This is a genomic window from Streptomyces sp. NPDC031132 (genome assembly GCF_055570595.1).
This window is the reverse complement of record NZ_JBVIGX010000009.1, coordinates 218,909-274,911: the sequence shown is the minus strand read 5'-3', so window position 1 is coordinate 274,911 and position 56,003 is coordinate 218,909. Positions and strand designations below refer to the sequence as shown.

Here is a 56,003-nt window from a genome sequence, read left to right as displayed (position 1 = left end):
GGCCGGGGCGAACAGCGACGGGGCGAGCAGGGCGGCGATCACCGCGGGCGGCACCTGCCGCAGCCAGACCACGACGGGCCGGGGCAGGGCGGCCGCCGCGAGGAAGAGGGTCGGCACCAGGCGGGGGCCGAAGGTGACGGCCGCCATGCCGGCGATGGTCAGGGCGAGCGTGAGGTCGCTCATCGGCCCGGCACTCCTTCCGTGCTGTGGTCCTGTGCGCCGTGGTCTTGGGTGCCGCGGTCTTGGGTGCCGCGGTCTTGGGCGCCGCGGTCGTCCGTGTCGTCGTCCGCGGCCTCTCCGTGTCCCTCGCGGGGTGCGACGGCCAGGCCGAAGGTGGCCGCGACGGCCGCCGCCACCAGGACGGCCCAGTACTGCAGGCCGAGCAGGGTCAGGCCCACCGCCCCGCCGCCCGCGACGACGGCGACGGCGAGCCCGCGCCGGTCGGCGACGATCCCGGCGGCCAGCAGGGCCATGAACATGGCGGGCAGGGCGTAGTCGAGGCCCAGCGCCTCGACGTCGGTGACCAGGTCCCCGGCCAGCACGCCCGCGAGCGTGCCCGCCACCCAGGAGGCGTGCACGGCGGTGTTGAACGTGAAGACCTCGGCCTTCGGGCGCTGCGCGCGTTCCGCGTACTGGGCGGAGTGCACCGCGAAGGCCTCGTCGGTGAGCTCGTACGCGAAGAGTGCCTGCTCGCGGCGCCGCCATCCGGCGAGCCGGGGGGCGATCGCGGCGGACAGCAGCAGATGGCGCAGGTTGACGACGAAGGTGGTCAGGACGATGGCGTACGGGGCGGCGCCGACGGCCAGCAGCTGGAGGGCCGCGAACTGGGAGGAACCGCCGTACACGAAGGCCGACATGGCGACCATCGCCCACCACGGCAGCCCGGCGGTGTGGCCCAGCACGCCGAACGCGAAGGCCACCGGCACGTAGCCGAGCATCACGGGGACGGCCTGCCCGAAGCCCGCAGCCCAGGCGGCGCGGGCCGGCCGGGTGGCCGGGACCGGGCCGGCCGGGGCGGGGGCGGCCGGTCGGGCGGCCCCCGCCCCGGGGGCCCCGGCCGCGGCGTGGTGCGCCGGGGCCGGGGCGTCGGGCGCTACAGATCGCACTCGAAGGTCCTCTCTCCCAGGGCCGGGCGGAAGCCCACGCCCGTCCAGAGGGCGGTCGCGGCCTCGTTCCCGTCGAGGACGGCGAGGAAGATCCGGTTGACCCCGCGGCGCCGGAAGGCCGCCAGCGTGTCGACCGCCATCACGCGGGCCAGCCCCAGCCTGCGGTGGCCGGGGTCGACCACCGCGTGGCTGATGCTCCCCCGTACGCCGAACGAGCCGGCGAGCAGCGCCGCGACGACCCGGCCCGAGGGGGTGCGGATCACCCGGCACAGGTCGGAGGAGTGGGCGAGGTGCCCGGACAACAGCCCCTCGTCCTCCCATTCGCAGTACGCGGCCTGCGGCGCGGCCCGCAGCAGCTCGATCACCTGCGGAACGTCGGCCCCCTTCATGGCCTCGGACCCCGCGGGAGCGGCGACGGGCGCCGGGGGCTCGTACGGCCCGACCAGTACGTGCGGCTCCTCGAGCGCCAGAGCTGCGGCGCTCATCAGACCAGCGTCTCGTACGGAGAGCCGGGCAGGGAGAAGGAGATGGCGAGGACGTCGCGGTGGCCGCCCTTGTCCTCGGCCGCGCCGAGGCCGGTGACGTGGTGCTTCATCGCGCGGTCCTCGAAGATCAGCGAGTCGAGCGGGGTGAGGAAGGTGCCCTTGGCGAGCGGCTCCTCGTCCCAGGTGAAGACGGTGCTGTGGCCGCCTTCGACGTCGACGCGGGAGATGAGGTGCAGGCCGGCCCACGGGTAGCCGTCCGAGTGGATGCCCTCCGGAACGAGCTCGTTGTACTGGCCGGGGTTGATCTCGATGCGGATCTGGTGGATCTGGCAGACCCAGGCGCGCTCGCGGTACTCGTCCTCGATCGGCAGGTTGTCGAAGTCGTAGCGGACCAGGGCCTGGAAGAGCGGGTTGCGGTAGGTGGCCTCCTCGACGTCGCCGAAGTGGCGCTCGACGCCGCCCACGAAGGCGTTCATGGCCTCGCTCTGGAAGTACGCGACGTGATCGAGCGGCGCGAGCTCGCCGGTGGCGGGCACGTAGGTGAAGTCGCTGTAGCGGCGGGTGCGGACGGCGCGGTCGCCGCCGCCGAAGTGGGTGTCGGGGGTGAGCCGGCCCCAGGAGGCCTGGAGGTCGTCGAAGGCGGCGGCGAGCTCGGGTGACAGCGTCAGGTCGGCGGCCGACACGAGGGCGTAGCGCTGCTCGCGCAGGGTGTCGCGGAGGTCGGGGCCGACGGAGGTGATGGTGTCGGGGGCGGACGTCTGAACAACGGTGGTCACGGCGGTGTTCTCTCTCCGGAGGGGCGGGATGCGGCGGGCGGGCAGGCTCAGCGCAGCCCCAGGGATTCGTACGTGGCGTCGAGCTCGGCGACGTCGAGGCCGGCGGCCTGGCGGACGAGGCGGATGGCCCGGTAGATCTGGTTGACGTGGGCGATGTCGTGGCCGATGACCTTCCGGATCATGACTTCCATCGTTTCGCCGCCCTGCTCGCCGTGGCGGCCGGTGCGCTGCCATTCCTCGGGCGTGAGGGCGGCGAGGAGGGCGACGTTGGAGGCGCGCAGGCCGGTCCAGGCGTCGAGCATCTGGCGGAACGGGAGCCGGGGCAGCGGGGCCCACAGCTGCTCGTCGTAGCCGGGGTAGACGGGGTTGTCCTCGGTGGCCACGAGGCGCCAGCGGAAGCCGTAGACGATGTCGACGTCGAAGAGGTGGCCGACGATGAAGGCTGCGGGCCACTCGCCCGGCTCGGGGACGGTCTCGGCGAGGTCGGTCGGCAGGTCGGCGAAGAGCTGCGCGGCCCAGACGGGGGTCTTGGCGAGCACGTCGAACGCGTCGCGGTCGCCGGCCACGTCGAGGAGCGCGGTGACGTAGGCGGAGGGGTCCTCGGTGGCGGAGGGGATGTCGATGCGGTGGACGTCGGTGGTGGAGGGGGTGGTGCTGATGGTCATGCCGATGTGCCTTTCGGGTGGGCTGGGCCGGTACGGGGACTGCGGATCCGGCGCTGGAAGGGGTCAGGCCGCGTGGGCCGGTTCGGATGTCTTCTCGGTGTCGTCCGCGCCGGTCACCTCCCTGCGGTTGCCGGGGTTGGCGCCGAGGACCAGGAGGGCGCCGAGGGCGGCCACGGCCGCGCAGGCCGTCCAGTGGAGCGGCGGCGAGATGCTGTAGAGGAGGCCGCCGACGGCCGGTCCGAGGGCGCCGCCGAGGGTGTGGGCGATGCCTTCCGCCCCCTGGTAGCGGCCGCGCAGGTGGGCCGGTGAGAACTCGGCGGGGTAGGCGTTGGCGATCGGCGTGTAGACCGTCTCGGCGACCGTCCAGACCACCACCGTCAGCGCGAGCAGCCAGACGGCGTGCATCGTGCCCGTGAGGGCCATGCCGATGCCCAGCAGGGCGAGCCCTGCGGCGATCACGCGGCGCGGGTTGCGGCGCTCGGTGTGCTGGGTGAGCGGGAGTTCGATGACCACGCAGAGCAGGGCGTTGAGGCCGAGCAGCAGGCCGTACACCTTGTTGTCGAAGCCGGCGTCGGTGACGTGCAGCGGGAGGGTCGCGGTGGACTGCCCGTACACGAAGGTCGCGGCGACCATCGAGCCGAGGAAAAGCAGGTAGGGGCGGTCGGAGAGCACCTCGCGGTAGCCCCCCTTGCCCCGGCCCGCGCTCTGCGGGGCGGGTACTTCCACGGGCGGGCGCCCGCCGGGCAGCGTGCACAGCGCGAGCACGCCGAACGCGCAGGAGAACAGCGCGTCGCCGAGGAAGACGTACGTGTACGAGGCCCCGCTGAGCAGGCCGCCGACGAGCGGGCCGACCGCCATGCCCACGTTGATGGCGAGCCGCAGTACGGCGAAGGCCGTCACCCGCTGCTTCTCCGGGACCACGTCGACGAGCAGCGCGCCGGCCGCGGGCCGGTACAGCTGGGCGAAGACGCCGACGAGCCCGACCAGCGCGGTGGTCGCGAACAGCCCGTCGGCCAGCGGGACGAGGGCGGTGGCGGCGCTGCTGCCGAACATCGACACCGCGATGGCGGTGCGCCGGCCGAAGCGGTCGGCGACCGTGCCGCCCACGGCGTTTCCGATGAAGGCGCCGACCCCGACCACGCCGAGGGCCACGCCGGCCTGGAATGCGGAGAATCCCTGGGCGACCAGGAACAGCACCAGGAATACGTTCAGGAAATTGCCGAATTTGATGAGGAACATTCCGGAGAAGATCACCCAGGCGCTTCTGGGCAGGTCTTGCAATCGTCGGCGCAAGGGGTCCTCGCCGGCCATGGGGGGCTCCTTCTCGATCGGGGGGCGCATCACGGATGAGGTGGCGTCCACCATGAAACCCGCCGGTCAAGGCCCTGCCCAGGGCTGAGTGCTGGCACAAAAGAGGCTGGCACTTTCTTGCCCGGGCGCCCGGAAACGCCCGTTCCAAGATCGCCGCCGGTCCGCCCCCTGCGTCATTCGTGCCGGGCATGCTTGTGCCAGCCGGAATCCATTTCCCGGCCCGGAATTCTGCTGCAGAGTTCTGGCCATGACCGAACACAAGCTTCTCGTCGTCGGCGGACGGATACAGACGCTGCGCAAGGCGGCGGCTCTCGGAATCCGCTTCGTGCTGATCCAGCACAAGGACCAGTTCGTGCCCGAGGCCGCCGCGCTCGCCGAGGCCGTCCTCATCGCGGACTACACCGACTGGGACGTCACCCGTCCGCTGGTCGAGGCCGCGCAGCAGGCGTACGGCTTCACCCGGGTCGCCTCGATCACCGAGCCGGGCCTGGTCCCGGCCGGCCGGATCAGCGACCACCTGGGGCTCGGCAACACCTCCGAGGAGGTCGCCGAACTGCTGCGCGACAAGCACGCGATGCGCCGCCACCTGGCCGCGTCCCCCTCCCCCGAGGTGCGGGCCCTGTCGGTGGCCGCCGCCGAGGTCGACGGGGCCGGGGCGCTGACCGCCTTCGGCGCCGAGCACGGCTACCCGTTCGTGCTCAAGCCCGTCGACGCCACCGCCAGCCTGGGCGTCGTACGGATCGACGGGCCGGAGCAGGCCGCCGAGGCCTGGGCCGGGGTGGAGGCCCTGCGGGCCCGCACCGACCTGCAGTGGGGTTCGTTCTTCACCATCGGCCGCTTCATCGCTGAGCAGTACATCCCCGGACCCGAATACAGCGTCGAGAGCTTCTCGTTCGCCGGGCGCCACATCGTCCTCGCGGTGACCGAGAAGCTCACCGGCGGCGGGTTCATCGAGCTCGGGCACGCCCTGCCGGCCCGCCTCGACCCGGCGGACGAGCGGCGCATCGAGGAGGCCGTCGCCCGCTTCCTGGACGCGATGGGCCTCACCGACGGAGCCGCCCACACCGAGCTGCGGCTGTCCCCGGCGGGCCCGCAGATCATCGAGAGCCACAACCGCATGGGCGGCGACCGGATCTTCGACCTGCTGAACTCCGCCTACGGCATCGACCTCGAAGAGTGGATCGTGGCCTGGCAGTTCGGGCTGATCCCGGCGCTCACCCAGCGCCCCGTCCCCCGCCACGCGGCGGCCACCCGCTTCCTGTCCGCCGAGCCGGGCACGGTCGTGGAGATCCAGGGCGCGGACGAGGCCAGGGCCCTGCCCGACGTCATCGACGTGGAGACCGGCGTGCGGCCCGGCGACACCGTCGGGGAGCTGCGCGGCAACTGGGACCGGGTCGGCCAGGTGCTCGTCACCGGGGCGGACACCGAGGCCGCCGTCGCCACCGCCGAGCGGCTCACCGAGAAGGTCACCGTCGTCACCACCCCCACCCCGCACGCCTCCAACGGAAAGACCGCGTCATGAAGATCCTGCTGATCATGCGGAACACGTACGCGTGGCACCGCGAGCACATCGAGACCCTGGAGCGGATGGGTCTGGAGATCCACCTGGCGACCCGGGTCGCGCAGGCCGCGGACGACGGCCGGTTCGCGAACGTCGTGCCGGTCCCGGAGGAGCTGGAGGGCACGGAGCTTGCCGAGTTCTGCGCCGCCGCCGCCCGCCGGCTCGGCATCGCCTCGGCGATCACCTTCTACGACAGCGACATCGCCGTCACCTCCAAGGTCAACCAGCTGCTCGGGCACGCCTGGCCGCGCCCCGAGGCCGACCTGATCTCCCGCGACAAGCAGCTCCAGCGGTCCTTCCTGGAGCGGCACGGGCTGCCGGGCCCGCAGTTCGCCGGCGTCGACAGCGTCGAGGCGGGTCTCGCCGCCGCGGAGGCCTTCACGTACCCGTTCATCGTCAAGCCGAGCGCACTGGCCGCGAGCATCGGTGTCAGCCTGGTCCGCGACCGCGCCGAGCTGGAGCGGGCGCTGACGGACGTGGCCCGTCTCGCCGAGGAGTGGGGCGGCTACTTCCCCAGCGACGGCCCCGAGATCGCGCTGCTGGAGGAGTTCCTCCCGGGCAAGGAGGTCACCCTCGACGGGGTGGTCCTGGACGGGACGTTCCACCTGGTGGGCGTCACCAACAAGATGCAGATGCCGGGCCCGTACTTCGAGGAGGACTTCTACACCCTCCCGTTCCGCACCCCGGAGGAGGAGCCGGAGCTGGTCGCGGTCGCCGAGGGCATCGCGGCGGGCCTGGGCGTACGCCACTGCCTGTTCAACGCCGAGTTCCGGCAGGACTCCGAGGGCCGCTACCGGGTCGTGGAGTTCGCCACCCGGATGAGCGGCGGCCAGAACTACCGCAACCTGCGCGAGGTCCACGGCATCGACGCGGTCCGCCTCTACGCCAAGGCCGTGCTCGCCGGGGAGGACGCGGACGCGCTCGCCGCGCTCTTGGACGGCGAGGTGCTCCGGGCCGCGGCCCCCCGCGCCGCCACCTGCATCAAGTTCGCGTACCGGACCGGGACCCTCGTCCGCAACAACCCCGGCGACGCGACGCACTCCCCGTACTTCCGCTCGTACATCCCCGCCTCGAAGCCGGGCGACCGGCTGCGGCGCGCCCCCGAGGGCTGGTACGAGATCGCCGGCTCGCTCGCGGTGGCCGCTCCCTACCGGAGTCCCGCGGACATCGACCGGGTGGAGCGGATCGCCGCCGACCTCGACGAGCGGCTCGACGTGATCGTCGTGCCGGCCTGACCCGCTGCGCCCCCCGGCGCGATGTTTCACGTGAAACATCGCCCAACGGCCCTGTCCAGAGCGCTGTTTCACGTGAAACATCGCCCGGCGTCCTTCACTCCCCACTCCACCGACCGCGGAAAGAGCCCCACGTGCACGCCAACGACCCCGTGTTCCGGATGGGAATCACGGAGCCCACCGCCATCGACCCCTACAAGGCCCAGGAAGGGGAGGGCATCCTCGTCTGCAAGGCCCTGTTCACCGGGCTCCTCGCCCTCGACGAGGACGGGGTCCTGATCCCGGCCACCGCCCGGTCCTGGGAGAGCGACCCGACCGCCACGACCTGGACCTTCACCCTGCACGCCGGCACGGTGTTCAGCAACGGCGAGCCGGTCACCGCGCACAGCTTCGTGCGCGGCTGGGCGCGGGCGCTGGACCCCGAGGCCAACACGGAGACCGCGTACCACCTGGCGGGCGTGCGCTCCTTCACCGCGGTCGACGACACCACGCTGGTGGTCGAGCTGTCCGAGCCCGACGTGCAGTTCGACCTGAAGACCCTCCAGCCGATCTTCAGCCCGGTCCCGGAGTGCGCCGGACCGGCCCTGAACCCGGCGTACAACGACCTCCCGGTCGGCAACGGCCCGTTCAAGATGGCCGGCCCCTGGGAGCACGGGGCGGCGATCCGGCTGGAGCGCAACGACCTGTGGGCGGGGCCCGCGCCCGAGGTGCGCGAGGTGCACATCGACATCCTCGACGCGGTGACCGGTCTGGACGACGAGTACGAGCGCTTCCTGACCGGCGACTACGACTACGCCCGGATCCCCCCGGCGCGCACCGCCGAGGCGGCCGCCCTGGACGGCTTCCTCGAGCAGGAGGGCGCCGGCCTCTTCTACCTGATCCCGTTCTGCCACCAGGCGCCGATGGACTCGCTGGACGCCCGCCGGGCCCTGTCGGCGGCCATCGACCGGCAGGGGCTGATCGACACGTACTTCCAGGGGCGGCGCAGCGCGGCCCACTCCCTGCTGTCCCCCTGGTTCGGCAAGGCCCACACCCCGCTCGCCGAGCTGTCCGCCGACCCTGAAGGCAGCTGGTCGGCGTACGACCCGGAGCGGGCCCGTGCGGCGGCCCTGCGCGCGGGCCTGGGGCCCGGCAGCCGCGTCGAGTTCGCGTACAACACCGGCGCCGGCCACGACGACTGGGTCAAGGCGCTGGCCCACGGCCTGGAGGACGTCCTGGGCTGGCGGGTCGAGCTGCTGCGCACCGACGCCCGCGGGCTGGTCGACCACCGCACGTCGATCGCGGCGACCGGGTTCTGCCGGGCCGGCTGGGCCTGCGACTACCCGACCCCCGACAACATGCTCTTCCCGCTGCTGCACTCCTCGTGCACGGCGCCCGACGCCGAGGGCACGGCCCACGGCGACAACGAAGGCCGCTACGTGAACCCGGAGTTCGACGCCCTCGTGGCGCGCGCCCGGGCGTCGACCGATCCGGCCGAGCGCGCCGACGCCTGGCGCCGCGCGGACCGTACCGCGATGGCGGACCTGGCGCTGATCCCGCTCTGGTACCGGACCGACCAGCGGGTCCACGCCGCCGGCCGGATCACCGGCCTGCGCATCGACTTCGACGGAAACCCCACCCTCACCACTGTCAAGGCAAGGAAGACCACCCGATGAGTGCGAGCACGACTCCCGTCTACGACATCCTCGGCATCGGCTTCGGCCCGGCGAACCTGGCCCTTGCCATCGCCCTGGAGGAGCGCGAGTCGCCCCTGACGGCCCGCTTCCTGGAGGCCCGCCCGAGCCCCGAGTGGCAGCCGGGGATGCTCCTGGACGGCTCCGACATCCAGAACCACCCCAGCCGCGACCTGGTGACCCTGCGCAACCCGCGCAGCCGCTACACCTTCCTGAACTACCTGCACGAGCAGGGCCGGCTGCTGCGCCACCTCAACCTCCCCTCGGAGTTCCCGCTCCGCAAGGAGTACGCGGGCTACATCCGCTGGGCCGCCGGCTTCTTCTCGCACCTGGTCGACTGCAACCAGCGGGCCGCCCGCGTCGAGATCGTCGAGGAGTCCGGCGAGCGCCTCTACGAGGTCACCACCATGTCGGGCAGCCGCTACCTGGGCCGCACCCTGGTGATGGGCCCGGGCCGCACCCCGTACGTGCCGGCCCCGTACGACACGCTGCGCACCCCGCGGATCTTCCACCTGACCCAGTACCTGCCGAAGCTGGCGGAGCTGACCGGCGAGGGCCGCGCCCCGGAGTCGGTGGCCGTCATCGGCGGCAGCCAGAGCGCCGTCGAGCTCGCCCTCGACCTGCACCGCCGCTTCCCGCGCACCAAGGTCACCACGTACACGCGCTCGCACTCGCTGCGCCTGAAGGACACCAGCCCGTTCAGCGAGGAGGGCTACTTCCCCGAGTTCACCGAGTACTACTTCCGGGCCTCCCGGGAGGGCAAGAAGGCCCTCGACGCCTACATGCACGGCACGAACTACTCCTCCGCCGACGGCGACGTGCTGCGCGATCTCTACATGACCATCTACGAGCAGGAGCTCGACGGAGACCAGAAGGTGTTCGTCCGCGGCAACCACGAGGCCGTGGGCGTGGCCCCGGAGACCGGGGACCGGATCGCCCTGGACTTCGTCGAGCGCACCACCGGCGAGCGGATCAGCGAAACCGTGGACTTCGCGGTCCTCGCCACCGGCTTCCGCAACATGGGCCCCGGCCCGCACGAGGAGCTGTGCCCGCCGCTGATGGCCCCGCTCGCGAAGCTGTTCGCCACCGAGCCGGACGGGCGCCTGCAGGTGTCCGCCGACTACGCGCTCGAACCGGTCGCCGACGGGACGCCGCCGCTCTTCCTGAACGGCCTGTGCGAGTCCAGCCACGGCATCGGCGACGCGGGCTCCTTCAGCCTCCTGTCGCTGCGCGCCGCGACCCTCACCGACGCCCTGACCGCCCGCCTGACCGCCGCCGCCACCGACCGCAGCGCCGTACTCGCCGCCGCCTGAACCGGAAGGGTCCACGTTTCCCATGACCGCCACGATCGACACCCCGGTCTCGGCCCCGCGCGTCTACAGCGCCCCCGTGATCACCGGCCCGCTGCCCGGGCCGCTCAGCGCCGAGCTGCTGGACCGCCAGGCCGGCCGGGAGTCCAACTCCCGCTCCTATCCGCGCAAACTGCCGATGGCGATCCGCCGCGGCAAGGGCTCCTACGTCGAGGACCTCGACGGGAACGTCTTCCTCGACTTCCTCAGCGGCGCCGGGGTGCTGTCCCTGGGCCACAACCACCCCGAGCCGCTCGCCGCCGCGCACCGCCAGCTGGACGAGTTCGTGCACGGCCTGGACTTCCCCACGCCGGTCAAGGACGAGTTCACGGACCTGACCATCGGGATGCTGCCGGAGCCGATGCGGGAGCGCACCCGGATCCACTTCTGCGGGCCGACCGGCGCCAACGCCGTCGACGCCGCCCTGAAGCTGTGCAAGACCGCCACCGGCCGCGAGGAGATCATCACCTTCCAGGGCGGGTTCCACGGGGCGACCCTGGCCGCGCTGAGCGTCACCGGCCTCGTCGAGCAGAAGGAGCCGGTCCGCGGCCGGATGCCGGGCGTGCACTTCTTCCCGTACTCCAACTGCCACAACTGCCCGCTCGGCCTCAAGCGGGACAACTGCCAGGTCAACTGCGCCGCGTTCCTGGAGAAGGCGCTGACCGACGTCAACGGCGGGATCACCCTGCCCGCCGCCGTGATCATGGAGCTGGTGCAGGGCGAGGGCGGCGTCATCCCGGCCGAGGTCGAGTTCGTCCAGCGGATCCGCGAGGTCACCCGGCGCCTGGGGATCCCGCTCATCGTCGACGAGGTGCAGAGCGGCTGCGGCCGTACCGGCACCTGGTTCGCCTTCGAGCAGTACGGCATCGAGCCCGATGTCGTGTGCGCCTCCAAGGCCCTGTCCGGCATGGGCCTGCCGGCCTCCGTGATCCTCTACGACGAGAAGCTGGACGTCTGGAGGCCCGGCGCCCACTCCGGCACCTTCCGCGGCAACCAGCCCGCGTTCGCCGCCGGTGTCGCCACCATGAAGGTCGTCAAGCGCGAGCGCGTCCTGGAGAACGTCCGGGCCCGCGCCGACCAGCTGATGGTCCACCTCCAGGGACTGCGCGAGCTCACCCCGTACGTGGCCGACGTACGCGGCCTCGGCCTGATGACCGGCGTCGAGCTGACCGACCCGCAGACCGGGCTGCCCGCCGACCGGCTGGCCAAGCGCGTCCAGTGGGAGGCGGTCAGCCGCGGCCTGATCATCGAGCTCGGCGGCCGCGACGACTGCGTCGTGCGCATGCTGCCGCCGCTGAACTGCTCGGCCCGGGAGATCGACCAGGCCGGCCGGATCATCCGCGAGTCCCTGACCGCCGCACTGGCCGCGCTCGGCCTGCCGACGGGCGGTGCCCGATGACGACGCACGACACCTCCGTCCAGGACCTGGTGGTCGCGGGCTTCGGCCCCTCCGGGATCGCCCTCGCCGCCGCCGTCGAGGACCACGACGACGCCACCGGCGCGGCCACCGGCGCCGCCCCACTGGCCGCGCGCTACCTGGAGAAGGCCGCCGACTCCGCGTGGCAGCCCAACCTGGTACTGCCCGGCACCGACATCCAGCACCACTTCCTGCGCGACTTCGCCACCCCGCGTGACGCCCGCTCCCGCTTCACCTTCCCCCACTACCTCCAGCAGAGCAGCCGCTTCTACCCGTTCACGCTGATGGGCGGCTACGTCAGCCGCCTGGAGTGGTCGCACTACGTGCAGTGGGCCGCCGGCCAGGTCCGCGGCGCCGTCGACTACCACCGCGAGGTGCTGAGCGTCGAGCCCGTCACCGGCGCCGACGGCCGCGTCCGCACCGCCCGCGTGCTGTCCCGTGACACCCGCGACGGCTCCCTGCACACGGTGGAGGGCCGCAACATCGCGCTGGCCACCGGCCACGAGGCGTACGTACCCGAGCTGTTCCGGCCCCACCTGGGCGAGCGGGTCTTCCACGCCTCGAAGCTGCTGCCGGCCCTGGCCGCCCTCGGCGACCGGCCGCTGCGCAGCATCGCCGTCATCGGGGCCGGACAGACCGCGGGCGAGATCGTCCTGCACCTGGCCGCGCAGCACCCGGACGCCGACATCCACTCGGTGGTCCGCCACGCGGGCTTCCGGATGTACGAGCTCGGCCACTTCAGCAACGAGGTGTACTTCCCCGACGAGACCGACTACTTCTACGGGCTCGAAGGGGAGCAGCGCGAACGCGCCCTGGACCAGGCCCGGGCCACCAACTACGCGGCCGTGGACCCCGACGTGTCCACCGCCCTCTACCAGGCGGTCTACCAGGACCGGTTCACCGGCCGCCAGCGCCTGCACATGCACAAGCGCACCGAGGTCACCGCCGTCGACGAAGCCCCGGACGGGCGGGTGCTGCTGCGCACCGCGGAGGTGTTCACCGGCGAGAGCGGCCTGATCGAGGCCGACGCGGTGATCGTCTGCACCGGCTACCGCGAGGCCGCCCTGCCCCGCCAGCTCGCCGCGTTCGTCCCCCACCTGCGCCTCGACGCGCAGGGCCGGCCCGAGGTCACCCGCGCCTACCGCGCCCTGACCACGGACGACTGCGAGGTCGGGATCTACCTCGACGGGCTCACCGAGTGGCGGCACGGCATCGGCAGCGCCACCTCCTTCAGCCAGATGGCCGCCAAGGCCGACACCATCCACCGCGACCTGCGCGCCCGCCTGCGCCAGCCCGTCGCCGCCTGATTGGACCCGCACGCGATGCACCTCTTCACCGCCCACGAGGACGACATGGTCTTCGAGGAGCCGTACAACGTCAGCGGCCGGCGGATCTTCCCCTGGCCCGAGGCCGTCGAGGAGCCCAACTGGGGCGGCGCCTGGGTCGACGTGGCGCCCGGCGCCACCTCCACCCCGCACGACCACGACGAGAACGAGATGTTCTTCATCGTCGAGGGCAGCGGAGTGATGCGGATCGGCGCGGAGAGCCGCCGGGTCCGCGCCGGCGAGACCGTGTACATCACCCCGTTCCAGGACCACGACCTGACCAACGACGGCGACGTCCGGCTGCGCTTCGTCACCATCTGGTGGGGCGGCTCGGACGCCGTGGCCCGAGACCGCGCCAAGTGGGCCGCCGAGTTCGGCATCACGGACCCGGGCGCTTCCGACCCGGGCCCTGCGGCCGAGGACCGGAGCGTGGACGCATGAGTCCCATCGTCCACGCGCACGCCGACGCCGTCGTCGTCGGCGGCGGGGTGATCGGTGCGGCCATCGCGCACCAGCTCGCCCTCGCCGGCATCGGCCGGATCGTCCTGTGCGACCAGGGCCGGGTCAACGCCCAGGGCGCCACCTCCCGCTCCGGTGGACTGCTGCGGCTGCACCACACGGCCGTCGCCGACACCCGGCTCGCCGCCCGCAGCCTGCCCGTCTTCGAGCAGTGGTCGGACGTCATCGGCGGCGACTGCGGCTACCGCCGCACCGGATTCGTCATGATCGTCGGCGAGAACCACGCCGACGACCTGCGCTACAACGCCGCCGCCTCCGCGGACGCCGCCGGATACCGCCGCGTCGAGGTCATCGACGCCGCCGAACTGAAGGAGATCTACCCCGGCCTGAGGACCGACGACGTCGCACTCGCCGCGTACGAGCCCGAGGGCGGCTACGCCGACCCGATGGCCGCCTCCGCGGCGCTGCTCACCGCCGCCTACCGGCTCGGGGTCTCCCCCTCCGAGGGCATCCGGGCCAGGAAGGTGCTGGAGACCGCGGGCACCGTCACCGGCGTCCTCACCTCCATCGGCCGCATCGACGCCCCGCTCGTCGTCCTCGCCGGCGGGGCCTGGGGCTCCGCCCCCGCCGAGCACCTCGGCATCCACATCCCGGTCACCGCGCGCCGGATCGGGCTGGCCCAGGCCGAGCTGCCGGGTGCCGGCCGGCGCGGGTCGGCGTCCTCCGTACCGACCTGCATCGACGACACCACCGGCAGCTACTTCCGGCCCGACGGCCTCGACCGCTTCTACTTCGGCGTCCCCAGCAAGCCCGACACCGAGCTGGGCCGCGACGTGGAGCCGCTGACCGAGGCCGAGCTGGAGGCCGCGATCGCCGCCATCGCGAACCGGGTCCCGGCCGCCGCGACCGCACCGCTCGCGGGCACCCGCTCCGGCCTCGACGGCTACACCCCCGACAAGCGCCCGGTCGTGGGCGCGGCCGGGCCCGACGGCCTGTACCTGGCCCTCGGCTTCAGCGGCGGCGGCTTCAAGCTGGCTCCCGCCGTGGCCGAGCTCGCCGCAAAGGAGATCGTCGAGGGCGGGGCCGTCCCCGGCAAGGCCGTGCAGGAGCTGCTGGAGCCGTACCGGCCGCAGCGCTTCCTCGCGGGCCGCCCGATCCGTCCGGAGGCGCCGTATGACCACATGTGAGAACGGCCTGGAGGAGGAGGTGCGGCGCCCGCTGCGGGAGGTGCTGCGCGAGGACGTGCAGACCGTCCTCGCCAAGGACCCGGCCGCCACGTCCCGCGCCGAGGTGCTGCTCTACCCGCACATCCACGCCCTGTGGACGTACCGGGTCGCGCACTGGCTGTGGGGCCGCGGCCACCGCGTGGCCGCCCGCGCCCTGTCCCTGCTGGCCCGCGCCGTCTCCGGCATCGAGATCCACCCCGGGGCGCGGATCGGCCGCCGGTTCTTCGTCGACCACGGCACGGCCGTCGTCATCGGCGAGACCGTCCGGATCGGCGACGACGTGATGCTCTACCACCAGGTCACGCTCGGCTCGGTGGGCTGGTGGAAGGACCTGCGCCGCCCCTCCGGATCCCGCCGCCACCCCGTCGTCGGCGATCGCGTCGTCATCGGCACCGGGGCCAGCGTCCTCGGCCCGGTCACCATCGGCGCCGACTCGCGCATCGGCGCTCACTCGGTCGTGCTCGACGACCTGCCGCCCCGCAGCCGGGTCGTCGCGGCCGCCTCCGCCGCCCTGCCGCCGCTCGACACCGCGGCCCCCCTCGACTCCTCCGCCCTGATCGTCCCCGAAGGAACCCACGCATCATGACCTCCTACGTCGTCACCAGCGCCCCGCCGAACCCGAACGGCGACCTCCACCTCGGCCACCTCTCCGGCCCCTTCCTCGGCGCCGACGTCCTGACCCGCCACCTGCGCCAGCGCGGCCACGACGTGCGCTACGTCGGCTACTCCGACGAGCACTCCTGCTACGTACCGCGCCGGGCCGCCGAGATCGGCTCCACCGCGTACCCGACCGCGAAGCTCTTCGGCGACCGCATGGAGGAGACCCTGTCGCTGGGCGCCATGCACCACGACTGGTTCACCCGTCCGCTGACCGACTCCACCCACACCGAGTTCGTCCAGCGCTTCTTCCTCGAACTGTGGGAGTCCGGCGCCCTCGAGGTGCAGGAGCTGCCCGTCTTCCACTGCGCGCCCTGCGACCGGCACCTGTACGAGGCCGAGGTGCGCGGCGAGTGCCAGTTCTGCGCCGAGCCCTCCGACGGCGTGTACTGCGAGGCCTGCGGGCTCCCCCAGGACCCGGCCGGGCTCGCGGCCCCCCGCTGCACGGCCTGCTGGAACGCACCCGAGACGAAGACCCTGCGCCGCATCGTCTTCCCGCTGGAGCGCTGGCGCGGGCGCCTCCAGGCGTACTACGCCGACGCGCAGGCCAAGGCCGAGTGGCGGCCCCGGCTGGTCTCGTACCTGGACGGCCTGTTCGAGCGGGCCCTGCCCGACACGGCGATCAGCCGCGAGGCGGACTACGGCATCCCCGTCCCGCTGCCCGGCTGGGAGGGCCACATCCTCGACACCTGGTTCAGCGGCATCTGGGGCTACGCGGCGGGCACCGCGCGGGTGGCCGAGGCCAACGGCGACCGCTCCGCGTGGGAGCGGCTGTGGACCGACCCCGAGACCCGGATCGTCAACTTCATCGGCTTCGACTGCTCGTTCTCCCACGCCGTGCTGTGGCCGGCGCTGCTGCTCGCCCAGGGTGAACTGACCCTGCCCGCGCAGGTCGTCATCAACGAGTTCTACCGGCTGGAGGGCGACAAGTTCTCCACCAGCCGCGGCCACGCCATCTGGGGCGGCGAGTTCCTGCGCCGGGTCAACGCGGACGCCCTGCGCTTCCACCTGTGCCTGACCGGCCCGGAACGGGCGCAGAACAACTTCTCCATGAAGGAGTTCGCCGACACCCTCAGCACCGTCCTCGCCGGCGGCCTGGAGCGGTGGACCGACACCGTACTGGACCTGCTCGCCCAGGACTTCGACTCCGTCGTGCCGACCGCCGGGCCCCCGGACGGCCCGCTGGCCGGCGAACGCGCAGCGCTGCCGCAGCAGATCTCCGACGCCCTCGGCGCCGAGGCCTTCTCCCCGCAGCGCGCCGCCGACGCCCTGGCCACCGTGATCGAGCGGGGCGACGCCGACCTGCGGGAGCTCGCCCTGCTGCGGGTCGGCGGGCCCCGCGAGGAGTACGCGGGCCGGCTCGCGGCGCACGTGGAGCTGCTGGCCGCGGTCGCGGTCACCGCGGCGCCGCTGATGCCGGGCTGGTCCGCGTTCCTCGCCGGGCACCTGGGCCTGCCGGTGGACCTCGGCACGCGGATGCCCGTCTGGGCCGGCGTGGAGGGACGGCTCCTGGCGGAGGGCACGACCCTGCCGACCGCCACCCCGCTGTTCTTCCACGAGTTGTCGTGACGACCCCGCCGGACTCCTGGTCCGGTGGTGCGGCGCAGGTGCTGGGCGCGGTCCTCGGGGCCGGGGCCCTGCTGCTCCCGGCGGCGCTCGCCCCGCAGCCCGGCCCCTGGACCGGGGCCGTGGTGGCGGGGGTGCTGGCCGGCTGGTGCCTGCTGGTCGCCGCCGCCGGCGGTACGGCGGACTCCGGGCCCGTGGCCTTCGTACGGGACCGGCTCGGCCCGGGACCGGCCCGGGCGGCCACCGCGCTCTACTTCGGCGGTTTCGCCACCGGTCAGGCGGGAGTGGCCCTGGGGGCCGCCGAGTTCGCGCTCGGGGACTCGGGGTGGCGGGCGTACGCGGTCGCCGCCGGGGTGTTGTGCAGCGCGGCCGCGTACGCGTGGTGCGTCCCGCGGGGACTGTCCCCGGCGGGGCGGCGGCTGCGGCTGGCCGCGGTGCTGGCGCTGGCCGTGGCCTGGCGGGCGCTCGGCGGGCCGCTGCCGGTAGCGGGGGCCGGGGACCGGGCCGGCTGGGCCGTGCTCCTGGTGGCCGTGCCCCTGCTGTTCGGCTGGGTCGGCCTCGAAGGGGCGGTCCCCGCCGCGGCGCGGCGGCGGGCGCTGGGCGGAACCCTGCTCGGCATCGCGCTGGCGGCCGCACTGTACGCCGTACTCCTGGGGCCGCCGCCGACCGCTCCGGCGCCGCCCGCGGCCTCGGTGGCCGTCCGGGCCGCACTGGGGACCGGCTCCGCCGCGCTCTGCTGGACGTACTGCCGTACCAACCTCCTGGCCACCGCCGCCCGTTGGACCGAGCTGACCGGCCGGACCCGGCGCGGCGGGGTGGTGGCCGCAGCTCTGATCGCCCTCGGTGTCCTCGCCCTCGGCGGGGCCGCCCGATGGGACCTGCCCGTCCTGCTCATCGGCCCCGGTGCAGCCACCGCGGCCCTCTACACCTTCATCGCCGTGGCGGCCGTACGCCGCCCCCGGCCTCGTCCTCGTCCTCAGGAGCCCACCGATCATGACCACCCAGACCGCCACCGCGTCCTCGAAGGTGCTGCGCGTCCCGCCGGCTGACCCGGCGACCGCCGCGGCCCACTTCCACCGCCGCTTCACCTTCGAGGCCGACGTCGCCGACGTGCACGCGGACGTGGAGTCCGCCGCCGGCGGCTTCGTCCTCGTCGACAGCCGCAGCGCCGAGGCCTGGGCGCAGGGTCACATCCCCGGCGCCGTGCACCTGCCCACCGACGAGATCCCGGCCCGCGCCGCCGAACTGGTGCCGCCGGGCGGCGTGGTGGTCACGTACTGCTGGGGCCCCGGCTGCAACGGCGCGACCCGGGCGGCGTACGCCTTCGCGAGCGCCGGGTACCGGGTCAAGGAGATGCTCGGCGGCTTCGAGTACTGGTCCCGGGAGGGCTTCCCGGTCGAGGACTCCGCCGGCATCCGCCAGTCGCCGCCGGACCCGCTGACGGCCCCCGTCGCGGAAGGTGCGGCCTGCGGCTGCTGAACGCGGAGGGCGAACGGCGGAGGGCGGAGGGCGGAGGGCCCTGCCTACAGCAGGCCCTCTTCGACGGCCCGCTGCCCGAGCTGGAAACGGCTCTGCGCGTCCAGCCTCTCCATCAGTTCCGAGATGAGCCGCCGCTCGCTGCGCAGGGAGATGCCCAGCCGGCGCGCGGCGGCCTCGTCCGTGTACCCCTGGGCCAGCAGGCGCAGCAGCTCGCGCGGCTGCGAACCGGGGTCGTCGAGGCTGCGCCGGGGCGGCTCACCGAACGGGGTGGCCGTCTCCCACACCGAGTCGAACAGCGCGCAGAAGGCGGCGACCGCGCCCGGTTCCCGCAGCAGCACCGCGCCCAGCGCGCTGTCCGCCGGGTCGATCGGCATCAGCGCGAACTCGCGGTCGGTGATGACCATCCGCATCGGCAGCGAGGGTACGGTCCGCACCTCGCCGCCCCGCTCGGTCAGCCAGCGCGCGTGCTCGAGGCTGCCGGCGTCGTTGCGGATGGCGTCCTGGTAGATGGTCCGGATCTTCACGCCGCGGGCGATGAGGTCCTCGGTCAGCGGCTCGCTGGCCTTGAACTGCTCGGCGGGCACCGGCCCGCCGGGATGGAAGCTGATCGACTCGCGGCGGGTACGGGCCGACATCTCGCTCAGCTTGGCCCGGACCGCCTCGACGCCGAGGAACCGCTCGGCCTCGTGCGCGGGCTGGGCCGGGTGCAGTTCGGCGTACTGCGTCAGCAGCGCGCTGGCCGCGGCCTGGCTCTCGGCGAGGGCGCGGTGGCGCTGGGCGATCTCCGCCTGCTGGTGTGCGAGCAGCGAATCGAGCGCGGCCTTCGGGTTCACCGCCCGCAGCCGCCCGTCGGTCCGCCAGTTCGGCGCGAGGAGGGAGAGGCGGGTCAGCTCCTCCAGGTCCGCGCGTACGTCGTCCTCGGACCGCGAGAGTTCCGCGGCGACATCGGTGACGGCGAGATCCGGCCGTCTGAGGATGAGGCGGTAGAGCGCATCCGAACGCTCTGTCAGCCCAAGAGAAACCAACAAGGAGAGCCCCCCAGCTCGCGGTTCGGAGCGGCATCACAGCTTGGACCGACAGCGCTGGCGGTACGCGGCCCTCCGAGGGCCGATCTTGCACCCTGGATTGTCCTCACCAGCCAGCGGCCGCACAAACGCCGTCCATCACGCGGACACGGCGGGCGGCTGTCCGGAAGTCGCCGGGACGAAAAAACCGGCCGGCTGGCACGGATATGTCAGAGCGCTTTGTGCCAGCGGAAACACGCGACACGGCACTCCCCGGCTCGGCACGATGGCGGCACGCCGGAACGAGAGATCCGGCCAACCACCCCTGACCCCACCGGCTCGATAAGAGGCTTCCCCACCATGCGTCGCAAGCTCGTCACCCTCATCACCGTCGCCGCCGCCGCCCTGATCGCCGTGATCGGCACGAGCACCGCCGGCCAGGCCCGCGAGCTCGCCCCGGCAACCGCGGCGAGCACCCCGGCCCCGCCCCTCCCCCAGGCCGCCCCCCTCGAGCCGGGCTGGTCGTAAAGCCCTGAACCCCCTGCCCGGCACGCGGCCTGCGCCGGGCCTTCTCGGACGAGCGGCTCGGCAAGTCTTCGCGGGCATCGCCATCGCCGCCGTACTGTGCGCCGGTCGCGTCGGACGGTCCTTCGTCCAGGCCACGCTGACGAGGCAGAAGGCCGAGCAGCAGTAGCAACAACTTGGCGGCGGTGAAGTGGTGCTGTCTCGCTGAGGCGACCATGCTCTCGCCGCCGCCCTCCAGTGGCACAAGGAGTACTGGCCCGAGACTGTTTGAGAGCCGGATCGCCAGAAGAGAGATGTCGATGCTGATGCGTGCCCCGAGAGAATGCGGGTCGTGGTTCTGGGACCTGGACGAGGTGACCGAGCCGGGCCTGGGCGCAGCGCTCACGACCGCGGCGCGCATGTCCGCCGTTCTGGGGAACCACGGTCTGCTGGAGCCGGTTGCCCTCGAATGGAGTTGGTTCGAGGTCGGTAAGGGCGGCCTCGGCATCACCTCCAGCCTCAGTCTCGTGGGGCGCTCGCTCGACGACGCGTTGCTGGTGGAGGACGTGCGGGCCTGCCGGCCAGTCGGCCATCCGGCTGCCGAGATGGCGGGGATCCTCGTGCTGGGGTCCGGTGCCTGGCTGGACGCGGACGGAAGGCGCCGCAACGAGTTCCGCCTGCTCGAGCTCATGGTGTCGCCCGACGAGATCGGTCCTTGGGCCGAGCTGTCCGTGTACCACGACGTCTGGGGACCGTGCGACTTCCGTGGACAGCCGCACCCGACCGTCCACGCCTGGAATGCGCCGCGCCTCGCAGCGGCCCTGCGGGAACTCGACGCACTGCTCGGAGTCGAGGCCGAGCTCGGTGAACCAACGTACTTCGGCCAGGCCGAGGGCCACGGGCTGAGGGCTCCCGACCTCATCGACGGCCGTGGGCCGGACCTCACTTGTTGATGCAAAGATCCGCCGCCGACAAACGCTCCACGACGCCTGTGGCGAGGCTCCTCACCGAACACGTGGTGACCGAGATGCCGGGGTTCACGCGGCGCGTGACCGACATCGACGAGGTGACGGCAGCAATCCTGCAGGAGTTGCGGTCGAAGGGAATCGCGAAGTGACCGACCGGGCAGCATCCGCGATGCTGGAGCGCCTGCGCGCGGTGGAATGGACGGGTGACTGGGACGACGCCGTCGCCCACGTCATGTCTCGTCGTGTGTTGATGCGCGAGTACCTCCGGCGGGCGGGCATGTGGGCGCAGGCGTACTCGGCCGAGAGCGCGTGGCCCTTCTTCGACGCCGCCGACTACGTGGACCCGAACTTCGCGCTTTCCCCGAACGTCGCAAAGGAGCTTCAGGAATTCCTGGGGCAGCTGACCGGAGACGACTCCATCAAGCGCACCTGTGCGGGCGCGGTCCGCATGGCCGGGCTCAGTGCGCAGAATCCGTCGGCCGGCGGGGACCTGCCCGACCTCTACGAGCCCCTGGTCCTGTTCTACGAGCGGGGCGGCGAGTTCCTCCGTGACAACGCCGGTTTCCTCGACCTGACCGGTGTGCTGCTACGCCCCGGAACTCTCCAGGGCCACCTGGGCACCCCGCACCTGAGCTCCCTCGAGGGCGCGATGCTCGACGCGTTGGACGCGGAGGGGCGCATCACGTACTACATGGCTGCCGACCGGCAGGGCCCGCTGCTGCGGCAGCGCGTCGTACGCGGTGACCGGAGCAGCGAGGCGTTCAGCCGGGACGGCCTGCGCTGGGAGCCGACGGGCGCTCTTCCCGTGACCGCGGAGAAGGCCGCGGATTTCGGACTGGTCCGGCTGGACGAGATGGAGGCTGCGGACTTCATCGCGACGGCGATGGCCACACCTCGCCCGTAGTGCGCCCGCCCGTCGCCGGCTCGCCCCCGGACCGACCAGGAGGCGGTGAGCAAGCTGCCGCTGTGGTCGTCCCTGAGCGCGGCCCTCGGACGGGCTGCGGCCCGGCCAGGGCGTGACGGGGCAGTGGCCGGTCATGCGCGAGGGGCGGAACGACTGAGCGCCCCTCCGGTCAGAACCGGAAGGGCGCTCAGGGCAGGTCAGAGGGGGTTCCCCCTGGCCTCGGAGCGGTAGGCCATGTCGGACTCGAACCGACAACCAACGGATTAAAAGTCCGCTGCTCTGCCAATTGAGCTAATGGCCCTCACGTGCTCACCCCAGAGCATAGCCGGAGACCAACGGTCAGCCGATCGAGTATCGGCTGACCGGCCCCGTCACGGCGCGCAAAACGCAGAACAGGGCCCCCACGACGGTGTCGTGGGGGCCCTGTCAGGCCATCAGCTCAGAGCCGGGGGCCGGTGTCAGCCGTTGCGCTTCCAGCGGGGCTTGTCGTCGCGGCGGCCACCGAAGGAGCCGGTCGAGCCGGAGCCGGACGGGCGGTGGTCGTCGCGGCGGAAGCCGCCGGACGGGCGGTCGCTGCCGCCGGAGCGGAAGCCACCGGAGGGACGGTCGTCGCGACGGAAGCCGCCACGGTCGCCACCACGGTCGTCACGGTTGAAGCCACCGGACGGACGGTCGTCGCGACGGAAGCCGCCGGACGGGCGGTCGCTGCCGCCGGAGCGGAAGCCACCGGAGGGACGGTCGTCACGGCGGAAGCCGCCACGGTCGCCACCACGGTCGTCACGGTTGAAGCCACCGGACGGACGGTCGTCGCGACGGAAGCCGCCACCACGGTTGTCGTCACGACGGTCGCCACCGGAGCGGAAGCCGCCCGACGGACGGTCGTCACGGCGGAAGCCGCCACGGTCGCCACCACGGTCGTCACGGTTGAAGCCACCGGACGGACGGTCGTCGCGACGGAAGCCGCCACCACGGTTGTCGTCACGACGGTCGCCACCGGAGCGGAAGCCGCCCGACGGACGGTCGTCACGGCGGAAGCCGCCACGGTCACCGCCGCGGTCGCCACCACGGTCGTCGCGACGGTTGTCGCGGCGCTCGTAGTTGCCCCGGTCGTCACGGGCCTGGAAGGCCGGGCGCTCGTCGGCGGCCGGCGTGGCCGCGACGGCGGCCGCGACCTCGGCCTCGGCGGCCTCGGCCACCTCGGCGACAGCGGCCTCCGGGTCCTCGCCGCGCTCACGCGCGGAGCGGGCGACCAGGCGGTCGGCCTCCTCGCGCAGCTCGGCGGCACGACGGGTCAGGCGCTCCAGCTGCTTGGTGAGGTCGGCGACCTCGCGCTCGGCCTGCTTGGCGGCGTTGTTCGCGGAGTCGGCCTGGACCTCGGTCAGCGAACGCGCACCGGTGATCTCGGCGACCTCCGGGTCGAACGCGCCGGCGCCCTGGACGATGTGGCGCGAGGCGTCGACGCCCGCGTCCTCCATCAGGCGGAAGATCTGGCGGCGCTGGTGCGGCAGGGCGAGGGAGACCACGACGCCCGACTTGCCGGCACGAGCCGTACGGCCCGAGCGGTGCAGGTAGTCCTTGTGATCGCCGGCCGGGTCCACGTTCAGGACCAGGTCGATGCCGTCGACGTGGATGCCGCGGGCGGCGACGTCGGTCGCGACGAGCGCGTTGACGTAGCCGTCCTTGAAGTCCGCGAGGACGCGGGTACGGGCGCCCTGCGTCATGCCGCCGTGCAGCGCGTCGGCCTTCACGCCGGCCTCGACGAGCTGCTCGGCGATGCGGTCGGCGCCCAGCTGGGTGCGGACGAAGATGATGGTGCGGCCCTTGCGGGCGGCGATGGCGGCCGTGACCGGCGCCTTGTCCTTCGGCTTCACGACGAGGACGTGGTGCGTCATGGTCGTGACGTTGCCCTGCGCGCTGTCGACCTCGTGCGTGACGGGGTTGGACAGGTAGCGCTTGACCAGGGTGCCGATCTCGTTCTCCATGGTGGCGGAGAAGAGCATGCGCTGGCCGCCGCCGGGGATCTGGTCGAGCAGCTCGGTGACCTCGGGCAGGAAGCCCAGGTCGGCCATCTGGTCGGCCTCGTCGAGGACGGCCACCTCGACGTTCTCGAGGGAGCAGGCGCCGCGGTTGATGATGTCGCGCAGACGGCCCGGGGTGGCGACGAGGACGTCGACACCGCGCTCCAGGGCGTAGATCTGGTTGCCCATGGAGGTACCGCCGCAGACGACCTTCATCTTCAGGCCGAGCACGTCGCCGTACGGCTGGAGGGCGTCCGCGACCTGCATCGCGAGCTCACGCGTCGGCGTGAGGATGATCGCGCGGGGCTTCTTCTTCTCGGTGTGGCCACCGGCCAGGCGGGCCAGGGTGGGCAGACCGAAGGAGAGGGTCTTGCCGGAGCCGGTGCGGCCGCGGCCGAGGATGTCCTTGCCGGCCAGCGCGTCCGGGATGGTCGCGGCCTGGATCGGGAAGGGGGAGGTGACACCGTTCTGCGCGAGCTTGCGCACCACGCCCTCGGGCAGACCGAGGTCGCCGAAGGTGATGGTGGGCTCGGCGTCGGCGTCGTCCGCCTCGGCGTCGATGGACTGGTCGGTCGTCACGTCGGCCTCGAGGGCCTCGATGATCTCGTCGGCCTCAGCGGCCTCGATGGCCTCGGTGACCACAAGGGCCTCGACGGCGTCGACGATCTCGTTCGAGTCGTTCTCGGGCATGACGGCACGGTCAGAACTGGAAATGGACATGCGAAATGCGAAACCTTCCGGAGTCTCGGCACGCGCCCAAACTCCGTGAATCGCAAATCGACCGCCTCAATGCGGTCAGCCACGGCTAGGGAGAGTACGCGCCACACGGCGCTCTTCGGATTCGGCGCCGGGCAATGGGATCAAACGATCTATAACCATACGCACCCTCCCCCGGGTCTGGCAAGTCGCTCCGGCCGGACCCGCCCTGACCTGCGACGATCCACCCGATCCAGGGACCCGACACCGACCCGCGACCGCCCCCGGGGCCGGCCCGCGGCTACACGGAGGGCGAGGCGCTGGGCTCCGGCGCGGGTGGCGTCGGGGCGGGCGGTGTGGGCGAAGTCACGGGCGGCTCCGGGCTCGGCGACTGGGCGGGCGGCGTGACCTGCGTCCCACCGGAGCCGCCGCTTCCGGATCCGCCCGAGGTGGGCTGCTGCGGACCCTGGCCGCCGGCGCCGCCGCCCGGACCCGCCGACGGCGAGGGGGCTCCCGGCCGGCCGGCGGGCGCGCCCGGGCTGGGGGAGGCACCGGTGGCTCCGGACGCCTTGCCGTCCTCGGCCGGCTTGCCCTCCTCGCCCGCCGCGCCGGGCTTCGATCCGCGGCCGTTGCCGTGGATGCCCGACCCCTTGCCGGAAACGGAACCTCCGGCCGCCTCGGCGGCCGCCTTGCGGTCCGCCGACGAGGAGGGCCCGGGCTTCGCGCCGTCCTCGCCGACGCTCATACAGCCCGCCGTGGCCGCGACCGCGAGCGCGGAGACGACCAGTCGGAGGGAAGCGGACAACTGGCGCACGGGGCACCTCCTGGGGGTCCCCCCGGCAGGGGCCGGAGGAGGGCGGTCAGGGTCCGCGGTGAGCGGGTCAATGTGCCCAACTCCCTTTGCCCCGTAAGGGACACGCCCTTGGGGACACCGCCTGTCCGCAATCCGCCGCCCCACCGCGGGCGCACACCGGGCGCACACCGGGCGGACCGGCGGCTCCGACACGGCGAGGGCCGGCCGTCTCAGGCGAACAACTGCCGCGCCACCTGCGACCCCAGCGTCACCGCGCCCAGCCCCGCCAGCACCGAGGCCGCCACGTTCGCCGCCGCCAGGAACCGCCGGCCGCGCTCGTACAGCCGCAGCGTCTCGTACGAGAACGTCGAGTACGTGCTCAGCGCCCCGCACAACCCGGTCCCCAGCAGCAGGTTCAGCCGCGCCGAGGCCGCACCTGCCAGCACCGCCCCCGCCAGCAGCCCGAGCACCAGGCAGGCGCCCGCGTTCACCACGAACGTGCCCCACGGGAACACCGAGTCGTGCCGCGCCTGCACCGCACGGTCCGTCAGATAGCGCAGGGGCGCCCCGACGACCGCACCCGCCACCACCAGCAGCCAGTTCACGCCCGCCCCCGCAGCGCGACACGCACCCCGAGGCGGGTCGCCGAAGCCGCCGCCCACACCGCGCCCAGCGCGGCGGCCACCGTGAGCCCGGCGTACGCCAGCGCAGTCCCGGGCTCCCCCGCTTCCAGCAGCCGCGAGAAGTCCACCGCGTACGTGGAAAAGGTGGTGAACCCGCCGAGCACGCCGACCCCGACGAACGGCCGGACGAGCGGATGCGGCGCCGACCGGCCGCCCTCGCTGATCAGCACCATCAGCACCCCGATCAGCGCACAGCCGATCACGTTGGTCCAGAACGTCGCCCACGGGAAGCCGCCCGGCCCGGCCGGCCACGACAGCACCGCCGCGTACCGCGCCGAGGAACCGAGCGCCCCGCCCGCCGCGATCGCGGCGAGCACCGGGCCGGGCCGTTCGGCGCGCTGCCCCGGCACGTGGAGGTCGACGTCCGGATCGATCGCCTCGGCGGGGCCGGTGCCGCCCGGCTCCGGCCCGGTCACCCGTAGCCCAGCGCGTGCAGCCGCTCGTCGTCGATCCCGAAGTGATGGGCGATCTCGTGCACGACGGTGACCTCCGTCTCCGCGATCACGCTCTCCCGGTCCCCGCACATCCGCAACGTGGGATTCCGGTAGATCGTGATCCGGTCGGGCAGCACCCCGGCGTACCACTCGCCGCGGTCCGTCAGCGGGGTCCCCTCGTACAGCCCGAGCAGCTCGGGATCGTCCGCCGGCGGTTCGTCCTCGACGAACACCGCCACGTTGTCCATCAGCCGCGTCAGCTCCGGCGGGATGCGGTCCAGGGCCTCTGCGACGAGCTCTTCGAACTCCTCGCGCGTCATCTCCAGCACCGGGCCATTGTCCCTCCGGTGGGGGCCCTTCCCGCGTGCCGGGGAGAAACCGTTTTGGCGATAGCTCCCCGGATCCCATATGCTTCTCACGTCCCCGACGCGCTGGAAAGCGCCCAGGCGGGCCTTTAGCCCTCATCGTCTAGTGGCCCAGGACGCCGCCCTTTCAAGGCGGTAGCACGGGTTCGAATCCCGTTGGGGGTACGCATTACCGTGTGCAAGACTTGGTCTCGCACACTGCAAGGTCCTGTGGAGCAGTTGGTTAGCTCGCCACCCTGTCAAGGTGGAGGTCGCGGGTTCAAGTCCCGTCAGGATCGCTGAGACCGGAAACGGTCTCGTGGCTGGGTAGCTCAGTTGGTACGAGCGATCGCCTGAAAAGCGATAGGTCGCCGGTTCGACCCCGGCCCCAGCCACCACAAGAAGGCCCCGTCCATCGGACGGGGCCTTCTGCGTTACTCCGCCCCGGTCTCGGGGCCGGTCCGACGACGCCACTGCGTCACACCGACCGCCACCGCCCCGGCGGCCACCAGCCCGAGCAGCGCCCAGTCCGGGACCGCGTCCGCGAACGACCGCACCCGCTGCTCCACCGCGTACGAGTCGTCCACGTCGAGCAGCCCCGGCAGCGCGCTCGCCCCGTCGTACGCGAGGAACAGCGCGCCGAGGGCGATGAAGAACAGCCCGGACAGCAGCGAGGTGGTGTGCAGCTCGAAGCGGCCCACCCGGACGGCCCGCCCGCGCAGCCAGCGCCGCCGGCCCAGGTCGAACCGCTCCCACAGCAGCGCCAGCACGAACAGCGGTACGGCCATCCCCAGCGCGTACACCGCCAGCAGCAGGCCGCCGTAGACCGGGCTGCCGCTGACCGCCGCCACCGTCAGGACGCTGCCCAGGATCGGGCCGGCGCAGAACCCGGCCAGCCCGTAGACCGCGCCCAGCGCGTACACCGACAGGGCGGTGGTCGGCCGGATCCGCCCGGACAGCTCCGAGATCCGCTTCGAGGCGAAGCCCAGGCCCAGGATCTGCGCGAGCCCGAGCGCGATGATCAGCCAGCCGCCGGCCAGGACCAACCCGTCGCGGTTGCTGTGGAAGAACCGCCCGGCGTACGAGCCGGCCGCGCCCAGCGGTACGAGGGTGCTCGCGAGGCCCGCGTAGAAGATCCCGGTCCGCGCCAGCAGCCGCGAGGCGGAGTCGATCGAGTACGCGAAGAAGGCGGGCAGCAGCAGCGCGCTGCACGGGCTGAGCAGCGCGAGCAGCCCGCCCAGCAGCGCGGCCAGATACCCGATGTCGCCGACGCCGGTCACTTCGCAGCCTGCGGCTCGGCCTGCGCCCTGGCCTTGGCCTTGGCGATCGCCGCGGCGAAGGCGTCGAGCGGCTGGGCGCCCGCGATCGGCTGCCCGTTGACCAGGAAGGACGGGGTGGAGCTGACGCCGATGCGGTAGCCCTCCTCCTGGTCCTTCTGCAGGGCGGCCGCGGCCGCCTCGCCGGCCATGTCCCGCTGGAAGCGCTCGAGGTCCGGGACACCGGCCTCGCGGGCCAGCTCCAGCAACCGCGCCCGGCCGAAGCCCTTCTCCTTGGCGCCGTCGGCGTACGCGGCCGCGTGGAACTGCGCGAACCGGTCCTGCTGCCCGGCGGCCCAGGCGGCCTTGGCGGCGGCCTCGGAGTCGGCGCCGAAGATCGGGAAGTTGCGCCACTCGATGCGCAGGGTGCCGTCCTCGACGTACTTCTTCACCAGTGCGGGTTCGGTGTCGCGGGCGAACTTGCCGCAGTAGCCGCACTTGAAGTCGGAGTACTCGATCAGCACGACGGAGGCGTCGGGCCGCCCGGCGGCGAGCTTGTCGCCGGACTCGCGCCGGGCGAGCTTCGCCAGCTCGGCGTGGACGTCGGAGGCCTCGGGCGCGGACGCCGAGGAGGAGGTCCTGGCGGGGGCGTCCTCGGGCGCGGTCGCCTGCCAGGACACGAGCCCGAGGGTGACGGCGGCGAGCGCCACCCCGGCGGAGATCAGCAGCGGCTTGCGCGCGGAAGGGGAGGGTGAAGAGGAAGGGGAGGGGGACATACGGGTGCTCCAGAGCAGCGGATGGTGGATCGGACCGGCGGGCGGGGCCGGTCCTCTACACCCGCATCACGGACAGCTCCACCGGACCCGGCGCCGGCTGGTCGGGCCCGCGGACGAGCACCCGTACGGGCAGCGTCCGGGCCCCCCAGACCTGCTCCACCGCGGGCCGCCCCACCGGTGCGTGCGCATGCTCCCCGGCTCCGCGCGGCGGCACGCCCGGAGCCCGGCCCAGGTCCCGCGTCCCGGGATCGCAGGAGGGCCCCCGGCCGGTGTCGGCCACGGCGCGGGCCACACCCGGGCCCGCCGGAGCGGCCGAGGCACCCGAAGCAGCCGAAACGGAAACCGGCCCCCGGACCGCACCGGAGACCGAACCGGAGACCGGACCCGAAACCGGACCCGAAACCGGACCCGGAAACGGAACCGCCGCCGCGGGCACCGCACACCCGACCAGGACCGCGAGGACGGCGCCGAGCAGCCACCACACTCCACGGACGCGGGACATGGCGGGCCTCTCACTCGGTCGGCGGGTCGGTTCAGGTGATCTCGTCCCGAAATGGTACGGGGAGGGGGCACAAATGCGTTCGCCACCCGGCACCTGCGGGTGAGATCCTCGATCAGGTATGTCTACTTCCTTCGCCGCCCTGCAGACGCTTCTCGGTGAGATCTCCCTCCGTGACGCGCACCGCCTCGGCCGCCGCCTCGAAGGCGCCCGCCGCATCCGCAAGCCCGAGGCCAAGCAGGCCGTGCTCGACGAGATCGCCGCGGAGGCCGAGAAGGCCGCCGCGCGACTGGCCGGCCGTGCCTCGCGGATGCCGGAGGTCACGTATCCCGAGAACCTGCCCGTCAGCCAGAAGAAGGACGAGATCGCCGAGGCGATACGCGACCACCAGGTCGTGATCGTCGCCGGTGAGACCGGTTCCGGCAAGACCACGCAGATCCCCAAGATCTGCATGGAGCTGGGCCGCGGCGTCCGGGGCATGATCGGGCACACCCAGCCCCGCCGGATCGCCGCCCGCACCGTCGCGGAGCGGATCGCCGAGGAGCTCAAGTCCGAGATCGGCCAGACGGTCGGCTGGAAGGTCCGCTTCACCGACCAGGTGGACCAGGACGCGACCTTCGTGAAGCTGATGACCGACGGCATCCTGCTCGCCGAGATCCAGACGGACCGCGAGCTGCGCGCGTACGACACGATCATCATCGACGAGGCCCACGAGCGGTCCCTCAACATCGACTTCCTGCTGGGCTACCTCTCCCAGCTGCTGCCGAAGCGCCCCGACCTCAAGGTCGTGATCACCTCGGCGACCATCGACCCGGAGCGCTTCTCCCGCCACTTCGGCGAGGCCCCGATCGTCGAGGTCAGCGGCCGTACGTATCCGGTCGAGGTGCGCTACCGGCCCCTCCTCGAGGACGACAGCGAGGAGAGCGACCGCGACCAGATCACGGCGATCTGCGAGGCGGTGGACGAGCTCCAGTCCGAGGGGCCGGGCGACGTCCTGGTCTTCCTCTCCGGCGAGCGCGAGATCCGCGACACGGCGGACGCCCTCAACAAGCGGAACCTCCGGTTCACCGAGGTCCTCCCCCTCTATGCCCGCCTCTCGCACGCCGAGCAGCACCGCGTGTTCCAGCAGCACACGGGCAGGAGGATCGTTCTCGCGACCAACGTCGCCGAGACCTCCCTCACCGTCCCCGGCATCAAGTACGTGATCGACCCGGGCAATGCCCGGATCTCCCGCTACAGCCACCGCACCAAGGTCCAGCGCCTGCCCATCGAGCGGATCTCCCAGGCCAGCGCCAACCAGCGCAAGGGCCGCTGCGGCCGTACCAGCGACGGCATCTGCATCCGGCTCTACTCCGAGGACGACTTCAACGCCCGTCCCGAGTTCACGGACGCCGAGATCCTGCGCACGAACCTGGCCTCCGTCATCCTCCAGATGACCGCGGCCGGCCTCGGCGAGATCGAGAAGTTCCCCTTCATCGACCCGCCGGACCACCGCAACATCCGCGACGGCGTCCAGCTGCTCCAGGAGCTCGGCGCCTTCGACCCGACGGAGAAGGACCCCCGCAAGAAGCTGACGCCCATGGGCCGGCAGCTCTCCCAGCTGCCCGTGGACCCGCGCCTGGCCCGCATGGTCGTCGAGGCCGACAAGAACAACTGCGTCCGCGAGGTCATGGTCATCGCGGCGGCCCTGTCCATCCAGGACCCGCGCGAGCGGCCCTCGGACAAGCAGACGCAGGCCGACCAGAACCACGCCCGGTTCAAGGACGAGACGAGCGACTTCCTCTCGTTCCTGAACATGTGGCGCTACCTGCGCGAGCAGCAGAAGGAGCGCGGCTCGTCCTCGTTCCGCCGGATGTGCAAGCAGGAGTACCTGAACTTCCTGCGGATCCGCGAGTGGCAGGACATCTACTCGCAGCTGCGTACGGTCGCCAAGGGCATGGGCATCCACGTCAACGAGGCCGACGCGCCCGAGACGAGCGTGCACATCTCGCTGCTGGCCGGCCTGCTCTCGCACATCGGCCTCAAGGACACCGACAAGAACGAGTACCTGGGGGCCCGCTCCGCCAAGTTCGCGATCTTCCCCGGCTCGGCGCTCTTCAAGAAGCAGCCGAAGTTCCTGATGTCGGCCGAGCTGGTGGAGACCTCGCGGCTGTGGGCCCGGGTCAACGCCAAGGTGGAGCCCGAGTGGGTCGAGCCGCTGGCCCAGCACCTGATCAAGCGCACCTACAGCGAGCCGCACTGGGAGAAGGACCAGGCGGCCGTCATGGCGTACGAGAAGGTCACGCTGTACGGCGTGCCGATCGTCGCGCAGCGGAAGATCAACTACGGCCGGATCGACGCGGAGGTCTCGCGCGAGCTGTTCATCCGCAACGCGCTGGTCGAGGGCGACTGGCGGACCCACCACAAGTTCTACGCCGACAACCGAAAGCTCCTCACCGAGGTGGAGGAGCTGGAGAACCGGGCGCGGCGCCGCGACATCGTCGTGGACGACGAGACCCTCTTCGACTTCTACGACCAGCGGATCCCCGAGCACGTGGTCTCGGGCGCGCACTTCGACTCCTGGTGGAAGCACAAGAAGCGGGAGGAGCCCGAACTCCTCGACTTCGAGCGCGAGATGCTGCTCACGGAGAAGGCGGCCGGGGTCACCAAGGCCGACTATCCCGACTCCTGGCGGCAGGGGCAGCTCAAGTTCCGGGTGACCTACCAGTTCGAGCCGGGCGCGGACGCCGACGGCGTGACCGTCCACATCCCGCTCCAGGTGCTCAACCAGGTCACCGACGAGGGCTTCGACTGGCAGATCCCGGGCCTGCGGGCCGAGGTCGTCACCGAGCTGATCCGGTCCCTTCCGAAGCCGATCCGCCGGCACTACGTGCCCGCGCCGAACTTCGCGACCCGGTTCCTGGACACGGCCGTGCCCCTGCAGGAGCCGCTGCCCGTGACGCTGGCGCGCGAGCTCCAGCGGATGGTCGGGGTCCCGGTCTCCGCCGAGGACTTCGACCTGTCCCGGATCCCGGACCACCTGAAGATCACCTTCCGGATCGTCGACGAGCGCCGCAAGAACCTCGCCGAGGACAAGGACCTGGAGGCCCTGCGGCTGAAGCTGAAGCCGAAGGCCCGCCAGGCCCTCTCCAAGGCCGCCGCGGCCACCGCCGAGCGGGCGGGCGGGGAGTCGCTGGAGCGCACCGGGCTGACCGACTGGACGATCGGCACGCTGACCAAGGTCTTCGAGACCCGGCGGGCCGGCCAGCCGGTGAAGGCGTACCCGGCGCTGGTGGACGAGGGCGCGAGCGTCTCCGTACGGCTCTTCGACACGGAGGCCGAGCAGCAGCAGGCGATGTGGCTGGGCACCCGGCGCCTGATCCTGCTGAACATCCCGGTGAACCCGGCGAAGTTCGCTTCCGACCACCTGACCAACCAGCAGAAGCTGGCCCTGTCCCGCAATCCGCACGGCTCGATCCAGGCGCTGTTCGACGACTGCGCGACCGCCGCGACCGACAAGCTGATCGCCGACCACGGCGGCCCGGCCTGGGACGAGGCGGGCTTCCGCGCGCTCTACGAGGCCGTACGCGCAGACCTCGTGGACACGACCGTGCGGACGGTGGGCCAGGTGCAGCAGGTGCTGGCCGCCTGGCAGGCCTGTGAGCGCCGCCTGAAGGCCGTGAACAGCCTGGCCCTGGTGGCGAACGTGCAGGACGTGAAGACGCAGCTGGCGGCCCTCGTGCCCGCGGGCTTCGTGACGCTCACCGGCCTGCGGCGGCTCGCGGACCTGATGCGCTACCTGGTGGCGGTGGACCGGCGGCTCCAGCAGATGCCGACGGGCGCCCAGCGCGACACCACGCGCATGGAGAAGGTCCACGAGATGCAGGACGAGTACGCGTGGCTGCTGGAGCAGCTGCCGAAGGGTCGGCCGGTGCCGTCCGCGGTCACCGACATCCGCTGGATGATCGAGGAACTCCGGGTCAGCTACTTCGCGCACGCGCTCGGGACGGCGTACCCGGTCTCCGACAAGCGGATCGTGAAGGCGGTGGACGCGGCGGCCCCGGGGCCGGCCCGCTGATCGGGTTCGACTGCACCCCCTGAGCTGGGGTACAGTCTGATTCGCAGCCGCCGAGCGGCCGCAAATCAAGGACCTGTGGAGCAGTTGGTTAGCTCGCCACCCTGTCAAGGTGGAGGTCGCGGGTTCAAGTCCCGTCAGGTTCGCAACAACATCAGGGCCCGTATCCCCAGGGATACGGGCCCTGATGCGTTGTCCGCAGCCTCCGCGCTTCTCCGCACCCTCCACGCCTCCACGCCTCTCCGGCCCACCCGCCGCCCCTCCGCGCCCCCTTGGGAGCCCCCAGCGGCCGTCCAGAGGGCCTGCGGGAGACTCCCGGGGTTTGCCTCGGACCCGCCCGGGCAACCGCCACGGAAATCCCCCATCCGCATGAGGCGCTCTGCGACGCACGTCCCCTTACGGGTGCATTGCCGGTTGTACAAGAGTGACAACCTGTGACGGGAGTCACCACATGAGTTTTTGAGACTCGCACATTTATCGCACCCATACGCGTGCTCGATTTAATATGTGCAATGGCACCTACCCCGCCGGCGCCCCGCATCAGCCCGAATCCACCCGTCCCCGGGCATAAAAAAGATCGCGCTGGACCCGGCGGAGTCCAGCGCGATCGAACGCCGAGAACCTGTTGGGGCAGGTCCGAGCGTTTGAAGCCATGTGGGTTTCATCGGATTGGGGGACCCGATTCAAGCCCGGTAAAGCGGGGTGCTTACGTGCTTGCGCGACCTCAGGCCTCGCTGCGCTGCTGCGGAATTCCCGCGAGCAGTGCGCGAACCTCGGCCTCGCGGTATCGGCGGTGTCCACCCAGGGTGCGGATGGACGTGAGCTTGCCAGCCTTGGCCCAGCGGGTGACCGTCTTCGGGTCCACGCGGAACATCGTGGCAACCTCAGCCGGGGTCAGCAGCGGCTCGGCATCAGGGGTGCGAGCGGTCATGAGCGGCCTCCTCGGGAGAACCGAACCATCTCGGTTCTTTCCTCTAAATTCTGCACCTTGGCCCGCGTTGCCCGAAATGGACATACGCGGGCCGAGTCGGTTATAGGACGAACGGCTTGTCCTCGGCACTACAACTACACCATCCGTCCAGCCTCGACGGCCAAACCGATGGAATTGCCCTCCGAGGTGTTCATCAGCGGCGGAAGCCGATGGACCGTCCCATAACGGACAGTCACCCCACTGTGACGATCAGTCACAGAGTGATCAGGAGTCGTCAGGACCCCCCGTAGAGCGCAATGCCGAGCATTCCGCCCTTAGTTGGGCGGAAGGAACCCTCCCCGGACTCCTTGTCCTATTTTGGCACGAGGGTAGGGGAAGGGCGCAAGGGTGTAGTTAGTGCGGTCCGTCACGCTTGGGCCAATGGCCCGTATCGGGACGTAGGTCCTGGAACTAAGACCTGAATGTGGTGATCACGCCTCCGATCAGCCACTTGTGGCTGATCGACCGATACGCACGGTACGCGACGCCCTCGCCGCCGCCGTCGGCCCCCGCCGCCGGTCAGTTCGCGAACAGTCTCTCCCGGACCTCCCGCCAGCGCTCCGCCAGCTCCTCGTACGCCTCCGCCGCCCCGGCCTCGTCCCCGGCCCGCAGCGCCGCGATCCCCGCCGCCACGTCCCGGGCCGAGCGGTCGGAGCGCAGCCGGTCCGCCGGCAGCGCGTGCACCAGGCCCCCGTAGTCCAGCTCGACCATCGAGCGCGGGTGGAACTCCTCCAGCCAGCTGCCGACCTCCACCAGCCCGTCCGCGAGCCCCCCGTACCCGTCGGCCTCCCGCAGCGTCCGCAGTCCTCGCGCGAGCCGCCGCCGGGCCTGCACCATCGGGGTGCGGTAGCGCAGCCGCTCGCCCGGCAGGTACTCCCGCTCGTCGTCGGCCACCAGCACGAACCAGCGCAGTGGCACCTGCCACACCGCGGTACGGATCCACGGGCGCGCATCCGGATTCCGCTCGCGCCAGCGCTCGTACTCCTCGGCCGCCCGCCGCCTCGCCGCCGGCGGGAGCGCCGCGTCCAGCACCGGGAGGGGGAACTGGTCCGCCAGCTCCTGGAGCGCCAGCCAGCCGCGCAGTCTGGTCCGCCACGGGCAGACCAGCAGCACCCCGTCCACCTCCGCCGTGAACGCGTCCGCGCTCTCGTGCGCCGGCACCCCGACCACCGGGACCCGGACCAAGTCGGAGAGGGAGCGTCGCAGTTCGTCCTGGGCGGTCGGGACCACCCCGCGCCGGGCGTACGCGGCCCAGTGCGCGCGCTCCGGCTCCGCAAAAGCCGCCAGGGGCTCGTAGACGCGCAGGTAGGAGGCGTACGGGACGGTCGGCGCCGAGCGCGCCGAGGGCAGCCTGGGGTCGGAGGTTTCGCTCACGCTCTCGTACTCCCCCGCACCGCCCGGCGATACTCCGCCGGGCGTCCGCCGGACCTCCAGGTCCGGCCGCCCATACTCCGGGAGTGTTTCGATCTACGGACAGGTCGACTGCACACGCCCTGCAGGTCTTACGCTGCTCCCAGCGCGCCCTCCCCCACCCGCAGGGCGGGCGTCATTCCGCCGCATCTCTTCCATGGGAGTCACCACCGTGACCGAAATGACCGACGGCGTCCTGCACACCCTGTTCCGTTCGGAACAGGGCGGCCACGAGCAAGTCGTGCTGTGCCAGGACCGAGCCTCCGGCCTGAAGGCCGTCATCGCGATCCACTCCACCGCCCTGGGCCCCGCCCTCGGCGGTACGCGCTTCCACGCGTACGCCTCCGACGAGGAGGCCGTCATGGACGCGCTCAACCTCTCGCGCGGCATGTCCTACAAGAACGCCATGGCCGGTCTCGACCTCGGCGGCGGCAAGGCCGTGATCATCGGGGACCCGGACGTCCTGAAGTCCGAGGAACTGCTGCTGGCCTACGGCCGGTTCGTGGAGTCCCTCGGCGGCCGCTACGTGACGGCCTGCGACGTCGGCACGTACGTCGCGGACATGGACGTCGTGGCCCGCGAGACCCGCTGGGCGACCGGCCGCTCCCCCGAGAACGGCGGCGCCGGCGACTCCTCGGTCCTCACCGCGTTCGGTGTCTTCCAGGGCATGCGGGCCAGCGCCCAGCACCTGTGGGGCGACCCGACCCTGCGCGGCCGCAAGGTCGCCGTGGCCGGAGTCGGCAAGGTCGGCCACTACCTCGTCGAGCACCTCCTGGAGGACGGCGCCGAGGTCGTGATCACGGACGTCCGCGAGGAGTCGGTGCGCCGGATCCTCGACAAGCACCCGCAGGTCACCGCCGTGGCGGACACCAATGCCCTGATCCGCACCGAGGGCCTGGACATCTACGCCCCCTGCGCACTCGGCGGCGCGCTGAACGACGAGTCGGTACCCGCCCTGACCGCCAAGGTCGTGTGCGGCGCCGCGAACAACCAGCTCGCCCACCCGGGTGTGGAGAAGGACCTCGCGGACCGCGGGATCCTCTACGCGCCCGACTACGTGGTGAACGCGGGCGGGGTCATCCAGGTCGCCGACGAGCTGCACGGCTTCGACTTCGACCGCTGCAAGGTCAAGGCCGCGAAGATCTTCGACACCACCCTGGCCATATTTGCTCGCGCGAAGACGGACGGGATCCCGCCGGCCGCGGCGGCCGACCGGATCGCCGAGCAGCGGATGGCGGACGCCCGCGCCGCGAAGGCCGCGAAGGGCTCGGCCCCCGCCCTGTAGGCACCTGCGTGCGCCCGCCGGGGTTGCGGCGAGACGGAACTCACTGCACTTCGGCGGGTCGCCCGCCAGGAAAGGGTTAAAATCGCAGCTGACCAGCGAGGACGGGGCGCCTCATTGGTCCTGCACCGGGGCACGTCATGCGGGCGGCGTACCGTATGGCCGCGGAAGCAGGTACCGTTAAACCCCTACGGACGGTCTCTCCACGGAGAGCCCGCTCCGAACCATGAACGCGTGTCAGACTCTGGGGCCGTCGAGCCCCGTCACCGAGGGGGTCGAGCCATGGGGCGCGGCCGGGCCAAGGCCAAGCAGACAAAGGTCGCCCGCCAGCTGAAGTACAACAGCGGCGGGACTGACCTCTCGCGTCTGGCCAATGAGCTGGGCGCATCGCCGACGGAACCGCTGCTGCCTGTCAGCGAGCCGGTCGAAGTCGATGACGATCTGGACGACGACGACCCGTACGCCAAGTACGCGGATCTGTACAACAGCGATGACGACGACGACGAGGACGAAGGGTCCGGACCGTCGGCACAGCGCCGCGGCGCTTGACGCTCTTATGCGTCTCCTTCGCGTCTGCACCACGCAGGTGGCGGCCAGTCAGTGACTGACCCCGGCTGAGCAACACAAGAACCCGGTCCAGGGCCTCGCCCCGGACCGGGTTTCGGTGTTGGTCGCCGTTGTCCCGGCTGGTCAGCTCGCGTATGCGCCGGTCAGGGTCGCACCCTCGGTGTGCGCGCCGCGGTCCAGGATCTCTCCCGCGACCCAGGCGTCCACGCCCCGGTCGCCGAGCGCGGTCAGCGCCACGTCCACCGACTCCTGCGGGACCACGGCCATCATGCCGACGCCCATGTTCAGGGTCTTCTCCAGCTCCAGCTGCTCGACCTGGCCGGCCTTGCCGACGAGGTCGAAGATCGCGCCCGGGGTCCAGGTCGAACGGTCGACCGTGGCGTGAAGGTGGTCCGGGATGACCCGGGCCAGGTTCGCCGCGAGTCCGCCGCCGGTGATGTGCGAGTACGCGTGCACCTCGGCCGTACGGGTGAGGGCCATGCAGTCCAGCGAGTAGATCTTGGTCGGCTCCAGGAGCTCCTCGCCCAGGGTCCGGCCGAGCTCCTCGATGTGCTGCTCGAGGGACATCTTGGCGCGGTCGAAGAGGACGTGCCGGACCAGCGAGTACCCGTTCGAGTGAAGGCCGGAGGACGCCATCGCGATGACGGCGTCACCCGTACGGATGCGATCCGCGCCGAGCAGGCGGTCGTACTCGACGACACCGGTGCCGGCGCCCGCCACGTCGAAGTCGTCCGGGCCGAGCAGACCCGGGTGCTCGGCGGTCTCGCCGCCCACCAGGGCGCAGCCTGCGAGGACGCAGCCCTCGGCGATGCCCTTGACGATCGCCGCGACACGCTCCGGGTGGACCTTGCCCACACAGATGTAGTCGGTCATGAAGAGCGGCTCGGCGCCGCAGACGACGATGTCGTCCATGACCATCGCGACGAGGTCGTGGCCGATGGTGTCGTACACGCCCAGCTGGCGGGCGATGTCCACCTTCGTGCCGACCCCGTCGGTCGCGGAGGCCAGCAGCGGGCGCTCGTAGCGCTTGAGGGCGGAGGCGTCGAAGAGGCCGGCGAACCCGCCGAGGCCGCCGAGGACCTCGGGGCGCTGCGTCTTCTTCACCCACTCCTTCATCAGCTCGACGGCGCGGTCTCCCGCTTCGATGTCCACGCCTGCGGCTGCGTAGCTGGCACCGGTGGTCTTCTCTGTCATGACAGGGAGAGCTTTCGTGTCGTTACTGCTTGTGGTGCCGGGCCCTGGGAGAAGCTTGAAAGACAGGGCCCGGCGCAGGTGGAGCAGGGGTTGCGGGACGCGGCGCTACGGACGCCGGAGCGCGTCGGCGGCGTCGGTGCCGCCCGCGAGCTCGGACTCCAGGAGCTGCTTGCCCAGGAGCTGCGGGTCGGGCAGCTCCATGGGGTACTCGCCGTCGAAGCAGGCACGGCAGAGGTTGGGCTTCTGGATGGTCGTCGCCTCGATCATCGCGTCGAGCGAGATGTACGAGAGCGAGTCCGCGCCCAGCGACGTGGCGATCTCGTCGACCGTCATGCCGTTGGCGATCAGCTCGGCCCGGGTGGCGAAGTCGATGCCGAAGAAGCACGGCCACTTCACCGGCGGGGAGGAGATCCGGATGTGGACCTCGGCCGCGCCGGCCTCGCGGAGCATCTTGACCAGGGCGCGCTGCGTGTTGCCGCGGACGATCGAGTCGTCCACGACCACCAGGCGCTTGCCCCGGATGACTTCCTTGAGGGGGTTGAGCTTCAGGCGGATGCCCAGCTGGCGGATCGTCTGCGAGGGCTGGATGAAGGTCCGGCCCACGTAGGCGTTCTTGACCAGGCCGGAGCCGTACGGGATCCCGCTGGCTTCGGCGTAGCCGACGGCGGCGGGCGTGCCGGACTCCGGCGTCGCTATCACCAGGTCGGCGTCGACCGGGGCTTCCTTGGCCAGGCGCCGGCCCATCTCGACACGCGAGAGGTAGACGTTCCGGCCGGCGATGTCGGTGTCCGGGCGCGCCAGGTAGACGTACTCGAAGACACAGCCCTTGGGCTTTGCTTCCGCGAAGCGGGAGGTGCGCAGGCCGTTCTCGTCGATCGCGATGAGCTCGCCCGGCTCGACCTCGCGGACGAAGCTGGCGCCGCAGATGTCGAGGGCGGCGGTCTCACTGGCGACCACCCAGCCGCGCTCCAGGCGGCCGAGGACCAGCGGGCGGATGCCCTGCGGGTCACGGGCGGTGTAGAGGGTTCCCTCGTCCATGAACACGAGCGAGAACGCACCCTTGACCTTCGGGAGGACCTTGGTGGCCGACTCCTCGATCGTCAGGGGCTTGCCGTCGTCGTCCGTCTGGCCGGCCAGCAGGGCGGTGACCAGGTCGGTGTCATTGGTGGCCGCCACCTGGGTGGCACGGCCGTCCTGACGGGGGAGGTCGGCGACCATTTCGGCGAGCTCGGCGGTGTTCACCAGGTTGCCGTTGTGACCCAGGGCAATGGAGCCGTGGGCGGTCGCGCGGAAAGTGGGCTGCGCGTTCTCCCAGACGGAGGCTCCGGTGGTCGAGTAGCGGGCGTGACCGACCGCGATATGACCCTGGAGCGAGCCGAGAGAGGTTTCGTCGAAGACTTGGGAAACGAGGCCCATGTCCTTGAAGACGAGGATCTGGGAACCGTTGCTCACAGCGATTCCCGCGGACTCTTGTCCACGGTGCTGCAACGCATACAGTCCGAAGTAGGTGAGCTTGGCGACCTCTTCACCCGGAGCCCAGACACCGAAGACGCCGCAAGCGTCCTGGGGGCCCTTTTCGCCGGGGAGCAGGTCGTGGTTGAGTCGTCCATCACCACGAGGCACGCTTCCGAGTGTAGGCGAGATCGACCACTGGTCCGAATTGGGGACGCCCGGGAAATCTCACAGCACAGAGGGTGACCGGACGGCTCCGTCTCGGTATTCGGATCACCTTGTTGACATCTACGAGGGCATTCGTACAGGCTCTCGGCCCATGCAGCCTCTCGGTGACCGTTCCGTCACCCTCGTCGAGCGCCGCCACGTAGACCTGGTCCGTGTCGCGAGCGCCATCTGTCGCTGTTCCGCGTAGCCGCAACTCTCCTTTCCCTTTTCTTTTTTCCGCTCCGGCCGCCCCTGCCCCGCCGTGCCGCGCGCCGTCCTGCGCGCCCGCCTGGCCGGGTGGCCGAGCCGTGCCCTGGAGTACTTGTGCCTTCGAACGACAACAACCTGTCCCGGCGTGCCTTCGGCAGCGCCGTCGGCGTGACCGCGGCCGCGGCGGCGGTGGGGCTGGGCGCCGCCCCGGCCGGGGCGGCCCAGGCGACCGCCGGGCCGCAGGAGCGGGAGTTCCGCGCCGCCCGCGGCCGGCATTCCCGGCGGCCCAACATCCTGTTCATCCTGGGCGACGACCTCGGCTGGGCCGACCTGTCCTCGTACGGCTCCCCGCACATCAAGACCCCGAACCTGGACCGGCTGGCCCGCCAGGGAGTCCGCTTCACCGATGCCTACTCCGGCTCCGCCACTTGCTCACCGACGCGGTTCAGCCTGTACACGGGCCGCTACCCGGGCCGTGTGGAGGGCGGGCTCGCCGAGCCCATCGCCGACAGGAGCGTCGGCCTGGAGCCCACCCACCCGACGCTGGCCTCGCTGCTGCGCGACGCGGGTTACGCGACCGCGCTGATCGGCAAATGGCACTGCGGCTACCTGCCCGACCACAGCCCGACCAAGTCGGGCTGGGACGAGTTCTTCGGCAACTTCGGCGGGGCCCTGGAGTACTACTCCAAACTGGGCCTCGGCGGCGAGTACGACCTCTACGAAGGCGACGCCGCCTACAAGGACCTGCGCTACTACACGCGGATCATCACCGAGCGGGCCGCCGAGTACGTCTCCCGCGACCACGGCGGCAGGCCGTGGCTGCTCAACCTCAACTTCACCACCCCGCACTGGCCGTGGATCGCCGACGGGGACACCGAGGCGAGCGCCGAGGTCGAGCGCCGGATCAAGGCGGGCGACGCCCGGGCGCTGTGGCACCAGGACGGCGGCTCCGTCGAGAAGTACCGGCAGATGGTCGAGGACCTCGACCGCTCGGTCGGCGAGGTGCTCAAGGCGCTCGAGCGCTCGGGGCAGGCGGACGACACCCTGATCGTCTTCTCCAGCGACAACGGCGGCGAGCGGTTCTCGTACAACTGGCCGCTCTCCGGCAACAAGGCCTCCCTCCAGGAAGGCGGGATCCGGGTGCCGAACATCGTGCGCTGGCCGGCCCGGATCGACGGCGGCCAGGTCAGCCGGGTCCCGGTCTTCACCCCCGACTGGACGGCGACCCTGCTGGAGCTGGCCGGAGCCCGGCCGCACCCGGCCTACCCGCTGGACGGGGCCGGCCTGGCCGGGTACCTGCTGCGCGGCGAGAAGATCGCCGAGCGGAACCTGTTCTGGCGGGTCCGCGGCGAGCGGGCCCTGCGGCGGGGGGACTGGAAGTACTACCGCGGCAAGACGGGCAAGGACCAGCTGTTCAACCTGGCCGTGGATGCCCGCGAACAGGCCGACAAGGCGGCCCTGGAACCGGCCCGGCTCGCGGAGCTGCGCGCGGCCTGGGAGAAGACGGACGCGGGTCTGCTGCCCTACCCGGTCTGACGTCCCGGGGGCCGGGTGCGGCGGGTCGTTCCGCTCATTCCACGGTCGAGGCGGCCCTCGCGGTCAGGCCCTTGCCGTCGGGCGCGGTGAGGGTGAGGTTCCGGCCCTCGATGTGCCAGGTGAGCGGGGAGGCGGCGAAGAGCTCGGTCAGCGTCCGCTCGACCTCGCCCACCGGGCCCTCGCAGGCCATCCGGGTCGTGGTCAGCGGCCCGAAGGTGAGCTGGGCTCCGTCGCCGCTGGCCTGGGCGCTGAAGCGGTTGCAGCCGAGGCTGCCGCTCGCGGCGAGGTCGGCGGTCAGCCGGAACCGTGTCTTGCCCGCGGCCTCGGTGGGCAGCGGGGACACGCTGTCGCCGCTGATCAGGGACTCGACGATCCACTCGGTGTCCGTGATGCGGGAGTCCGGGACCGGGGGCTTCGTGCTCATCGCGATCGTGCTCCCGTCGGCGGTCTTCAGGGTGAGCCGGTCGGGCCCCCGGTCCATGGTCAGCCGGCCCCTGAAGAGTTTGGCGAACTCCTTCTCGAACTCCATGTCCGCGCAGGACGTGAGGGTCGTGGGGCCGGGGGTGACCGTCACCGCGGAGGTGCCGGCGAAGGCGACCGCCGCCTTGAAGCCGTTGCAGCCGTAGTTGCCCGTGGCCTCCTTCTCCGCGAGGTCCAGGCGGGCGTTGTCGGGCGCGTGCAGGGTGCGGCCGCCGGTGGTCAGGGACTCGACGGCCCAGGAACCCTTGATGTCCGGAAGCACGCGGGTCTCGCTCTCCCCGCCCTGGCTGCAGGCGGTGAGGACGAGCGCGAGGGCCGATGCGACGGCCAGGCCGGTGGGGACGTGCCGATGGGTACCCATGTTCCTGGGACGGGCGGGTCCGGCGTGCGGTTCCGCCCTCACCGCATCACCGGCAGCAGCGCCGACAGGTCGGCCCGCTCCCCGCTGGCCCTGACCTGCGCGTCCTCCACCGACGTGGCCCAGTCCGTACGCCCGGTGGCCAGCCGGATCCAGGTCAGCGGGTCCGTCTCGACCACGTTCGGCGGGGTACCGCGGGTGTGGCGGGGGCCCTCGATGCACTGGACCACCGCGAACGGGGGGATCCGTACCTCCACCGAGGCGCCCGGGGCCTTGACCGCGAGGGCGTCGGCGAGCAGCCGGGTGCAGGCGGCCAGGGCCTGCCGCTCGATCGGGATGTCCACCCCGGCGGCCCGGGCCAGGTCGTCGGTGTGTACCACCAGTTCGACGGTCCGGGTGACGAGGAAGTCGGCCAGGGTCATGTCCCCGATCCACAGGTCGAGCACCCGGCTGCCGGGGTTCGCGGCCAGCGCCTCGGCCATGCGGGCGGCGGCCCGCTCGTACAGCTCGGGCAGCGGGGCGCCCTCGAGGGTCTCCTTGGCCGCCTCGGCGATCTTCCCGGCGAGGGAGGCGGTGGCGAAGGGCCATTCGACGGCCGTCAGTTCCGGCACGGCGGCGGGGGGCCGGGCCAGGCCGCTCGCGAGCGAGTCCGCGATCCACGCGATGTGCGCGGCGAGGTCGGCGACGGTCCAGTCCGCGAGGCCGCTGGCCCGCGCGAGCTGCTCGTCGTCCAACCCCCGTACGGCATCGGCCACATGCCCGAACTGCGCGGTGACCGCGGTACGGATCTTGGCGGGGTCGTAGGTACGCGGCTTCTTCTTCCCGGGCGGCATGTCCCGACCCTACGCCGCCGCATGGCAGGGGGTCGCATGTCATGGGGGTCGGCGGACGCAGCTCGGCGGTCACGGCTCGGCGGTCACGGCTCGGCGGTCACGGCTCGACCGCCACCGCTCAGCGGACGGCCGCCGTCAGGTCCGCCGGTACGTCGGGCAGCTCGGTCGCGCAGCCCAGCGTCGCGGCAGCGCGCAGGGCGGCTTCCCGGGCCAGCGCAGCCAGGTCCCGGGCATCGGCGTGGTCCGTGCGCTCGAACTCGGAGGTGGCCGTGACCTTCAAGGACGTCACCCCGGTGCCCGAGACGGGCGCGGCGCACTTCGCCGTCACCGCCACGGTGCGGCCGTCGGCGTGTTCGAACCGGCTGTCGCCAGGGACGGTCCCGGTGGAGGTGGTCAGGGTGAGCGAGAAGTACGCGTACATCTCCTCCTGGCCCTCGAAGGTCCCGGCCCGGCGCAGCGTGCACAGGTGCTCACCCCGGTCGGCGGCATCCACCTTGTCCGCGTGGCCGCCGAGCCGCATCACCCGCTCCGGGTCCACCAGGCCCTGGCAGGCCTCCACGATCTCCGCGCGACTGTCGGCGCGGTCCTGGCGAGTCCGGTTCCAGTCGTACAGGGCCCAGCCGCCCAGTCCGAGGGCCGCCGCGAGGGCGATGGACAGGAACGCCCTGCCGCGGGTCACGGGGTGGCCGCCGCAAGGATCGCGAACAACGGGACCACCCGGGCGCCGGGAACTTCGTGGCGGCCCCGACCGGTCGTGTGCAGCCAGCCCGCGGCGGCCAGTTGCCGCAAGTGGTGGTAGACCTGCCCGCTGGTGCCGACTCCCTCGAGCTCGGTCAGCTCGGCGGCCGTCCGCCGGCCGGCCAGGATCTCCCGCAGCAGGTGGAGCCGTACGGGGCTGCCGAGCGCGGCCAGCGACTCGGCGGCGAGCTGCTCCCCGTACGCGGGGTCGAGCAGGTCCACGGTCGGGGCGGATTGCTGCCACTCGTAGCGCTCGCCCGTCGGGAGGCTGACGGCGCCTGTGAACAGCACTCCTTCGGGGCCGCGCGCCTTCCAGCCCTCCAGTGCCCAGTAGTCCCCTTCGGCCGGGGCGGGTTCCCGGCGCGGGTCGTGTTCTTCCAGCGCGGCCAGCCGTCGTTCCAGCTCGGCGACGCGTGCTTCGAGCTTCGGATCCGATTCCCGTTCCATACGGCAAAGTTACGACATTACGTAATCACGTACAAGAGGGCCGGGACCCGAACGCCCGAGCCCCCGCCCGGAAGACCGGACGGGGGCTCGGAAAAACGCGGGATCAGGCCAGCAGGGCCGGGATCGTCGCCTCGTGGGCGGTACGGAGTTCCGCGAGCGGGATCGTGAACTCGCCCTGGATCTCGATCTCCTCGCCGTCCACCACGCCGATGCGGGTGGCCGGCAGGCCCCGCGCACCGCACATGTCGGTGAAGCGGAGCTCCTCGCTGCGCGGGACGGCCACGATGGCCCGGCCCGCGGACTCGGAGAACAGGAAGGTGAACGCGTCCAGACCCTCCGGCACCACGACCCGCGCACCGTTGCCGCCGCGCAGGCAGGACTCGGTGAGCGCCTGGATCACGCCGCCGTCGGACAGGTCGTGCGCCGCGTCGACCATGCCGTCGCGCGAGGCGGAGATCAGGATCTCGGCGAGCAGCTTCTCGCGGCCCAGGTCCACCTTGGGCGGCATGCCGCCGAGGTGGTCGTGCACGACCTGGGACCAGGCCGAGCCGCCGAACTCCTCGGCCGTGTCGCCCAGCAGGTACAGCAGCTGCCCGGCCTCCGCGAACGCCATCGGCGTACGGCGGTTGACGTCGTCGATCACACCGAGGACCGCCACGACCGGGGTCGGGTGGATCGCGATGTCGCCCGTCTGGTTGTACAGCGAGACGTTGCCGCCGGTCACCGGGGTGCCCAGCTCCAGGCAGCCGTCCGCCAGACCACGGCAGGCCTCGGCGAACTGCCACATGACGTCCGGGTCCTCGGGGGAACCGAAGTTCAGGCAGTCGGAGATGGCCAGCGGCTTGGCGCCGGTCGCCGCCACGTTGCGGTACGACTCCGCCAGCGCCAGCTGCGCGCCCGTGTACGGGTCGAGCTTCGCGAAGCGGCCGTTGCCGTCGGTCGCCATGGCCACACCGAGGTTGGACTCCTCGTCGATGCGGACCATGCCGGCGTCCTCGGGCTGCGAGAGCACCGTGTTGCCCTGCACGAAGCGGTCGTACTGGTCCGTGACCCAGGACTTCGAGGCCTGGTTCGGGGACGAGACCAGCGCCAGGACCTGCGCGCGGAGTTCTTCCGAGGTCTGCGGGCGGGGCAGCTTGCCGGCGTCGTCCGCCTGCAGCGCGTCCTGCCAGGACGGGCGGGCGAAGGGCCGGTTGTAGACCGGGCCCTCGTGGGCGACGGTGCCCGGGGGCACGTCCACGATCTGCTCGCCGTGCCAGAAGATCTCCAGGCGCTCGCCTTCGGTCACCTCACCGATGACGGTGGCGATGACGTCCCACTTCTCGCAGATCTCCATGAAGCGGTCGACGTACTGCGGCTCGACGATCGCGCACATGCGTTCCTGCGACTCGCTCATGAGGATTTCCTCGGGCGAGAGCGTCGCGTCGCGCAGCGGGACGGTGTCCAGCTCGACGCGCATGCCGCCGGAACCGGCGGAGGCCAGCTCGGACGTGGCGCAGGAGAGCCCGGCGCCGCCGAGGTCCTGGATGCCCGCGACCAGCTTCTCCTTGAAGATCTCCAGGGTGCACTCGATGAGGAGCTTCTCCTGGAAGGGGTCGCCTACCTGGACGGCGGGGCGCTTGGTGGGCTTGGAGTCGTCGAACGTCTCCGAGGCCAGCACGGACACGCCGCCGATGCCGTCGCCGCCGGTGCGGGCGCCGTACAGGATGACCTTGTTGCCGGGGCCGGAGGCCTTGGCGAGGTGGATGTCCTCGTGCTTCATGACGCCGATGCAGCCGGCGTTGACCAGCGGGTTGCCCTGGTAGCAGGCGTCGAAGACGACCTCGCCGCCGATGTTCGGCAGGCCCAGGCAGTTGCCGTAGCCGCCGATGCCCGCGACCACGCCCGGCAGGACGCGCTTGGTGTCGGGGTGGTCGGCCGCACCGAAGCGCAGCGGGTCCACGACCGCGACCGGGCGGGCGCCCATCGCGAGGATGTCGCGGACGATGCCGCCGATGCCGGTGGCCGCGCCCTGGTAGGGCTCGATGTACGACGGGTGGTTGTGCGACTCGACCTTGAAGGTGACCGCGTAGCCCTGGCCCACGTCGACGACGCCGGCGTTCTCGCCGATGCCGACGAGCATGGCGTCGTTCTGGGGGACCTTCTCGCCGAACTGCTTCAGGTGGACCTTGCTGCTCTTGTACGAGCAGTGCTCGGACCACATGACGGAGTACATGGCGAGCTCGGCGCCCGTGGGGCGGCGGCCGAGGATCTCCCGGATGCGCGCGTACTCGTCCTCCTTGAGGCCGAGTTCCTTCCAGGGCTGGGAGGCGTCCGGGGTTTCGGTGGCGTTCTTGACCGTGTCGAGGCTCATGCGGAGACCAGCTTCTTCAGGACCGACGTGAAGAACGGGAGGCCGTCGGTGCGGCCCGTCCCGATCAGCGGCTCCACCGCGTGCTCGGGGTGCGGCATGAGGCCGACGACGTTGCCCGCGGCGTTGGTGATGCCGGCGATGTCGCGGAGCGACCCGTTCGGGTTCATGTCGACGTAGCGGAAGGCCACGCGGCCTTCGGCCTCGAGCTCGTCGAGCACGCGCTCGTCGGCGACGTACCGGCCGTCCATGTTCTTGAGCGGTACGGAGATCTCCTGGCCGGCGGTGTAGTCGCCGGTCCACGCGGTCTCCGCGTTCTCCACCCGCAGCGTCTGGTCGCGGCAGATGAAGTGCAGGTGGTTGTTCCGGAGCATCGCCCCCGGCAGCAGGTGGGCCTCGGTGAGGATCTGGAAGCCGTTGCAGATGCCCAGGACGGGCATGCCGCCCTTGGCCTGCTCGATGATGGTCTCCATCACCGGCGAGAACCGGGAGATGGCTCCGGCGCGCAGGTAGTCCCCGTAGGAGAAGCCGCCCGCGAGGACGACCGCGTCGACCTGGTGCAGGTCCTTGTCGCGGTGCCACAGCGATACGGGCTCGGCCCCGGCGAGGCGGACGGCGCGCAGCGAGTCACGGTCGTCGAGCGTTCCGGGGAACGTGACGACTCCGATGCGAGTGGTCACCGTCAGGCCTCGACCTTCACGGTGAAGTCTTCGATGACGGTGTTGGCGAGGAACGTTTCGGCCATCTTGTGGATGCGGTCGAGGGCGGCCTGGTCGACCGGTCCCTCCACCTCGAGCTCGAAGCGCTTCCCCTGGCGGACGTCGGCGATCCCCTCGAAGCCAAGGCGCGGCAGTGCACGCTGCACCGCCTGGCCCTGAGGGTCGAGGATCTCCGGCTTGAGCATGACGTCGACTACGACGCGTGCCACTGGCACTCCCGATGGGTGGTTGGTGCGAAGGCGGTTCCCTCAGCGTACCCGTCCGAAATTTCTACGCGGGTAGATATCCTTCGACCGTGATCGTCCGCCGGTTTCGGCTTCACCAACGCTTCGCAAAATCCACCGGAAAACCACGTACCCGGGATTGCGGCAGGACACGCGGAGACAATTAACTGGGCTTCGCAATGCAATGGGAATCGCGGTACAAAGGATTCCACCGGGTCGGTGACATTTGTCGCCTCTCAACCCGGGTCGGAAAGTTGCATTGCTCCGAAACATCCACACAGGCGACATCACCGCACGTCCAACGCGTGGGTGGCGTCGCACGAAGGGACCGATATCCGTGGCGCAGCGCGTAGTAGTCACGATCTCCGACGACATCGACGGCGGAGAAGCGGCGGAAACGGTCACGTTCGGCCTGGACGGTAAGTCGTACGAGATCGACCTCAATCTGGCCAACGCAAAGAAACTACGGAAGAGCCTCGAGCCCTTCGTGGCCGCCGGCCGCCGCCAGGCCCGCTCCGGGAAGGCGTACAAGCACACCTCCCTGGCCCCGGACCCGGCGGTCGTACGCGCCTGGGCCCGGTCCAACGACCTCGACGTGCCGCCGCGCGGCCGGATCCCGAAGCGGGTCTACGCGGCGTACAACGAGGCCCACTGAGGCCCACGGGGTCGACCGGGGCCGACCGACCGGGGCCGACCGGGGCCGACCGGGGCCCGCTAACGAGGCTCGGAGGGGGCCGATTTGCCATCCACCCCCTCCGGTCCGCTAGTGTGTGGATCACGCCGAGGGGCCAGACCGCAGGTCAAACCCCGAAGGTCGTGCGGGTGTAGTTCAGTAGCAGAACATCCTCCTTCCAGGGGGAAGGCGCAGTGTGCGATCCCTGTCACCCGCTCTGCACGCTTTACCGGCCACTCCGGTGGATCAGGTAGAGTGATGCACGCATCGCCCGGCATTCGTGTCGTGGCAAGCATGCGGACGTAGCTCAGTTGGTAGAGCACCACCTTGCCAAGGTGGATGTCGCGCGTTCGAGTCGCGTCGTCCGCTCAGCGTGCAAAGGCCCTGATCATTGATCAGGGCCTTTGTCGTATGCCTTGCGTGCAATCGGCTCGTGCTGACAAATGTCATCGGGGGAGATGACGGCGCACACTGATGCCGGCCGCGGGCTGCCGCGAGGCTGGAGTCGTGCACGGCGGTGACCGCCGGAGGGTGATCGGGGGACGGGGACTGTGTCAAAGCTGACCGGGTGGTGGCGAAACCGCAGCAGTGCAGCGAAGGTCGAGCTCTACACCCGCTGGTCGTTCCACTTCTTCATGGTCCTCGAAGGATTCTCGGTCCTCGTCGGCCTCGTCGGCCTCGCCCCCGAGAGCCACGGAGCCGTCATCGGCGCCGCCCTGCTGCTGCCCGTGTGCGCGCAGGTCGCCCTGTGCGGAATGCTGTCTTCCAGGGCGCTGGACTGGGTGCTCGGCCGGCGCGAGCGGCCCGTCCGCCTGGCGGTGGCCCTCACCGCGCTGACCACGGCCGCGTCGGTCGCCGTACTGGTCCTGCGCTCCACCGGCACCATCGGCCAAGAGGGCGTGGCCCCCACCCTCGTCGTCAACATGGTCGCGTTCGCATCGGGTTCGCTGACGCTGTGCCTGAGCCGCACCAGACACATGGTCTGCGTGGCCCCGGGCGCGGGAGCCGCGACCGCGGCCGTGGCCCTGGCGGTGGGCCACCCCGTCGGGGAGGCGGCCGGCTACGGGTTCGGCATCATGCTCACCTGCGCCCTGCTGACCCTCGCCTGCGGTTTCTCCTCCTGGCTGCTGAAGACGGTGTACGAGCTCGACGGGGCCCGGGAGCTCCAGGCCCAGCTGGCCGTCGCCGAGGAGCGGCTGCGCTTCGGGCGGGACCTGCACGACGTGATGGGCCGCAATCTGGCGGTGATCGCGCTCAAGAGCGAGCTGGCGGTCCAGCTGGCCCGCCGCGAACGCCCGGAGGCCGTGGACCAGATGATCGAGGTCCAGCGGATCGCCCAGGAATCACAGCGCGAGGTACGGGACGTCGTACGCGGCTACCGCGAGGCGGATCTCACGGCGGAGCTGGAGGGCGCCCGCGGGGTGCTCAGCGCAGCCGGGATGGACTGCCGCGTCGAGGTCGAGGCAGGCCGCACGCTGCGCCCCGAGGTGCAGTCGACGCTGGGCTGGGTGGTCCGGGAGGCGACCACGAACGTCCTGCGGCACGGGGACGCCCGCAGCTGTGTGATCCGGCTGACGGCGCCCGACGAGGGCGCGCTGACGCTGGTGGTGGAGAACGACGGGGCCCCCGAGGCGCCGGCCGGACCGCCGGGATCCGGGCTCGCAGGGCTGCGGGAACGGCTCGCGGTGCTGGACGGCACCTTGGAGGCGGGCCCGGTCGACGGCGGCCGGTTCCGGCTGCGGGCTCGGATCCCGGGCGGACAACTGCGAGGACTGGAGGTGCGGGCGTGAGTCCCGTACGCGTACTGCTGGCCGACGACGAGCACCTGATCCGCGGCGCGCTCGCCGCGCTGTTGGCCCTGGAGGACGATCTGCTGGTCGTCGCGGAGGCGGCCTCGGGGCCGGAGGCCCTGGCGATGGCGCGCGCCCACCGGCCGGACGTGGCGGTGCTCGACCTGCAGATGCCGGGGGCGGACGGTGTGAGTGTGGCCACATCGCTGCGGGCCGAACTCCCCGACTGCAAGACCATGATCGTGACGAGCCACGGGCGTCCCGGTCACCTGAAGCGGGCCCTCGCGGCAGGGGTGCGGGCCTTCGCGCCGAAGACGGTTTCGGCCCAGCGGCTGGCCGAGCTGATCCGGACCGTGCACGCCGGAGGGCGTTATGTGGACCCGGAGTTGGCGGCCGACGCGATCAGCGCGGGGGACTCCCCGCTGACCGCGCGCGAGGCCGAGGTGCTCGAACTCGCGGGGGACGGGGCGCCGGTCGCGGAGATCGCGGAGCGGGCCTCGCTGTCCCAGGGGACCGTACGGAACTACCTGTCGTCGGCGGCCTCGAAGCTCGGTGCGGAGAACCGGCACACGGCAGTGCGTCTCGCACGCGAGCGAGGTTGGGTATAGTAGTTCTCGCGTTACGGCGCACCTGCGGACATAGCTCAGTTGGTAGAGCACCACCTTGCCAAGGTGGATGTCGCGCGTTCGAGTCGCGTTGTCCGCTCCATCGAGGAAGCCCCCGGTCATCTGACCGGGGGCTTCTTCGTGTCTCAGGCCCAGGTGAGGCCGGTGAGGCGCTCGTACGCCTCGATGTACTTGCCGGTGGTCTGCTCGACGACCTCCTGCGGGAGGGCCGGCGGCGGGAGTTCGCCCTTGCGGTCCCAGCCGGAGGCCGGGGAGGACAGCCAGTTGCGGACGAACTGCTTGTCGTACGAGGGCTGCGTGCGGCCCGGCTCCCACTGGTCGGCCGGCCAGAAGCGGGAGGAGTCCGGGGTCAGCACCTCGTCGCCGGCGACGAGCGTGCCGTCCTTGTCGAAGCCGAACTCGAACTTGGTGTCGGCCAGGATGATCCCGCGCTCGCGGGCGATGTCCCGGGCCCGGCCGTACACGGCGAGGGTGGTCTGGCGCAGCAGCGCCGCCGTCTCGGCGCCGGTGGTGCGCGCGACCTCCTCGTACGAGACGTTCTCGTCGTGCTCGCCGACCTCGGCCTTGGCGGCCGGGGTGAAGATCGGGGCGGGCAGCTCGGAGCCGTCCACGAGCCCCTCGGGGAGGGCCAGTCCGCAGACCGTACGGGTCTGTTCGTACTCGGCGAGGCCGGAGCCGGTGAGGTAGCCGCGGGCCACGCACTCCACCGGGACCATCTCGAGGCTCTTGCAGATCAGGGTGCGGCCGGCCCAGTCGGCGGGGGCGCCTTCGGGCAGCTCGGTGCCGATCACGTGGTTCGGGACGAGGTCCGCGAGCTGGTCGAACCACCACAGGGACAGCTGGGTCAGGACGCGGCCCTTGTCCGGGATCTCGGTGGGGAGCACCCAGTCGTACGCGGACATCCGGTCGCTGGCGACCATGACGAGGTTGCCGTCGCCGTCCCGGTAGAGGTCGCGCACCTTGCCGGTGTGGAGGTGGACGAGGCCGGGCACCTGAACCGGCTCGGGCTTTTCGACGAATCCGGACACGGGGTCTCCCTGTGGTTCTGTACGAGCGCAGCCCCATTCTCCCGTACCGGCTCGCAATCAGGGACAACGGGTCCGGCTCGGTCAGTCCCGCTTGCAGATCCGGTCGAGGAGGTTGGCGGTGGCCCGCTGGATCCGTTCGTCGACATGGCCGGGGCGGTCGAGGGCCGGGGACCAGGCGAACGTGCCGGACGCGAAGACCAGCGCGCCGCTCGGGGCCCGGTACAGGGAAGTCTCCTGGTGGCGCTTGGCGCCCTCGCTGTCGAGGTACGGGGAGTGCGCGAGCAGGATCCGGTCCTGGTGCTCGGGGAGCTGGGTGCGCGGGAAGTACCGGTCGGCCTCGCCGGCGACCATGCCGGGGAGCTCGTCGTTCTCGGCGGCGCCGGTGGAGTCCCAGAGCCAGTGCGTGGCATTGCGCACGATCAGGGGCGCGGGCTCGGGGACCCGCCCTGCGTACTGGATGCCGAGCAGCTGCTGCTCCGGGCGGTCGATCTCGCGCCAGAGGCTGGGGCGGCCGGGGCCGCGGCGTTTTCGGCAGGTGAGCAGCCGGTCCTCGACCCCGGAGGGGGAGGGGCCCAGCTCGACCTGCCAGTACATGGTGTTGGCGGAGAGGAAGACGAGCGAGGTGCCGTGGTCGCGGGCGCGCTCGACGGTGCGGCGCATGGGGCCCGACCAGTACTCGTCGTGGCCGGGGAAGACCAGGCCGCGGTAGCGGGTGGGGTCGACGCGGCCGGCGTGCAGGTCGCGGGTGTCGGCGTAGGCGATGTCGTAGCCGTAGCGCTCGGCCCAGCGGATGAAGTCGTAGGCGTGGCCCACGTGCAGGGGCAGGCCGGCGCCGGCGTAGGGCCGGTCGAAGGAGACGGTGACGGCCGCGTCCCGCTCGCCGAGCAGCCGGCCCTCGTCGTCCCAGGCGTGGTAGAGGCTCGCGCCGGTCCGCCCGTCCTCGGGGTAGAGGTTGTAGGCCTGCCAGGTGATGTCCGGCAGCAGCAGGAGGAGGTCCGCGGGGTGGTCGTCGCGGACGGTGAACGGGATGTGGGACCGGTAGCCGTCGGCGGTGGTGAGGACGGCGACGTACGCGCCGACGCTCCAGTAGGCGGGGACCTGGAGCCGCCAGGAGAGCCACCAGTGGTGGCAGGAGACGGTGCGGTCGGCGGTGAGCGGGGCCGGCTGGACGATGCCGGAGAGCCGCGGGCTGGTGGTGATCTTGGATGCGCCGTCGCCGCCGTAGTGGCCGATGCGGTAGACGTCGACGGAGAACTGCTGGGGCGGGTCCACGGTGATGTGGAAGTCGATGGCCTCGCCGGGTGCGACGGCGCCGGTGGAGGCGAAGCCCTTGATCTGCCGGTGCACGTCGTCGGCGGTGCGCGGGCCGCCGTTGCTGCGGGCGCGGGGGTTCTGGCCGGGGGCCAGGGCCGGGTCCACGTACCAGGGCACGACGTGCCCGGTGTCGTCGAAGTACAGCTCGCTGCCCCGGAACCACGGCAGCGGCCCCTGGCCGAAGGGATCGGTCACCGCGTGCGCGAGCGCCCCTGACTCCCATCGCCGGATCTGGTCCGCACCCATACCCGCTCCCCTCCCTCGCTCCCCCGAACGGTCTCTGCTTCACGCCGATGCGGCACGGTCTCAGGACAACGAACCGCTACCGGTCCCAGCACATCACATAACGCACTCATTCCGTCACCGTTCGCCACAACCGGAGCCACCATCCGGAGCCACATCCGGAGCCACATCCGGAGCCACGGAGTGCCCAGCGGGCGGGGCACGCGCGCCGGGGCGGGCGCGGTCACACCAGGCGGACCGGCTTTTCCGGGCGGACGCCGAGGGCGGCGAGCCAGTCGCGCAGGGGTTCTGCGTCGCCGTCCTCCACCAGGCTCAGCACCCGGGGGGCCAGGTCCGCGCGGCGTTCGCCGCCGACCAGGAGCACGGGGCCGTCCAGCCAGTCCAGTCCGGGCGCTGCGTCGGCCGAGTCCACGGCCGCGGCGCACACCATCGCCGTCACGTGGTCGGCGAGCAGGTCCCGCCCGCTGCGGGGCGGCTGGAGCGGGAACAGCGGTACGGCGTCCGCCCCGCGCGCCACCCCGGCACCGGCCCCGGCGCCCGCGGAACGTTCCTCCCTGGCCAGGTCACCGCTGAGCAGTCCGGCCAGGGCCTCCCCGGCGGCGCCCTCGCCGGCCGCGTCCGCGAGATGGCCGAGCACCCGGTCCAGCGTCGGCCCCTGCGCGGCCGGCACGGAGAGGGCGTCCAGCGCCGCATGCAGCCGGGCGGCCTCGGTCCGCCATTTGCGGTCCACGACCTCCTCGGGGTAGGCCGCCCAGTCCACCGGCGACCAGTCCGGCCCGGCCTCGGCCGGACCACCGTGGAAGAGCCGCGCGGCCAGCAGCGAAGCCGCCTCGTCGACCACCCCCGGCCGCTCGAGCAGATCGCACGCGGGCCGCTCGCCCAGCCGCGAGGTGAACCCCTCGGCCAACCGGTCCCGCCGGGACAGCTCGGTCAGCGCCGAGACGACCCCTGCGTCGAGGTGGGCCGGCCAACGGCCCATCCGCCACGCGGGCAGCGCGACCCGGGTCAGCAGCCGGTCCCAGCCCGCGTAGGCGAGGCCGACCTGCTCCTGGGCGACGATGCGCAGCCCGTAATCCACACCCTGTGCACGGTCAGAGGCGGCGGCGGCCACTCCGCGCTCCATCTCGGCGGCATCCGCCTGGCACAGCCTCAGCAGCAGCCGGGCCGGCCTGCCGATCCAGCCGAGGCCGGGCCGGCTGCCCACGTCCACCGCGGCATCGAGCCCGCGGACGAACCCCCGGGCATCGGCTATGTCCGGATGCGCGGAAGGGCCCGTACCGGCGACGACCGGCGCCAGGACCGCCCGCAGCTCGGCGACCCGCATCCACCACAGGAACGGCGAGCCGATCACCAGCACGGGAGCCGCACCCGCCTCCGACTCACGACCGCCGGATATGCCGCCGCGGCGGTGCGCCGCATGCGTGCGGTCCTCCAGCCAGCTGTCGCAGTCCGGCGTCAGGGCTATCGCCGAGGGCGCGGGCACGTCCATCCGGTCGGCCAGATCCCGCACCAGCCGGTACAGGTCGGGCGCGGCGGTCTCCGGCAGCGGCACCGTCGGCGTCACGGCCGGGCTCGCCCGCAGGACCACCGCGGCGAACACCCCGCCGACGAGCAGCACCAGCACGGCGACCACGCACACGAGGAGGGTCACCAGGGGCCACGGATCCCCGGCCAGCCGGCCCGTCATACGGGCGCTCAGCAGCACCACCGCGAGGGCGGCGGGGAACACCCCGAGGGCCAGCGCCCGGCTGCGCACACGCAGCACGGCCAGCGCCCGGGAGCGCGCGGACGGCGCGCCCACTTCCACGATCGAACCGGTTCCGGACACGGCCGGACCTCACCCCCTCTGCCCTGCGGCGGTTTCGCTCACTCCCCCACTGTGACACCCGCCACTGACATCGCAATGCCGGTGGGCCATGTGCCGGAATGCTTGCGCCGCACCCTAGTTGGGGACCGTTCGACAGTCAGCCGGTCCGGGTGACCATCACCCGATGGAATGGCTTTGGGCAAAGGTGGCTGCGTTCGAACGCGGCCGGATGCACTCGCACGCGAACACGCGCGCGGGGGGGGGGGGGGGGGGGGGGGGACCGGGGCCTCGTTGCTGACTCCTCCCTTTTTCCGAGCGTTTGTTG

At 71.8% G+C, this 56,003-nt stretch carries 52 protein-coding genes and 8 tRNA genes (1 of these 60 cut by a window edge); 30 read left to right on the top strand and 30 right to left on the bottom strand.

Going from position 1 to position 56,003, the window contains the following annotated elements; genetic code table 11:
• From ACZ49B_RS16860 to ACZ49B_RS16835, 6 genes are all read right to left on the bottom strand, one after another.
• Positions 1-183: the 5' portion of an AzlD domain-containing protein gene (locus ACZ49B_RS16860; protein WP_266627917.1), read on the bottom strand. 144 nt of this gene lie to the left of the window's left edge; only the first 183 of its 327 coding nucleotides appear in the window; it begins with the start codon at positions 181-183; the stop codon falls past the left edge of the window.
• A complete protein-coding gene (locus ACZ49B_RS16855; RefSeq protein ID WP_468306098.1) occupies positions 180-1,106 on the bottom strand; it encodes an AzlC family ABC transporter permease in 927 nt (308 codons plus the stop codon). Before ACZ49B_RS16855 ends, ACZ49B_RS16860 begins: the two co-directional genes overlap by 4 nt.
• The gene (locus ACZ49B_RS16850; protein ID WP_468306095.1) at positions 1,094-1,591 is read right to left on the bottom strand and encodes a GNAT family N-acetyltransferase; all 498 of its coding nucleotides are present in this window, start codon (positions 1,589-1,591) and stop codon (positions 1,094-1,096) included. Before ACZ49B_RS16850 ends, ACZ49B_RS16855 begins: the two co-directional genes overlap by 13 nt.
• Entirely contained in the window at positions 1,591-2,367 is a 777-nt protein-coding gene (locus ACZ49B_RS16845) for a 2OG-Fe dioxygenase family protein (RefSeq protein WP_468306093.1), read from the bottom strand. The genes ACZ49B_RS16850 and ACZ49B_RS16845 overlap by 1 nt, the downstream gene beginning before the upstream one ends.
• Before the next feature lie 47 nt (positions 2,368-2,414).
• On the bottom strand, positions 2,415-3,032 hold the full coding sequence (locus ACZ49B_RS16840) for a DinB family protein (RefSeq protein ID WP_468306090.1): 618 nt from the start codon (positions 3,030-3,032) through the stop codon (positions 2,415-2,417).
• A 63-nt stretch (positions 3,033-3,095) separates the two neighbouring features.
• Entirely contained in the window at positions 3,096-4,343 is a 1,248-nt protein-coding gene (locus tag ACZ49B_RS16835; RefSeq protein WP_468306088.1) for an MDR family MFS transporter, read from the bottom strand.
• Between the two features lie 247 nt (positions 4,344-4,590).
• Between ACZ49B_RS16835 and ACZ49B_RS16830 the strand changes: the two genes are divergently transcribed.
• The 12 genes from ACZ49B_RS16830 to ACZ49B_RS16775 all read left to right on the top strand — a co-directional run bounded on the left by ACZ49B_RS16830 (position 4,591) and on the right by ACZ49B_RS16775 (position 18,287).
• On the top strand, positions 4,591-5,865 hold the full coding sequence (locus tag ACZ49B_RS16830; protein WP_468306085.1) for an ATP-grasp domain-containing protein: 1,275 nt from the start codon (positions 4,591-4,593) through the stop codon (positions 5,863-5,865).
• Positions 5,862-7,139, top strand: a complete 1,278-nt coding sequence (locus ACZ49B_RS16825) for an ATP-grasp domain-containing protein (protein WP_468306083.1) — start codon at positions 5,862-5,864, stop codon at positions 7,137-7,139. Before ACZ49B_RS16830 ends, ACZ49B_RS16825 begins: the two co-directional genes overlap by 4 nt.
• A gap of 131 nt (positions 7,140-7,270) precedes the next feature.
• Positions 7,271-8,791: an ABC transporter substrate-binding protein gene (locus ACZ49B_RS16820; RefSeq protein WP_468306081.1), complete on the top strand. Its 1,521-nt coding sequence runs from the start codon at positions 7,271-7,273 to the stop codon at positions 8,789-8,791.
• Positions 8,788-10,122, top strand: a complete 1,335-nt coding sequence (locus tag ACZ49B_RS16815; RefSeq protein WP_468306078.1) for a lysine N(6)-hydroxylase/L-ornithine N(5)-oxygenase family protein — start codon at positions 8,788-8,790, stop codon at positions 10,120-10,122. Before ACZ49B_RS16820 ends, ACZ49B_RS16815 begins: the two co-directional genes overlap by 4 nt.
• A gap of 22 nt (positions 10,123-10,144) precedes the next feature.
• Positions 10,145-11,557, top strand: coding sequence for a diaminobutyrate--2-oxoglutarate transaminase family protein (locus tag ACZ49B_RS16810; protein WP_468306075.1), 1,413 nt, complete (start codon positions 10,145-10,147; stop codon positions 11,555-11,557).
• Positions 11,554-12,882 carry a SidA/IucD/PvdA family monooxygenase gene (locus ACZ49B_RS16805; protein ID WP_468306072.1) on the top strand — a complete coding sequence of 443 codons (1,329 nt, stop codon included), beginning with the start codon at positions 11,554-11,556 and terminating at the stop codon, positions 12,880-12,882. The genes ACZ49B_RS16810 and ACZ49B_RS16805 overlap by 4 nt, the downstream gene beginning before the upstream one ends.
• A 15-nt stretch (positions 12,883-12,897) precedes the next feature.
• On the top strand, positions 12,898-13,341 hold the full coding sequence (locus tag ACZ49B_RS16800) for a cupin domain-containing protein (RefSeq protein ID WP_468306069.1): 444 nt from the start codon (positions 12,898-12,900) through the stop codon (positions 13,339-13,341).
• Positions 13,338-14,546 (top strand): NAD(P)/FAD-dependent oxidoreductase, encoded by a 1,209-nt coding sequence (locus ACZ49B_RS16795; RefSeq protein WP_468306066.1) that lies wholly within the window; start codon positions 13,338-13,340, stop codon positions 14,544-14,546. The genes ACZ49B_RS16800 and ACZ49B_RS16795 overlap by 4 nt, the downstream gene beginning before the upstream one ends.
• Complete coding sequence (gene epsC, locus ACZ49B_RS16790) at positions 14,533-15,171, top strand: serine O-acetyltransferase EpsC (protein WP_468306064.1); 639 nt, start codon at positions 14,533-14,535, stop codon at positions 15,169-15,171. Before ACZ49B_RS16795 ends, epsC begins: the two co-directional genes overlap by 14 nt.
• A complete protein-coding gene (locus tag ACZ49B_RS16785; protein ID WP_468306061.1) occupies positions 15,168-16,811 on the top strand; it encodes a methionine--tRNA ligase in 1,644 nt (547 codons plus the stop codon). Before epsC ends, ACZ49B_RS16785 begins: the two co-directional genes overlap by 4 nt.
• On the top strand, positions 16,808-17,857 hold the full coding sequence (locus ACZ49B_RS16780; RefSeq protein ID WP_468306059.1) for a hypothetical protein: 1,050 nt from the start codon (positions 16,808-16,810) through the stop codon (positions 17,855-17,857). Before ACZ49B_RS16785 ends, ACZ49B_RS16780 begins: the two co-directional genes overlap by 4 nt.
• A complete protein-coding gene (locus ACZ49B_RS16775) occupies positions 17,802-18,287 on the top strand; it encodes a rhodanese-like domain-containing protein (protein ID WP_468306056.1) in 486 nt (161 codons plus the stop codon). Before ACZ49B_RS16780 ends, ACZ49B_RS16775 begins: the two co-directional genes overlap by 56 nt.
• Before the next feature lie 44 nt (positions 18,288-18,331).
• Here the strand turns inward: ACZ49B_RS16775 and ACZ49B_RS16770 are convergent, their stop codons facing one another.
• Entirely contained in the window at positions 18,332-19,315 is a 984-nt protein-coding gene (locus ACZ49B_RS16770) for a helix-turn-helix transcriptional regulator (protein WP_468306053.1), read from the bottom strand.
• 336 nt (positions 19,316-19,651) lie between these two features.
• Here ACZ49B_RS16770 and ACZ49B_RS16765 point away from each other — a divergent pair, with 336 nt between their 5' ends.
• The 3 genes from ACZ49B_RS16765 (at position 19,652) to ACZ49B_RS16755 (ending at position 21,667) form a co-directional block, all read left to right on the top strand.
• Positions 19,652-19,819, top strand: a complete 168-nt coding sequence (locus ACZ49B_RS16765) for a hypothetical protein (protein WP_468306051.1) — start codon at positions 19,652-19,654, stop codon at positions 19,817-19,819.
• Between the two features lie 296 nt (positions 19,820-20,115).
• Entirely contained in the window at positions 20,116-20,748 is a 633-nt protein-coding gene (locus ACZ49B_RS16760) for a hypothetical protein (RefSeq protein ID WP_468306048.1), read from the top strand.
• A 160-nt stretch (positions 20,749-20,908) separates the two neighbouring features.
• Complete coding sequence (locus tag ACZ49B_RS16755) at positions 20,909-21,667, top strand: hypothetical protein (RefSeq protein ID WP_468306045.1); 759 nt, start codon at positions 20,909-20,911, stop codon at positions 21,665-21,667.
• Positions 21,668-21,895: 228 nt separating this feature from the next.
• On the opposite strand, the gene ACZ49B_RS16750 is transcribed toward ACZ49B_RS16755, so the two are convergent.
• The 6 genes from ACZ49B_RS16750 to ACZ49B_RS16725 all read right to left on the bottom strand — a co-directional run bounded on the left by ACZ49B_RS16750 (position 21,896) and on the right by ACZ49B_RS16725 (position 26,620).
• A tRNA-Lys gene (locus ACZ49B_RS16750) sits at positions 21,896-21,968 on the bottom strand.
• 157 nt (positions 21,969-22,125) lie between these two features.
• Entirely contained in the window at positions 22,126-24,375 is a 2,250-nt protein-coding gene (locus ACZ49B_RS16745; protein WP_383507353.1) for a DEAD/DEAH box helicase, read from the bottom strand.
• 307 nt (positions 24,376-24,682) lie between these two features.
• Positions 24,683-25,195 carry a hypothetical protein gene (locus ACZ49B_RS16740; protein WP_468306042.1) on the bottom strand — a complete coding sequence of 171 codons (513 nt, stop codon included), beginning with the start codon at positions 25,193-25,195 and terminating at the stop codon, positions 24,683-24,685.
• Between the two features lie 209 nt (positions 25,196-25,404).
• The gene (gene crcB, locus ACZ49B_RS16735) at positions 25,405-25,779 is read right to left on the bottom strand and encodes a fluoride efflux transporter CrcB (RefSeq protein WP_468306039.1); all 375 of its coding nucleotides are present in this window, start codon (positions 25,777-25,779) and stop codon (positions 25,405-25,407) included.
• Positions 25,776-26,273, bottom strand: a complete 498-nt coding sequence (locus ACZ49B_RS16730; RefSeq protein ID WP_468306036.1) for a FluC/FEX family fluoride channel — start codon at positions 26,271-26,273, stop codon at positions 25,776-25,778. Before ACZ49B_RS16730 ends, crcB begins: the two co-directional genes overlap by 4 nt.
• Complete coding sequence (locus tag ACZ49B_RS16725) at positions 26,270-26,620, bottom strand: metallopeptidase family protein (RefSeq protein WP_468306034.1); 351 nt, start codon at positions 26,618-26,620, stop codon at positions 26,270-26,272. Before ACZ49B_RS16725 ends, ACZ49B_RS16730 begins: the two co-directional genes overlap by 4 nt.
• A 128-nt stretch (positions 26,621-26,748) precedes the next feature.
• Between ACZ49B_RS16725 and ACZ49B_RS16720 the strand changes: the two genes are divergently transcribed.
• The 3 genes from ACZ49B_RS16720 (at position 26,749) to ACZ49B_RS16710 (ending at position 27,033) form a co-directional block, all read left to right on the top strand.
• Positions 26,749-26,821, top strand: a tRNA-Glu gene (locus ACZ49B_RS16720).
• A gap of 39 nt (positions 26,822-26,860) precedes the next feature.
• A tRNA-Asp gene (locus ACZ49B_RS16715) sits at positions 26,861-26,934 on the top strand.
• Between the two features lie 22 nt (positions 26,935-26,956).
• Positions 26,957-27,033: transfer RNA gene (locus ACZ49B_RS16710), tRNA-Phe, on the top strand.
• A gap of 36 nt (positions 27,034-27,069) precedes the next feature.
• On the opposite strand, the gene ACZ49B_RS16705 is transcribed toward ACZ49B_RS16710, so the two are convergent.
• From ACZ49B_RS16705 to ACZ49B_RS16695, 3 genes are read right to left on the bottom strand one after another with little or no spacing between them, the layout of a single operon-like run.
• A complete protein-coding gene (locus tag ACZ49B_RS16705; protein WP_468306031.1) occupies positions 27,070-27,915 on the bottom strand; it encodes a cytochrome c biogenesis CcdA family protein in 846 nt (281 codons plus the stop codon).
• Positions 27,912-28,667, bottom strand: coding sequence for a DsbA family protein (locus tag ACZ49B_RS16700; protein ID WP_468306029.1), 756 nt, complete (start codon positions 28,665-28,667; stop codon positions 27,912-27,914). Before ACZ49B_RS16700 ends, ACZ49B_RS16705 begins: the two co-directional genes overlap by 4 nt.
• Before the next feature lie 55 nt (positions 28,668-28,722).
• Positions 28,723-29,169 (bottom strand): hypothetical protein, encoded by a 447-nt coding sequence (locus ACZ49B_RS16695; protein ID WP_468306026.1) that lies wholly within the window; start codon positions 29,167-29,169, stop codon positions 28,723-28,725.
• A gap of 118 nt (positions 29,170-29,287) precedes the next feature.
• Between ACZ49B_RS16695 and hrpA the strand changes: the two genes are divergently transcribed.
• Positions 29,288-33,223 (top strand): ATP-dependent RNA helicase HrpA, encoded by a 3,936-nt coding sequence (hrpA, locus tag ACZ49B_RS16690; RefSeq protein WP_468306024.1) that lies wholly within the window; start codon positions 29,288-29,290, stop codon positions 33,221-33,223.
• A gap of 69 nt (positions 33,224-33,292) precedes the next feature.
• A tRNA-Asp gene (locus ACZ49B_RS16685) sits at positions 33,293-33,366 on the top strand.
• Positions 33,367-33,944: 578 nt separating this feature from the next.
• Here the strand turns inward: ACZ49B_RS16685 and bldC are convergent.
• Together bldC and ACZ49B_RS16675 are read right to left on the bottom strand one after the other, a co-directional pair.
• Positions 33,945-34,151 carry a developmental transcriptional regulator BldC gene (gene bldC / locus ACZ49B_RS16680; protein WP_003949541.1) on the bottom strand — a complete coding sequence of 69 codons (207 nt, stop codon included), beginning with the start codon at positions 34,149-34,151 and terminating at the stop codon, positions 33,945-33,947.
• Between the two features lie 558 nt (positions 34,152-34,709).
• Positions 34,710-35,564, bottom strand: a complete 855-nt coding sequence (locus ACZ49B_RS16675; RefSeq protein ID WP_468306022.1) for a DUF8083 family protein — start codon at positions 35,562-35,564, stop codon at positions 34,710-34,712.
• 193 nt (positions 35,565-35,757) lie between these two features.
• On the opposite strand from ACZ49B_RS16675, the gene ACZ49B_RS16670 reads away from it, so the two are divergent.
• Together ACZ49B_RS16670 and ACZ49B_RS16665 are read left to right on the top strand one after the other, a co-directional pair.
• On the top strand, positions 35,758-36,885 hold the full coding sequence (locus ACZ49B_RS16670; protein WP_468306020.1) for a Leu/Phe/Val dehydrogenase: 1,128 nt from the start codon (positions 35,758-35,760) through the stop codon (positions 36,883-36,885).
• A gap of 279 nt (positions 36,886-37,164) precedes the next feature.
• A complete protein-coding gene (locus ACZ49B_RS16665) occupies positions 37,165-37,431 on the top strand; it encodes a DUF3073 domain-containing protein (protein WP_468306018.1) in 267 nt (88 codons plus the stop codon).
• 141 nt (positions 37,432-37,572) lie between these two features.
• Here the strand turns inward: ACZ49B_RS16665 and purM are convergent, their stop codons facing one another.
• Complete coding sequence (gene purM / locus ACZ49B_RS16660) at positions 37,573-38,643, bottom strand: phosphoribosylformylglycinamidine cyclo-ligase (protein ID WP_468306015.1); 1,071 nt, start codon at positions 38,641-38,643, stop codon at positions 37,573-37,575.
• Positions 38,644-38,748: 105 nt separating this feature from the next.
• Positions 38,749-40,266 carry an amidophosphoribosyltransferase gene (gene purF, locus ACZ49B_RS16655; protein ID WP_030292355.1) on the bottom strand — a complete coding sequence of 506 codons (1,518 nt, stop codon included), beginning with the start codon at positions 40,264-40,266 and terminating at the stop codon, positions 38,749-38,751.
• A 148-nt stretch (positions 40,267-40,414) separates the two neighbouring features.
• On the opposite strand from purF, the gene ACZ49B_RS16650 reads away from it, so the two are divergent.
• The gene (locus ACZ49B_RS16650) at positions 40,415-40,510 is read left to right on the top strand and encodes a putative leader peptide (protein WP_350325720.1); all 96 of its coding nucleotides are present in this window, start codon (positions 40,415-40,417) and stop codon (positions 40,508-40,510) included.
• 116 nt (positions 40,511-40,626) lie between these two features.
• Entirely contained in the window at positions 40,627-42,048 is a 1,422-nt protein-coding gene (locus ACZ49B_RS16645) for a sulfatase-like hydrolase/transferase (RefSeq protein ID WP_468306012.1), read from the top strand.
• A 34-nt stretch (positions 42,049-42,082) separates the two neighbouring features.
• On the opposite strand, the gene ACZ49B_RS16640 is transcribed toward ACZ49B_RS16645, so the two are convergent.
• From ACZ49B_RS16640 to purS, 7 genes are all read right to left on the bottom strand, one after another.
• On the bottom strand, positions 42,083-42,889 hold the full coding sequence (locus ACZ49B_RS16640) for an META domain-containing protein (protein WP_468306010.1): 807 nt from the start codon (positions 42,887-42,889) through the stop codon (positions 42,083-42,085).
• 38 nt (positions 42,890-42,927) lie between these two features.
• A complete protein-coding gene (locus ACZ49B_RS16635; RefSeq protein WP_468306007.1) occupies positions 42,928-43,719 on the bottom strand; it encodes a maleylpyruvate isomerase family mycothiol-dependent enzyme in 792 nt (263 codons plus the stop codon).
• Between the two features lie 118 nt (positions 43,720-43,837).
• Entirely contained in the window at positions 43,838-44,398 is a 561-nt protein-coding gene (locus tag ACZ49B_RS16630) for a hypothetical protein (protein ID WP_468306004.1), read from the bottom strand.
• On the bottom strand, positions 44,395-44,904 hold the full coding sequence (locus ACZ49B_RS16625) for an ArsR/SmtB family transcription factor (protein ID WP_468306002.1): 510 nt from the start codon (positions 44,902-44,904) through the stop codon (positions 44,395-44,397). Before ACZ49B_RS16625 ends, ACZ49B_RS16630 begins: the two co-directional genes overlap by 4 nt.
• A gap of 103 nt (positions 44,905-45,007) precedes the next feature.
• Complete coding sequence (gene purL, locus ACZ49B_RS16620) at positions 45,008-47,257, bottom strand: phosphoribosylformylglycinamidine synthase subunit PurL (RefSeq protein WP_468305999.1); 2,250 nt, start codon at positions 47,255-47,257, stop codon at positions 45,008-45,010.
• Positions 47,254-47,934, bottom strand: a complete 681-nt coding sequence (purQ, locus tag ACZ49B_RS16615) for a phosphoribosylformylglycinamidine synthase subunit PurQ (protein WP_468305996.1) — start codon at positions 47,932-47,934, stop codon at positions 47,254-47,256. The genes purL and purQ overlap by 4 nt, the downstream gene beginning before the upstream one ends.
• Before the next feature lie 2 nt (positions 47,935-47,936).
• Entirely contained in the window at positions 47,937-48,188 is a 252-nt protein-coding gene (gene purS, locus ACZ49B_RS16610) for a phosphoribosylformylglycinamidine synthase subunit PurS (protein ID WP_008740952.1), read from the bottom strand.
• 346 nt (positions 48,189-48,534) lie between these two features.
• Here purS and ACZ49B_RS16605 point away from each other — a divergent pair, with 346 nt between their 5' ends.
• The 6 genes from ACZ49B_RS16605 to ACZ49B_RS16580 all read left to right on the top strand — a co-directional run bounded on the left by ACZ49B_RS16605 (position 48,535) and on the right by ACZ49B_RS16580 (position 51,368).
• On the top strand, positions 48,535-48,852 hold the full coding sequence (locus ACZ49B_RS16605; RefSeq protein ID WP_266665870.1) for a histone-like nucleoid-structuring protein Lsr2: 318 nt from the start codon (positions 48,535-48,537) through the stop codon (positions 48,850-48,852).
• Between the two features lie 163 nt (positions 48,853-49,015).
• Positions 49,016-49,087, top strand: a tRNA-Gly gene (locus ACZ49B_RS16600).
• 79 nt (positions 49,088-49,166) lie between these two features.
• Positions 49,167-49,239: transfer RNA gene (locus ACZ49B_RS16595), tRNA-Gly, on the top strand.
• A gap of 182 nt (positions 49,240-49,421) precedes the next feature.
• Positions 49,422-50,660 (top strand): sensor histidine kinase, encoded by a 1,239-nt coding sequence (locus tag ACZ49B_RS16590; RefSeq protein WP_468305992.1) that lies wholly within the window; start codon positions 49,422-49,424, stop codon positions 50,658-50,660.
• A complete protein-coding gene (locus ACZ49B_RS16585) occupies positions 50,657-51,268 on the top strand; it encodes a response regulator transcription factor (protein ID WP_266627837.1) in 612 nt (203 codons plus the stop codon). The genes ACZ49B_RS16590 and ACZ49B_RS16585 overlap by 4 nt, the downstream gene beginning before the upstream one ends.
• Before the next feature lie 24 nt (positions 51,269-51,292).
• Positions 51,293-51,368: transfer RNA gene (locus ACZ49B_RS16580), tRNA-Gly, on the top strand.
• A gap of 43 nt (positions 51,369-51,411) precedes the next feature.
• Here ACZ49B_RS16580 and ACZ49B_RS16575 read toward each other — a convergent pair.
• From ACZ49B_RS16575 to ACZ49B_RS16565, 3 genes are all read right to left on the bottom strand, one after another.
• A complete protein-coding gene (locus ACZ49B_RS16575) occupies positions 51,412-52,314 on the bottom strand; it encodes a phosphoribosylaminoimidazolesuccinocarboxamide synthase (RefSeq protein ID WP_468305989.1) in 903 nt (300 codons plus the stop codon).
• Positions 52,315-52,395: 81 nt separating this feature from the next.
• The gene (locus tag ACZ49B_RS16570) at positions 52,396-53,874 is read right to left on the bottom strand and encodes a N,N-dimethylformamidase beta subunit family domain-containing protein (RefSeq protein WP_468305987.1); all 1,479 of its coding nucleotides are present in this window, start codon (positions 53,872-53,874) and stop codon (positions 52,396-52,398) included.
• Positions 53,875-54,094: 220 nt separating this feature from the next.
• Positions 54,095-55,699, bottom strand: a complete 1,605-nt coding sequence (locus ACZ49B_RS16565) for a hypothetical protein (RefSeq protein ID WP_468305984.1) — start codon at positions 55,697-55,699, stop codon at positions 54,095-54,097.
• Positions 55,700-56,003: the final 304 nt, after the last annotated feature.

What these genes read in the sequence shown, in the direction of transcription:
- ACZ49B_RS16825 (WP_468306083.1), top strand. Translation starts at nt 5,862, where the DNA reads ATGAAGATCCTGCTGATCATGCGGAACACGTACGCGTGGCACCGCGAG.
- ACZ49B_RS16635 (WP_468306007.1), bottom strand. Translation starts at nt 43,719, where the DNA reads ATGCCGCCCGGGAAGAAGAAGCCGCGTACCTACGACCCCGCCAAGATC.
- hrpA (WP_468306024.1), top strand. Translation starts at nt 29,288, where the DNA reads ATGTCTACTTCCTTCGCCGCCCTGCAGACGCTTCTCGGTGAGATCTCC.
- ACZ49B_RS16810 (WP_468306075.1), top strand. Translation starts at nt 10,145, where the DNA reads ATGACCGCCACGATCGACACCCCGGTCTCGGCCCCGCGCGTCTACAGC.
- ACZ49B_RS16760 (WP_468306048.1), top strand. Translation starts at nt 20,116, where the DNA reads ATGCTGATGCGTGCCCCGAGAGAATGCGGGTCGTGGTTCTGGGACCTG.
- bldC (WP_003949541.1), bottom strand. Translation starts at nt 34,151, where the DNA reads ATGACCGCTCGCACCCCTGATGCCGAGCCGCTGCTGACCCCGGCTGAG.
- ACZ49B_RS16830 (WP_468306085.1), top strand. Translation starts at nt 4,591, where the DNA reads ATGACCGAACACAAGCTTCTCGTCGTCGGCGGACGGATACAGACGCTG.
- purM (WP_468306015.1), bottom strand. Translation starts at nt 38,643, where the DNA reads ATGACAGAGAAGACCACCGGTGCCAGCTACGCAGCCGCAGGCGTGGAC.
- ACZ49B_RS16765 (WP_468306051.1), top strand. Translation starts at nt 19,652, where the DNA reads ATGCGTCGCAAGCTCGTCACCCTCATCACCGTCGCCGCCGCCGCCCTG.
- ACZ49B_RS16805 (WP_468306072.1), top strand. Translation starts at nt 11,554, where the DNA reads ATGACGACGCACGACACCTCCGTCCAGGACCTGGTGGTCGCGGGCTTC.
- ACZ49B_RS16840 (WP_468306090.1), bottom strand. Translation starts at nt 3,032, where the DNA reads ATGACCATCAGCACCACCCCCTCCACCACCGACGTCCACCGCATCGAC.
- ACZ49B_RS16800 (WP_468306069.1), top strand. Translation starts at nt 12,898, where the DNA reads ATGCACCTCTTCACCGCCCACGAGGACGACATGGTCTTCGAGGAGCCG.
- ACZ49B_RS16775 (WP_468306056.1), top strand. Translation starts at nt 17,802, where the DNA reads ATGACCACCCAGACCGCCACCGCGTCCTCGAAGGTGCTGCGCGTCCCG.
- ACZ49B_RS16640 (WP_468306010.1), bottom strand. Translation starts at nt 42,889, where the DNA reads ATGGGTACCCATCGGCACGTCCCCACCGGCCTGGCCGTCGCATCGGCC.
- ACZ49B_RS16665 (WP_468306018.1), top strand. Translation starts at nt 37,165, where the DNA reads ATGGGGCGCGGCCGGGCCAAGGCCAAGCAGACAAAGGTCGCCCGCCAG.
- ACZ49B_RS16650 (WP_350325720.1), top strand. Translation starts at nt 40,415, where the DNA reads ATGCAGCCTCTCGGTGACCGTTCCGTCACCCTCGTCGAGCGCCGCCAC.
- ACZ49B_RS16695 (WP_468306026.1), bottom strand. Translation starts at nt 29,169, where the DNA reads ATGTCCCGCGTCCGTGGAGTGTGGTGGCTGCTCGGCGCCGTCCTCGCG.
- ACZ49B_RS16700 (WP_468306029.1), bottom strand. Translation starts at nt 28,667, where the DNA reads ATGTCCCCCTCCCCTTCCTCTTCACCCTCCCCTTCCGCGCGCAAGCCG.
- ACZ49B_RS16795 (WP_468306066.1), top strand. Translation starts at nt 13,338, where the DNA reads ATGAGTCCCATCGTCCACGCGCACGCCGACGCCGTCGTCGTCGGCGGC.
- ACZ49B_RS16785 (WP_468306061.1), top strand. Translation starts at nt 15,168, where the DNA reads ATGACCTCCTACGTCGTCACCAGCGCCCCGCCGAACCCGAACGGCGAC.
- ACZ49B_RS16570 (WP_468305987.1), bottom strand. Translation starts at nt 53,874, where the DNA reads ATGGGTGCGGACCAGATCCGGCGATGGGAGTCAGGGGCGCTCGCGCAC.
- ACZ49B_RS16670 (WP_468306020.1), top strand. Translation starts at nt 35,758, where the DNA reads ATGGGAGTCACCACCGTGACCGAAATGACCGACGGCGTCCTGCACACC.
- ACZ49B_RS16625 (WP_468306002.1), bottom strand. Translation starts at nt 44,904, where the DNA reads ATGGAACGGGAATCGGATCCGAAGCTCGAAGCACGCGTCGCCGAGCTG.
- ACZ49B_RS16850 (WP_468306095.1), bottom strand. Translation starts at nt 1,591, where the DNA reads ATGAGCGCCGCAGCTCTGGCGCTCGAGGAGCCGCACGTACTGGTCGGG.
- epsC (WP_468306064.1), top strand. Translation starts at nt 14,533, where the DNA reads ATGACCACATGTGAGAACGGCCTGGAGGAGGAGGTGCGGCGCCCGCTG.
- ACZ49B_RS16815 (WP_468306078.1), top strand. Translation starts at nt 8,788, where the DNA reads ATGAGTGCGAGCACGACTCCCGTCTACGACATCCTCGGCATCGGCTTC.
- purL (WP_468305999.1), bottom strand. Translation starts at nt 47,257, where the DNA reads ATGAGCCTCGACACGGTCAAGAACGCCACCGAAACCCCGGACGCCTCC.
- ACZ49B_RS16835 (WP_468306088.1), bottom strand. Translation starts at nt 4,343, where the DNA reads ATGGCCGGCGAGGACCCCTTGCGCCGACGATTGCAAGACCTGCCCAGA.
- ACZ49B_RS16745 (WP_383507353.1), bottom strand. Translation starts at nt 24,375, where the DNA reads ATGCCCGAGAACGACTCGAACGAGATCGTCGACGCCGTCGAGGCCCTT.